General features: G+C 63.4%; 57 protein-coding genes, 5 tRNA genes and 1 pseudogene (1 of these 63 cut by a window edge). 44 read left to right on the forward strand and 19 right to left on the reverse strand.

Going from position 1 to position 56043, the window contains the following annotated elements:
- The 9 genes from metK to J2S45_RS07530 all read left to right on the forward strand — a co-directional run.
- A protein-coding gene (metK, locus tag J2S45_RS07490; RefSeq protein WP_307635008.1) for a methionine adenosyltransferase crosses the window boundary here: on the forward strand, positions 1-104 show its 3' end. 1081 nt of this gene lie to the left of the window's left edge; the window shows 104 of its 1185 coding nt (coding positions 1082-1185); its start codon lies beyond the left edge, outside the window; it ends in the stop codon at positions 102-104.
- A complete protein-coding gene (locus J2S45_RS07495; protein ID WP_407702480.1) occupies positions 43-1314 on the forward strand; it encodes a site-specific DNA-methyltransferase in 1272 nt (423 codons plus the stop codon). The genes metK and J2S45_RS07495 overlap by 62 nt, the downstream gene beginning before the upstream one ends.
- An 85-nt stretch (positions 1315-1399) precedes the next feature.
- Positions 1400-2077: a hypothetical protein gene (locus J2S45_RS07500; protein WP_278787589.1), complete on the forward strand. Its 678-nt coding sequence runs from the start codon at positions 1400-1402 to the stop codon at positions 2075-2077.
- 8 nt (positions 2078-2085) lie between these two features.
- Positions 2086-2451 carry a hypothetical protein gene (locus J2S45_RS07505; RefSeq protein ID WP_296930758.1) on the forward strand — a complete coding sequence of 122 codons (366 nt, stop codon included), beginning with the start codon at positions 2086-2088 and terminating at the stop codon, positions 2449-2451.
- A complete protein-coding gene (locus tag J2S45_RS07510; RefSeq protein ID WP_278787591.1) occupies positions 2448-3164 on the forward strand; it encodes a hypothetical protein in 717 nt (238 codons plus the stop codon). Before J2S45_RS07505 ends, J2S45_RS07510 begins: the two co-directional genes overlap by 4 nt.
- Positions 3165-3309: 145 nt before the next feature.
- Positions 3310-3612, forward strand: coding sequence for an Nmad4 family putative nucleotide modification protein (locus tag J2S45_RS07515; RefSeq protein WP_278787592.1), 303 nt, complete (start codon positions 3310-3312; stop codon positions 3610-3612).
- A 108-nt stretch (positions 3613-3720) separates the two neighbouring features.
- Complete coding sequence (locus tag J2S45_RS07520) at positions 3721-3930, forward strand: cell division protein (protein WP_278787593.1); 210 nt, start codon at positions 3721-3723, stop codon at positions 3928-3930.
- A 161-nt stretch (positions 3931-4091) separates the two neighbouring features.
- Positions 4092-4634 (forward strand): DUF6900 domain-containing protein, encoded by a 543-nt coding sequence (locus tag J2S45_RS07525; RefSeq protein ID WP_278787594.1) that lies wholly within the window; start codon positions 4092-4094, stop codon positions 4632-4634.
- Positions 4635-4703: 69 nt separating this feature from the next.
- Positions 4704-6299: a terminase large subunit gene (locus J2S45_RS07530; RefSeq protein ID WP_278787595.1), complete on the forward strand. Its 1596-nt coding sequence runs from the start codon at positions 4704-4706 to the stop codon at positions 6297-6299.
- On the opposite strand, the gene J2S45_RS07535 is transcribed toward J2S45_RS07530, so the two are convergent.
- Entirely contained in the window at positions 6285-7280 is a 996-nt protein-coding gene (locus J2S45_RS07535; RefSeq protein WP_278787596.1) for a hypothetical protein, read from the reverse strand. The two genes, J2S45_RS07530 and J2S45_RS07535, sit on opposite strands and share 15 nt — an antisense overlap.
- Before the next feature lie 45 nt (positions 7281-7325).
- Here J2S45_RS07535 and J2S45_RS07540 point away from each other — a divergent pair, with 45 nt between their 5' ends.
- From J2S45_RS07540 to J2S45_RS07570, 7 genes are read left to right on the forward strand one after another with little or no spacing between them, the layout of a single operon-like run.
- The gene (locus tag J2S45_RS07540; RefSeq protein ID WP_278787597.1) at positions 7326-8627 is read left to right on the forward strand and encodes a phage portal protein; all 1302 of its coding nucleotides are present in this window, start codon (positions 7326-7328) and stop codon (positions 8625-8627) included.
- Positions 8624-9436, forward strand: coding sequence for a head maturation protease, ClpP-related (locus tag J2S45_RS07545; RefSeq protein WP_278787598.1), 813 nt, complete (start codon positions 8624-8626; stop codon positions 9434-9436). The genes J2S45_RS07540 and J2S45_RS07545 overlap by 4 nt, the downstream gene beginning before the upstream one ends.
- Before the next feature lie 45 nt (positions 9437-9481).
- Positions 9482-10696 (forward strand): phage major capsid protein, encoded by a 1215-nt coding sequence (locus tag J2S45_RS07550; protein ID WP_278787633.1) that lies wholly within the window; start codon positions 9482-9484, stop codon positions 10694-10696.
- Positions 10697-10731: 35 nt separating this feature from the next.
- A complete protein-coding gene (locus J2S45_RS07555; RefSeq protein ID WP_278787599.1) occupies positions 10732-11049 on the forward strand; it encodes a head-tail connector protein in 318 nt (105 codons plus the stop codon).
- 47 nt (positions 11050-11096) lie between these two features.
- Positions 11097-11429, forward strand: coding sequence for a head-tail adaptor protein (locus J2S45_RS07560; RefSeq protein WP_423773745.1), 333 nt, complete (start codon positions 11097-11099; stop codon positions 11427-11429).
- On the forward strand, positions 11429-11854 hold the full coding sequence (locus J2S45_RS07565; RefSeq protein ID WP_278787601.1) for an HK97-gp10 family putative phage morphogenesis protein: 426 nt from the start codon (positions 11429-11431) through the stop codon (positions 11852-11854). Before J2S45_RS07560 ends, J2S45_RS07565 begins: the two co-directional genes overlap by 1 nt.
- A complete protein-coding gene (locus tag J2S45_RS07570; protein ID WP_278787602.1) occupies positions 11851-12213 on the forward strand; it encodes a hypothetical protein in 363 nt (120 codons plus the stop codon). Before J2S45_RS07565 ends, J2S45_RS07570 begins: the two co-directional genes overlap by 4 nt.
- Here the strand turns inward: J2S45_RS07570 and J2S45_RS07575 are convergent.
- Positions 12210-13148, reverse strand: coding sequence for a restriction endonuclease (locus tag J2S45_RS07575; protein WP_278787634.1), 939 nt, complete (start codon positions 13146-13148; stop codon positions 12210-12212). The two genes, J2S45_RS07570 and J2S45_RS07575, sit on opposite strands and share 4 nt — an antisense overlap.
- 108 nt (positions 13149-13256) lie before the next feature.
- Between J2S45_RS07575 and J2S45_RS07580 the strand changes: the two genes are divergently transcribed.
- Positions 13257-13853, forward strand: coding sequence for a major tail protein (locus tag J2S45_RS07580; RefSeq protein WP_278787603.1), 597 nt, complete (start codon positions 13257-13259; stop codon positions 13851-13853).
- Positions 13854-13870: 17 nt separating this feature from the next.
- On the forward strand, positions 13871-14275 hold the full coding sequence (locus tag J2S45_RS07585) for a hypothetical protein (protein WP_278787604.1): 405 nt from the start codon (positions 13871-13873) through the stop codon (positions 14273-14275).
- An 11-nt stretch (positions 14276-14286) separates the two neighbouring features.
- Here J2S45_RS07585 and J2S45_RS07590 read toward each other — a convergent pair whose 3' ends face one another.
- Complete coding sequence (locus J2S45_RS07590; RefSeq protein WP_296930773.1) at positions 14287-14409, reverse strand: hypothetical protein; 123 nt, start codon at positions 14407-14409, stop codon at positions 14287-14289.
- A 134-nt stretch (positions 14410-14543) separates the two neighbouring features.
- On the opposite strand from J2S45_RS07590, the gene J2S45_RS07595 reads away from it, so the two are divergent.
- From J2S45_RS07595 to J2S45_RS07645, 11 genes and pseudogenes are all read left to right on the forward strand, one after another.
- Entirely contained in the window at positions 14544-17189 is a 2646-nt protein-coding gene (locus tag J2S45_RS07595) for a phage tail protein (protein ID WP_278787605.1), read from the forward strand.
- 37 nt (positions 17190-17226) lie between these two features.
- Complete coding sequence (locus J2S45_RS07600) at positions 17227-17916, forward strand: hypothetical protein (protein ID WP_307635009.1); 690 nt, start codon at positions 17227-17229, stop codon at positions 17914-17916.
- Positions 17913-20903, forward strand: a complete 2991-nt coding sequence (locus tag J2S45_RS07605; RefSeq protein ID WP_278787607.1) for a phage tail spike protein — start codon at positions 17913-17915, stop codon at positions 20901-20903. The genes J2S45_RS07600 and J2S45_RS07605 overlap by 4 nt, the downstream gene beginning before the upstream one ends.
- Before the next feature lie 26 nt (positions 20904-20929).
- Positions 20930-21379 (forward strand): hypothetical protein, encoded by a 450-nt coding sequence (locus tag J2S45_RS07610; RefSeq protein WP_296930780.1) that lies wholly within the window; start codon positions 20930-20932, stop codon positions 21377-21379.
- Positions 21376-21618: a hypothetical protein gene (locus J2S45_RS07615; RefSeq protein ID WP_278787609.1), complete on the forward strand. Its 243-nt coding sequence runs from the start codon at positions 21376-21378 to the stop codon at positions 21616-21618. The genes J2S45_RS07610 and J2S45_RS07615 overlap by 4 nt, the downstream gene beginning before the upstream one ends.
- On the forward strand, positions 21618-22190 hold the full coding sequence (locus tag J2S45_RS07620) for a phage holin family protein (RefSeq protein WP_278787635.1): 573 nt from the start codon (positions 21618-21620) through the stop codon (positions 22188-22190). The genes J2S45_RS07615 and J2S45_RS07620 overlap by 1 nt, the downstream gene beginning before the upstream one ends.
- A gap of 2 nt (positions 22191-22192) precedes the next feature.
- A complete protein-coding gene (locus J2S45_RS07625; RefSeq protein WP_278787610.1) occupies positions 22193-23131 on the forward strand; it encodes an N-acetylmuramoyl-L-alanine amidase in 939 nt (312 codons plus the stop codon).
- A 596-nt stretch (positions 23132-23727) separates the two neighbouring features.
- Positions 23728-23940 carry a hypothetical protein gene (locus J2S45_RS07630; RefSeq protein WP_278787611.1) on the forward strand — a complete coding sequence of 71 codons (213 nt, stop codon included), beginning with the start codon at positions 23728-23730 and terminating at the stop codon, positions 23938-23940.
- 57 nt (positions 23941-23997) lie between these two features.
- Positions 23998-24855, forward strand: a pseudogene (locus J2S45_RS07635) (recombinase family protein); the annotation flags it as partial.
- A gap of 60 nt (positions 24856-24915) precedes the next feature.
- Positions 24916-25227, forward strand: coding sequence for a zinc ribbon domain-containing protein (locus tag J2S45_RS07640; protein ID WP_307635440.1), 312 nt, complete (start codon positions 24916-24918; stop codon positions 25225-25227).
- Positions 25227-26804, forward strand: a complete 1578-nt coding sequence (locus J2S45_RS07645; protein ID WP_278787612.1) for a recombinase family protein — start codon at positions 25227-25229, stop codon at positions 26802-26804. Before J2S45_RS07640 ends, J2S45_RS07645 begins: the two co-directional genes overlap by 1 nt.
- A 206-nt stretch (positions 26805-27010) precedes the next feature.
- Here the strand turns inward: J2S45_RS07645 and J2S45_RS07650 are convergent.
- Positions 27011-27084 (reverse strand) — tRNA-Gly (locus J2S45_RS07650).
- Between the two features lie 137 nt (positions 27085-27221).
- Here J2S45_RS07650 and J2S45_RS07655 point away from each other — a divergent pair.
- Both J2S45_RS07655 and J2S45_RS07660 read left to right on the forward strand, forming a co-directional pair.
- Positions 27222-27298: transfer RNA gene (locus tag J2S45_RS07655), tRNA-Pro, on the forward strand.
- 39 nt (positions 27299-27337) lie between these two features.
- Positions 27338-28396: a GNAT family N-acetyltransferase gene (locus tag J2S45_RS07660; RefSeq protein ID WP_307635010.1), complete on the forward strand. Its 1059-nt coding sequence runs from the start codon at positions 27338-27340 to the stop codon at positions 28394-28396.
- Positions 28397-28467: 71 nt separating this feature from the next.
- Here J2S45_RS07660 and J2S45_RS07665 read toward each other — a convergent pair whose 3' ends face one another.
- The 3 genes from J2S45_RS07665 to rpmF form a co-directional block, all read right to left on the reverse strand.
- A complete protein-coding gene (locus tag J2S45_RS07665) occupies positions 28468-29073 on the reverse strand; it encodes a hypothetical protein (RefSeq protein WP_307635011.1) in 606 nt (201 codons plus the stop codon).
- Between the two features lie 12 nt (positions 29074-29085).
- Complete coding sequence (locus J2S45_RS07670; protein ID WP_307635012.1) at positions 29086-29718, reverse strand: hypothetical protein; 633 nt, start codon at positions 29716-29718, stop codon at positions 29086-29088.
- A gap of 216 nt (positions 29719-29934) precedes the next feature.
- Positions 29935-30096 carry a 50S ribosomal protein L32 gene (gene rpmF / locus J2S45_RS07675; protein WP_270975182.1) on the reverse strand — a complete coding sequence of 54 codons (162 nt, stop codon included), beginning with the start codon at positions 30094-30096 and terminating at the stop codon, positions 29935-29937.
- Between the two features lie 157 nt (positions 30097-30253).
- Between rpmF and J2S45_RS07680 the strand changes: the two genes are divergently transcribed.
- From J2S45_RS07680 to epsC, 3 genes are all read left to right on the forward strand, one after another.
- Positions 30254-30895 (forward strand): IMPACT family protein, encoded by a 642-nt coding sequence (locus tag J2S45_RS07680; RefSeq protein WP_307635013.1) that lies wholly within the window; start codon positions 30254-30256, stop codon positions 30893-30895.
- A gap of 269 nt (positions 30896-31164) precedes the next feature.
- Entirely contained in the window at positions 31165-32094 is a 930-nt protein-coding gene (gene cysK / locus J2S45_RS07685; protein WP_307635014.1) for a cysteine synthase A, read from the forward strand.
- A 52-nt stretch (positions 32095-32146) separates the two neighbouring features.
- Positions 32147-32719, forward strand: a complete 573-nt coding sequence (gene epsC / locus J2S45_RS07690; protein WP_296929225.1) for a serine O-acetyltransferase EpsC — start codon at positions 32147-32149, stop codon at positions 32717-32719.
- A gap of 158 nt (positions 32720-32877) precedes the next feature.
- On the opposite strand, the gene J2S45_RS07695 is transcribed toward epsC, so the two are convergent.
- The gene (locus J2S45_RS07695) at positions 32878-33330 is read right to left on the reverse strand and encodes a ribose-5-phosphate isomerase (RefSeq protein WP_270975178.1); all 453 of its coding nucleotides are present in this window, start codon (positions 33328-33330) and stop codon (positions 32878-32880) included.
- Positions 33331-33420: 90 nt separating this feature from the next.
- On the opposite strand from J2S45_RS07695, the gene J2S45_RS07700 reads away from it, so the two are divergent.
- Positions 33421-35418, forward strand: a complete 1998-nt coding sequence (locus J2S45_RS07700) for a M13 family metallopeptidase (RefSeq protein WP_307635015.1) — start codon at positions 33421-33423, stop codon at positions 35416-35418.
- 118 nt (positions 35419-35536) lie between these two features.
- Here the strand turns inward: J2S45_RS07700 and J2S45_RS07705 are convergent, their stop codons facing one another.
- A complete protein-coding gene (locus J2S45_RS07705; RefSeq protein WP_307635016.1) occupies positions 35537-36136 on the reverse strand; it encodes a mycothiol-dependent nitroreductase Rv2466c family protein in 600 nt (199 codons plus the stop codon).
- Between the two features lie 131 nt (positions 36137-36267).
- On the opposite strand from J2S45_RS07705, the gene pepN reads away from it, so the two are divergent.
- Together pepN and J2S45_RS07715 are read left to right on the forward strand one after the other, a co-directional pair.
- Positions 36268-38814, forward strand: coding sequence for an aminopeptidase N (gene pepN, locus J2S45_RS07710; protein ID WP_307635017.1), 2547 nt, complete (start codon positions 36268-36270; stop codon positions 38812-38814).
- 207 nt (positions 38815-39021) lie between these two features.
- Positions 39022-39543, forward strand: a complete 522-nt coding sequence (locus tag J2S45_RS07715; RefSeq protein WP_270975174.1) for a DNA-3-methyladenine glycosylase I — start codon at positions 39022-39024, stop codon at positions 39541-39543.
- A 36-nt stretch (positions 39544-39579) separates the two neighbouring features.
- On the opposite strand, the gene J2S45_RS07720 is transcribed toward J2S45_RS07715, so the two are convergent.
- On the reverse strand, positions 39580-39825 hold the full coding sequence (locus tag J2S45_RS07720) for a PTS transporter subunit EIIB (protein WP_296929233.1): 246 nt from the start codon (positions 39823-39825) through the stop codon (positions 39580-39582).
- A complete protein-coding gene (gene malQ / locus J2S45_RS07725) occupies positions 39825-41960 on the reverse strand; it encodes a 4-alpha-glucanotransferase (RefSeq protein WP_307635018.1) in 2136 nt (711 codons plus the stop codon). Before malQ ends, J2S45_RS07720 begins: the two co-directional genes overlap by 1 nt.
- Before the next feature lie 185 nt (positions 41961-42145).
- Between malQ and J2S45_RS07730 the strand changes: the two genes are divergently transcribed.
- Positions 42146-42985, forward strand: coding sequence for an acyl-CoA thioesterase (locus J2S45_RS07730; protein WP_307635019.1), 840 nt, complete (start codon positions 42146-42148; stop codon positions 42983-42985).
- A 111-nt stretch (positions 42986-43096) separates the two neighbouring features.
- Here the strand turns inward: J2S45_RS07730 and ettA are convergent, their stop codons facing one another.
- From ettA to J2S45_RS07750, 4 genes are all read right to left on the reverse strand, one after another.
- Entirely contained in the window at positions 43097-44779 is a 1683-nt protein-coding gene (gene ettA, locus J2S45_RS07735) for an energy-dependent translational throttle protein EttA (RefSeq protein ID WP_296929237.1), read from the reverse strand.
- A gap of 121 nt (positions 44780-44900) precedes the next feature.
- On the reverse strand, positions 44901-45494 hold the full coding sequence (locus J2S45_RS07740) for a single-stranded DNA-binding protein (RefSeq protein ID WP_296929239.1): 594 nt from the start codon (positions 45492-45494) through the stop codon (positions 44901-44903).
- 132 nt (positions 45495-45626) lie between these two features.
- A complete protein-coding gene (locus J2S45_RS07745; RefSeq protein WP_307635020.1) occupies positions 45627-47090 on the reverse strand; it encodes a GTP-binding protein in 1464 nt (487 codons plus the stop codon).
- 7 nt (positions 47091-47097) lie between these two features.
- A complete protein-coding gene (locus tag J2S45_RS07750; RefSeq protein WP_307635021.1) occupies positions 47098-48642 on the reverse strand; it encodes a dynamin family protein in 1545 nt (514 codons plus the stop codon).
- 91 nt (positions 48643-48733) lie between these two features.
- Between J2S45_RS07750 and J2S45_RS07755 the strand changes: the two genes are divergently transcribed.
- Both J2S45_RS07755 and orn read left to right on the forward strand, forming a co-directional pair.
- Positions 48734-48806 (forward strand) — tRNA-Arg (locus tag J2S45_RS07755).
- Positions 48807-48823: 17 nt separating this feature from the next.
- A complete protein-coding gene (gene orn / locus J2S45_RS07760) occupies positions 48824-49477 on the forward strand; it encodes an oligoribonuclease (protein WP_307635022.1) in 654 nt (217 codons plus the stop codon).
- Positions 49478-49619: 142 nt separating this feature from the next.
- Here orn and J2S45_RS07765 read toward each other — a convergent pair.
- Positions 49620-49691, reverse strand: a tRNA-His gene (locus J2S45_RS07765).
- Between the two features lie 86 nt (positions 49692-49777).
- The gene (locus J2S45_RS07770) at positions 49778-50707 is read right to left on the reverse strand and encodes an ATP-grasp domain-containing protein (RefSeq protein WP_300049072.1); all 930 of its coding nucleotides are present in this window, start codon (positions 50705-50707) and stop codon (positions 49778-49780) included.
- A gap of 205 nt (positions 50708-50912) precedes the next feature.
- Between J2S45_RS07770 and J2S45_RS07775 the strand changes: the two genes are divergently transcribed.
- From J2S45_RS07775 to J2S45_RS07790, 4 genes are all read left to right on the forward strand, one after another.
- Positions 50913-50989 (forward strand) — tRNA-Lys (locus J2S45_RS07775).
- Positions 50990-51061: 72 nt separating this feature from the next.
- Positions 51062-51301, forward strand: coding sequence for a hypothetical protein (locus J2S45_RS07780; RefSeq protein ID WP_296930532.1), 240 nt, complete (start codon positions 51062-51064; stop codon positions 51299-51301).
- Positions 51298-53970, forward strand: a complete 2673-nt coding sequence (locus tag J2S45_RS07785; protein ID WP_307635023.1) for a DEAD/DEAH box helicase — start codon at positions 51298-51300, stop codon at positions 53968-53970. Before J2S45_RS07780 ends, J2S45_RS07785 begins: the two co-directional genes overlap by 4 nt.
- Before the next feature lie 7 nt (positions 53971-53977).
- Entirely contained in the window at positions 53978-54688 is a 711-nt protein-coding gene (locus J2S45_RS07790; RefSeq protein ID WP_307635024.1) for a YggS family pyridoxal phosphate-dependent enzyme, read from the forward strand.
- Positions 54689-54771: 83 nt separating this feature from the next.
- On the opposite strand, the gene pflA is transcribed toward J2S45_RS07790, so the two are convergent.
- Positions 54772-55677 (reverse strand): pyruvate formate-lyase-activating protein, encoded by a 906-nt coding sequence (gene pflA / locus J2S45_RS07795; protein ID WP_307635025.1) that lies wholly within the window; start codon positions 55675-55677, stop codon positions 54772-54774.
- Between the two features lie 91 nt (positions 55678-55768).
- On the reverse strand, positions 55769-56017 hold the full coding sequence (grcA2, locus tag J2S45_RS07800; RefSeq protein ID WP_296930544.1) for an autonomous glycyl radical cofactor GrcA2: 249 nt from the start codon (positions 56015-56017) through the stop codon (positions 55769-55771).
- Positions 56018-56043: the final 26 nt, after the last annotated feature.

Below are 56043 nucleotides of genomic sequence, written 5' to 3' on the forward strand. Positions count from 1 at the left end.
GGCACTTCACCCGCTCATCCCGGTGGAACAAATTCCCCATCTATGTCTCTCAGTTGCGTGAGGAGGTTCAGGCTCGTGCGCATCGAAACACGCCCCATCAGTGAACTGACCCCGGCCGAGTACAACCCCCGCAAGGAACTCAAGCCGGGCGATGGGGAGTATGAGAAGCTCAAGCGCTCTTTGCAGGAGTTTGGGTATGTCGAACCCGTCATCGTCAACGAGACCACCGGCCGCATCGTGGGAGGACACCAACGACTCACCGTACTGGCGGACCTGGGTTATGAGAGCGTGGACGCGGTCATCGTCGAGCTGGACGAGACGCGGGAGAAGGCCCTCAACATCGCGCTGAACAAGATCAGCGGCTCCTGGGATGAAGCCAAGCTCGCACTGGTCATCGCTGACCTTGACGCAGCGGACTTTGACGCCGAGCTCACCGGCTTCGACGAGGCCGAGATTCAAGCCATGATCGGCTCCCTCGACGATAGCCAGGTCATCGATGACGGGTTCGACCTGGACGCAGCCCTGCAGCAGGCAGCATTCGTGAAGCCAGGTGACATCTGGCAGGTCGGCCGCCACCGCCTCGCGTGCGCTGACGCCACCAGCAGCGAGGCCGTGCAAGCACTCATGGATGGCAAGAGCGCGAACCTGCTGCTGACTGACCCGCCTTACAACGTCGACTTCAAATCCGCCTCTGGCCTGTCGATCAAGAACGACAAAATGGACCAGAACTCTTTCTATGAGTTCCTGCTGGCCGCGTTCACCGCCGCCAGGGAGGTGATGGCTCCGGGAGCGAGCGCGTATGTGTTCCATGCGGACACCGAAGGCCTGAACTTCCGCAAGGCTTTTATCGATGCGGGGTTCAAGCTGTCGGGTTGCTGCATCTGGGTCAAAGACTCACTGGTTCTTGGCCGCTCCCCGTACCAGTGGCAGCACGAGCCGTGCTTGTTTGGGTGGAAGACGGGCGGGAAGCACGCTTGGTATGCGGACCGTAAGCAGACCACGGTGTGGCAGTTCGCTAAGCCCAAGCGCAACAAGAACCACCCCACCTCCAAACCCGTGGACTTGCTGGCCTACCCGATCGGAAACTCCACCCAGGCCAACGGAGTTGTGCTGGACACCTTCGCCGGATCTGGCTCCACGCTCATCGCGTGCGAGGACACGAACCGGGTCGCCTACTGCATGGAGCTGGACCCGAAGTACGCCAGCGTGATTTTGCGCCGCTACGTCGAACACACCGGCGACGCAGCCGGCGTGCGCTGTGAGCGCGGCACCTACCTCGACCTCGCAATAGAAGTCGAGGAAGCGTTGAAATAGTGGGGTTTACGGGTTGCTATCTGGGCGGTTTAGAGCGTGTATATACACGCCCCCTTACACCCACCGGATTCAAGGAGAAACCCTGATGGCGACCTTCCAACTCACCCTCCCCGCCGGCACCAGCCGCAAGCACGCCGCCCACCTGATCGCCGCCACCACCGGCCGACCCGCAAAGTACATGCGGACCCCGTCGATGGCCTACCAGATCGGCGAGCTCACCCTCACCCGCCACAGTGAACTCCTCACCTCAGGCGGAATCAGTGACGCGGTCTGGATGGCGCTGCTGGAAGCAGGTATCAAGGTCGAGCAGACCGGCTTCGACCCCGACACGGTGCATTGGACTGTGATCAGGGTGCCGCTGCCGGGGTGGGGTGAGCGGGAAAAGCACAACCTGGTCGCGATGCTGGCCGCATACGGCCCCCTCATCGGCCGGGCCCTGCGGCTGGGGATTGACGCAGACGTCCAGTTCACCACGAACAAGGACGGGGCGTGCGTGGCGGAGTTCGTGTGGTTCGACCAGCCCGCCCCAGACGCCGACTTCGACGCCGCTACCGCCCTCACGCGCCGCATGGTCGAGAAAGCCGCCACAGCCCGCACCGTGAGGGCCACCCCGCCCCAGTGCGAGAACGACAGGTATGCGATGCGAACCTGGCTGACCCGGCTCGGTTTCAACGGCCCCGAGCATGCCGCCACCCGTCATGCCTTGACCCACCGGCTGGAGGGCAACGGGGCCTGGCGCAACCCACCCACAAAACGAGACTGAGGAGGTTTGTGATGGGGTTTCCGCCGAGGTTGCCTGACTGGGAGGTCTACGCCGGAGACGACGCGACACTCACCCTCGAATACAAAACCGACGACACCCCACTCGACTTGTCTGCGTGGGGTAACTGGCGAGCCACCTGGCGCCCGACCCTGCCTGGCGGGAGCGTTGACGAGACCGCCCAGCCCGTCGCCCTCACCGTAGATGCCAGCAAAGCCAAGCAGGGTCTGGTGGCCGTGACCATCCCCGCGGGCCTGTCGGCGGTGGACGGTGGCAAGGTGCGTGAGGGGGCCTGGGACCTGCAAGCCACCAACGCCGGCGGTGTGCGGACCTGGGCGCGGGGCATAGTGCGGTGGATGGGAGACATCACCCGATGAACAACAACGTGACAATCACCGTCCACAACCAGCCGCCCGTCACTCTCACCCCGCCGGCCCCCAGTGAGCTCACGATCTACACCGCCCCCGCAGGACGAGACGGCAAAGACGGGCGTGATGGGAAGGACGGGGCCCCAGGTAAGGACGGGGCTCCGGGCAGGGATGCTGACCCTGCAGTGCTGGAAGCGCTGGCGGCTGATATTGGGGCTGTGGCCGCGGGCGTGTTCGGTAACCCTGCCGCCAGGCAGGGCGTATACGCGCACATCCAGTTGGATCACGACGAGACTTTCTATGCTGCTGGGGCTAGTACGCGCTTGTCCTACCATTTCGGGATTCATTCGTGGAAGGCGATTCTGGACCCGACGGGCGGGTGGACCGAAACAGTCCAGGGTGATCAGCCGATCAAGTACTGGCGTGTGCCCGTGTCGGGGATTTACATGATCTCGGTGACGATGGTCCACGAAGCCCAGTTCTTACTCCACCGTGTGCGCACAGCCATGGGCGATACAGGAACGGTAGCCACCAACTTCTTCTACGCCGACGCAAGCCGCGTGGACCAGTTCACCTCATTCACCCGTGTTGTGTCCCTCAAAGAGGGTGACAGGCTGGACTGGGCCTACAGGGTCAATCAAGGTGACGCCGCCAGACTGATCGCAGAAAAGTCAGGTATCCGCTCCCAGGCCACGATCGTGCTGCTGGCACCCACCCCATAAGCCAAAGAGGGCGGGGGTGATTCTAGAGATGGTGATCTCTAGAAAACGTTGCAATACCAGGCAAAACCGGCTGGATAAGTGTGCGGGGCTATGGCTGTATATACACAAGCAAACAACCCCGAACGACCAGCAAGGGAGCCCAAGAATGAGCAACGCCACCCGCCGCGAGATGGAAACCACCCGCACCGAAAAGGACCTGAAGAAGACGGTGAAGGTGCGCGGGAACATGATGCCCCTTGGCGAGTGGATCATCGCCACCCGCTGGGCCTGGAACTACGACCGAAACGAAATGGGCTACCAGGCTTTCCTCTACCGCTACGCCACCGACGAGCGCGGCCCGCAGGCCCCGATCCGCATGGAAGTCACTTCGGCTGACGACTTCGAGGACTTCCACACCCAGGCCGAAGCCGGGGCCTGGGCGATGGGCATGATCCTCGCCCACGACTGACACCCCAAGCCTCAGGGGGCACGCAGAAACAAGTCCGGCCCCCTGGGGAACACCACCCAACACCACCCCGGCCTCGAGGCTGGGCCCGTCTTAGAGAGGCGAGAAACGATGAGTGAGTTGCACCTGGAACTGACCGAACTGGCTGAGGCCGGTGTGGACTTGTGGGAGACCAGCCAGGCCTTGGCTGCGGCCCAGAAACTCGGATACCCGTTAGCCGAAGCGGCGATCCTGGCTGACCCTTACGGCTACCTCGACTTCATCGAACACTGGTTCACACCCGAGACTGACGAGCTCGACAGCGTGCTGGTGGGGGCCTGAACGGCTGCGTCACAAGGCAGGCTTCAACCCCGCACTTCTAGAGATGATGATCTCTAGAAAACGTTGCAATACCAGGCGAAACTGGCTGGATAAGTGTGCGCGGCTATGGCTGTATATACACGCAAGGCAAACACAGCCACACACGCGAAAAGGAGCCAACAATGAGCAACAAGAACACCAGCCGCGAGATGACGACCGCGGCCCTGCGCCCCCAACTCGAGCAGCTCGTCAAGGACGCCGGTTACGAGCACATCCCCACCCTGCTTACCCGCGGCAACGACGGCTTCGACTTCCACGACATCAGCGCCGCCGGATTGCGCCACCTCCTCCAGGCCGCTTACGCCGCCGGCCTCGAGGCCGCCAAGCAGGGCGTCACCACCCTCACCGAGGTTGAGGGTGAGGAGTACGTCGAGGCTGACTACCTGCCCCTGGACGAGGCCCCCGAAACCCTCACCGATGAGAGCGACGCGCACCGGGTTGGTACTCACGGGCGGTCCAACACCTGGCTGCCCCTCGGAGGCGGCCGGTACGCCTTGGTGTACACCACCTGGATCAACGCCACCGGCTGGGTGAAAATCCCCGCCACCTACAAGGCCAACGGCAGCGGCTTCGAGCGCACCGCCTGGCAGCCGAAGGGTTTCGACTACAACCACATGCGCGAGGAAGCGAACGCCGAGGCACTTGCCTGGGCCCTGGCCAACTAACTAAGCACGCGAGCCCCGGGAACCCAGACGGTCCCGGGGCGCGCTCGTCCCACACGAAGGGAGCCAGCCATGAACGACGCGTATGAGCCGACCGGGTTCATGGCTGAAGGCTCCCACTACGACAAGGCCAAGGCCGACAAAGCCGTCGCGTTCATCCAAGCCCTCAAGCACACCAAGGGCCGCTGGGCCGGCAAACCCTTCACCCTGCTGCCCTGGCAGGAGGCCATCGTCAGGGACTTGTTCGGCACCGTCAAAGATGACGGCTACCGGCAATTCACCACCGCCTACGTCGAAATCCCCAAGAAACAGGGCAAGTCCGAACTGGCCGCCGCCATCGCCCTGCTGCTGACCTGCGCTGATGGTGAGGAGCGGGCTGAGGTGTACGGGTGTGCGGCGGACCGCCAACAAGCCTCCATTGTCTTCGAGGTCGCGGCCGATATGGTGCGCCTGTGCCCACCGCTGGCCCGTAGGGTGAAGATCCTGGCCTCCCAGAAGCGCCTGATTTACAAGCCCACGAACAGCTTCTACCAAGTGCTCTCTGCTGAGGCGTATTCCAAGCACGGCTTCAACGTCTCCGGGGTCATTTTCGACGAGCTGCACACGCAGCCCAACCGGGCCCTGTTCGACGTGATGACCAAAGGCTCGGGTGATGCGCGCACGCAGCCTCTGTATTTTTTGATCACCACCGCCGGTACCGACACCCACAGCGTGTGTTTCGAGCAGCACCAGAAGGCCAAAGACCTGCTGGCTGGCAAGAAGGTGGACCCCACGTTCTATCCGGTGGTCTACGGGGCTGAGCCCGACGACGACTGGCTTGACGAAGAGGTGTGGCGTAAGGCCAATCCGAGCCTGGGGGTGACGGTGCCGATCGACAAAGTGCGCGCCGCCGCCCACAGCGCACGCATCAACCCCGCCGAGGAGAACAGCTTCCGCCAGCTACGCCTGAACCAGTGGGTCAAGCAATCCATCCGATGGATGCCCATGCACATCTGGAACCAGAACAATGCTCCCGTTGATCTGGCTGACCTCGAGGGCCGGGAGTGCTACGGAGGCCTGGACCTGGCATCCACGACGGACATCACGGCGTTCGTGCTCGTGTTTCCGCCCGACGAGAGCGTGGATGCGTACCGGGTGGTGCCGTGGTTCTGGATCCCCGAAGAAGGATTGAGCGCGCGCGTGGCCCGTGACCGTGTGCCTTATGACCTGTGGGCCAAGAGAGGCCTCATCCAGGTCACCGACGGCAACGTCGTCCACTACGGAGCGATCGAGGCCACCATCGAGGAACTCGGTGAGAGGTTCAATATCCGCCAGATCGCCTTCGACCGGTGGGGCGCGACCCAAATGAGCCAGAACCTTGAGGACGCCGGCTTCACCGTCGTCCCCTTCGGCCAGGGATTCAAAGACATGAGCCCGCCCAGTAAGGAGTTCATGAAGCTAGCGCTGGAAGGCCGGTTGCATCACGGCGGGCATGAGGTGCTGGCCTGGATGGTCGACAATATCCACATCCGGCAAGACCCGGCCGGCAACATCAAACCCGACAAGCAAAAGTCCACGGAGAAGATCGACGGGGTCGTCGCCACCATCATGGCCCTCGACCGAGCCATCCGAAACGGCGGACAACACACCGAATCCGTCTACGACTCGCGTGGTCTACTTGTTCTCTAGTGCGGCGTACCAGGTGGTGAACAGTTCCCTGGCGTTGGCCGCTAGGGTGTCGAATTCGGTCACTGGTTTGTGTGTCACACGCACGCCGAGCGCCCAGTCCACGTATCCCTGGGCGAGCCACGGCTGGTCCGTGAGGTAGAGGTTGGTGAGTTCTTTGCGGCGTTTGCCGTAGGGGCGTTTGGAGGTTCCTGGCCTGTTGGTCTTGATCTCGAAACGGGATGGGTCTCCAGCGAGCACATCGGTGTAGAGGATGCAGGCGTTGGTCACCCAGGCCGGCACGATCCCACTTGCGGGGTCTGGGTAGTAAGCGTCTGTCTCGTACACGCGGGTGCCGACGTAGTACTCGAAATGAACATCATCGAAGTTCTCTGGCATTCCACGGCCACACACCTGGATCTGGCCAACGAGCTGGTCACCGGATGGGCTAATCGGGCTTTCGATCGTGATGCCCGGCATCGCGCTACCGCCACGGTCGGTATATAACTTCCAGCCTGGGCCGAAATCCATGTGCTCGAGTTTGCTCTTCAAGAAACGTTCCACATGGACCTTCTGCGCAGGCAGGGTATAGATGTCCTCGAGCCTGACGCGAGATTCTGGGATGACGGCCAGCAGGTCTTGCCAGGTGATGACGGCATCCAGCATTGCGTCAAACACTGAGGCGTCTTCCACGTCCAGCACGAGGGCGACCAGGTAGTCCGAGGCTTCCTGTTCTTTGTCGATTTGCTCGCGCGACATGAAGTGATCCAGTTTCGCTTCAATCGCCACCGCAACCTCCGTGCCGTCACAGGCGAAGCGGCACATGATGTCCACACGAGCGTCTTTCTCGCACTCAACCGCCACCAGGCGGCCAAGGCGAGCGCCAATGCGGTCCTCAAGTAGCTGCGTAACTGGCTCGGGACAGTGGCGGACTTCAGCGGCCATCGCCCGCGTGAGCTGAGGCTCAGAGGTATAGATCCGGCTGACGATTCGCGCATCACTCATGCGTTTGATTCTTCCATCTCCCATCACCTCATAAGGAGGAAAGTCGTGGGAATCTTTAACTGGCTGAGGCCCCACACCAGCACTGACCACACGATCGGTTCGTCCTACTCGTTCCTGTTCGGCCCCACTAGCAGTGGCCGTGCGGTGACGGAGCGCTCCGCCATGCAGATGACCGCGGTCTACTCCTGCGTGCGGATTCTGGCTGAGGCGATCGGCGGACTACCGCTGCACGTGTACCGCACTCGGGCGGATGGTGGGAAAGAAAAAGCCCTGGACCATCCTCTCTACCGGCTGCTGCACGATGAGCCCAACCCGGAAATGACCTCCTTCGTGTTCCGGGAAACCCTCATGACCCACCTGCTGCTGTGGGGCAACGCTTACGCCCAGGTCATCCGCAACGGCCGCGGCGAGGTCATTGGCCTGTATCCGCTGATGCCCAACCGCATGAGCGTGGGCCGCGACAGCGCAGGCCGCTTGTATTACGAGTATCAGCGCACCACCGACGAACCACCCCACGCCCAATACGAGCGAGTGGTCCTGTCACCGGCTGAGGTGCTGCACATCCCAGGCCTCGGCTTTGACGGGCTGGTGGGCTACAGCCCGATTGCGATGGCCAAGAACGCGATCGGCATGGCACAGGCCTGCGAAGACTACGGTGCCTCCTTCTTCGCCAACGGTGCCGCCCCCGGCGGCGTCCTCGAACACCCCGGGGTCATCAAAGATCCGGCCCGCGTGCGTGAGTCGTGGACGGCGACGTTTGGTGGGGCCAGGAACGGCAACAAGATCGCTGTGCTCGAGGAAGGCATGAAGTACACGCCGATCAGCGTGTCGCCTGAGCAGGCCCAGTTTTTGCAGACCCGTAAGTTCCAGATGGGTGAGATCGCCCGGATCTTCCGCATCCCACCCCACATGATCGGCGACCTCGACAAGTCCTCGTTCAGCAATATCGAGCAGCAGAGCCTCGAGTTCGTGAAATACACGCTTGACCCGTGGGTGATCCGCTGGGAGCAGGCGATCACCAAGACCCTGCTCGATGAGCGGGAGAAACCCGGCGTGTTCGTGAAGTTCAACTTGGAGGGACTGCTGCGCGGGGACTACGCCTCGCGCACACAGGGGTATGCGGTCGCCCGCCAGAACGGGTGGATGAGCGCCAACGACATCCGCGAACTCGAAAACCTCGACCGCATCAGCCCGCAGGACGGCGGCGACCTGTACCTGGTCAACGGCAACATGCTGCCACTGTCGATGGCGGGCGCATACGCCACCGCGCAAACCAGCCCGGAAGAGCAAGAACCCGGCCAGGAGAAGCCCATGCCACAGCAAACATTCCATGGAGGTAGGACATGACCAGACGCTTTTGGAACTGGGAGACCCCACCCGACCCCAGTACTGGTTCTTCGCCCGGCGAGCTGCCTGCTCGTCGGGTTTTGCGTATCGGAGGGGTGATCGCTGAGGACTCGTGGTTCGACGACGATGTCACTCCAGGCATCTTCCGCTCCGAGCTCGAAGCAGGGGCGGGGCCGGTGGATGTGTGGATTAACTCCCCGGGCGGTGACTGTATTGCCGCCGCCCAGATCTACACGATGCTCATGGACTACCCGCACCCGGTGCGCGTCATCATCGACGGGCTGGCAGCCTCTGCCGCCTCGGTGATCGCCATGGCCGGCTCTGAGGTACTCATGAGTCCGCCGGCGATGATGATGATCCACAACCCCGCCACTCTCGCGAACGGGGATGCGGACGAGCTGGCCCGGGCGATCGACATGCTGGGGGCGGTCAAGGACTCGATCATCACGGCCTACGAGATCAAGACCTCCATGCAGCGCGCCCGCATCGGACGGCTTATGGATGACGAGACCTGGATGGACGCAAGGGCCGCTATCAACCTCGGCTTCGCAGACGCCATCTACAACCCCACCGGCACACCACTACCCGCCGCCCCAACTGAGGACGGTAGCGAGGGTGGGGGTGTGGTGTTCAGCGCCATCGCCAGTGAGCGGAGCCTGGTGAACAAGCTCACCAGCCACACCACCAGCCCCGCCACACCCACCGTTGCCCGGCCGGTTCGTGTGCCTGCGCCGGGAGCGAGCCTCACCCAACCCACCGGCCGCAAGGTCGCTGACCTGTACGCGGCCCTTGCTGACCGACCCCACTAACCACCAACCCTGAACCGCTTCTGGAAGGAGCACCCAATCATGAGCATGACTTTGACTGACCTGTACGCCAAGCGCACTACCACCTGGGAGAAGGCCAAGGCCTTCCTTGACGAGCGCCGCGACGCTGACACCGGCTGCCTCAGCGCCCAGGATGATGAGGCCTATGCGCGCATGGAGGCTGAGATTGATGCCTATACCCGCGAGATTGAACGCACCCAGCGGGCCGAAAACCTCGAGGCCACCCTCGCCAGGGCCCAGCGCCAGCCCCTCACCCTGGCCCCCGGAATGAACACCACGGATGAGACCCCCGGCAAGGTGGGTACGGCGTCGGGTGAGTATCGGCGTGCGTTCTGGGACGCGATGCGCCTGAACCATTCGCCCGCCGAAGTCCGCAACGCCCTGAGTGTTGGCACGGACAGCGAGGGTGGTTACCTGGTGCCGGACGAGTTCGAGCACACCCTGGTAGACACTCTGGCGGATCAGAACATCATGCGCTCCCTGGCCAAGGTCATCACCACCACTAGTGGGGACCGCAAGATCCCGGTGGTTGCTACCCACGGCACTGCTGCCTGGCTGGATGAAGGCAAGCCCTATACCGAGTCTGATGACACTTTCAGCCAGGTAAGCCTGTCGGCGTTCAAGCTCGGCACCTTCCTCAAGATCAGTGAGGAGCTGCTGAATGACTCCGCGTTTGACGTGGAGGCCTACCTGGCGTCTGAGTTCGCGCGCCGTATCGGTGCCGCTGAGGAGGAAGCCTTCATTAACGGTGACGGGTCCGGCAAGCCCACCGGGCTGTTCAATGCCGCTGGTGGTGCGCCCACCGTTGTCACCACCGGCAAGCCGACTGACATCGGTGCTGATGAGCTGATCGATCTGCACTATGGGTTGCGGGCTCCGTACCGGAAGAACGCGGTGTGGTTGATGAACGACTCCACCGTCAAGACAGTCAGGAAGCTCAAGGACACCGCTGGCCAGTACCTGTGGCAGCCCGCCCTGACCGCTGGCGCGCCGGACACAATCCTGGGCCGCCCCGTCCACACCTCCACCTTCGCACCCGAGGTCAAAGCAGGTTCCCGCACGGTCGCGTTCGGTGACCTGTCCTACTACTGGGTGGCGGACCGTCAGGGCCGTTCCTTTAAGCGGCTCAACGAGCTATTCGCGACCACCGGGCAGGTCGGGTTCCTGGCCTCCCAACGCGTAGACGGCAAGCTCATCGTTCCCGAAGCGGTCGCGGTCCTAGCCCAGAAGGCCAGCAACTAACCCATGCAGGCACCCACGCGTAGGAGGTGGCAGCAATGAACACCAACAACCTGGTCGAGTTAGTCAAAGCGAATCTGCAAATCACCTTTAGCGAGGATGATGAGTTGATCGCTCACCTGGTCGAGGCCGCCACCTCCTACGCCACCCGCTACCAACACCACCCCGACAGCTTCTACGAGCACTCACTCATGAGCCAGGCCACCAAGCATGCGGTGGTCATGCTCGCCACCCACCTGTACGAATCCAGGGACGGTGCCACCGCAGGGTTCTGGGCAGACAAAACCGACGCCGCCCGGGCTGCCTGGGAAGCAATCAACCGGCTGCTCGTTTTGGACCGGGAATGGAAAATCTAACAACATCACCACCCAGACCAAGGGGCAAGAAGCAGAGGTGAGGCGGGATGGGTTTAGGACAGATGAGAACGTTCATCGACCTCATCCGGCCAGTGCATTCCCGGGATGCTGCTGGCTTCGAGATCACCACCGACCATGTGGTGGCGAGCGTGCGGGCTGCGGTCGAACACCAACACGCCACGGCTGCGTGGGTGAACCGGGCCGCCTACACCAAAGCCACCACCATCTTCCGCATCCGCGCGATTCCTGGTGTGGGGGTGGATGAGTCTATGGTGATCGCCGCACCCGACGGGAGATGGGTCATCGACACCATCGAACAGGTGGGCCGGTATCTGGAGATTGGTGCTCACCAGCACACCCCAGAAGGAGGGCAGCCCTGATGGCACGCGCGTCGGTGAAATTCCCCTCCGCGATCCTCGACGAACTCGATCAGCTTGGTGGCCGTTTGGATGATCATGCCGAGGCAGCATTGAAGGCCGGGGCGGCAGTGGTCGAGCCCGTCATGCGCACCAACCTCGCAGCATCAATCCGCGGCGAGAACGGCACCGGCCAGCTGCTCGGGGCCCTCGGTATCACGACCGTGAAGACGGATCGGAGAGGAAACCACAACATCAAGGTCGGTTTCGACGAACCCCGCCGCGACGGCACCATCAACGCCAAGATTGCCGCCATCCTTGAATACGGGTCCTCCCGTCAGCCCGCACGCCCGTTCCTTGCCACCACCCGCCGGGCTACTCGCGCCAGGGCGGTTGAGGCAATGAAAGCCGTGCTCACCACCCGCATGGGTAAGGGAGGTGGCCCGTGAGTGCTCCGTTGAGTCAACCATTGCTGGAAGTTGTCACTGGCGTGTGTGAGGCCTTGGCCATCCCGGTCAGGGTCTCTCTCTTTACCCCCACACCACTGCCGGACACGTTCGCCGTCACAACCCCACTCGGGGACGACCTGGGGCTGTGGGCGGACGGGGCACCCGGCGTCGAAATCGAACAAGCCCGCCTATCCCTGTACACGACGGGCAACTACCTACCCCTACGCGACACCGTTACCTCGGCGCTGCTCGCTGCTGGGGTCACGATCACCGGCCGCACCTACGTGGGATTCGAGGACGAGACCGGCTACCACCACTACGCCATCGACACCGCCGCCCACCGGGTATGGGGCGGCTAGTCCTCGGCGTTGAAGAAGTCTTCGTCGATGGAGTAGAGCGTGACCTCCCTGTGCTTTTCTACTGCGACACCGTAGGTGAGCATGAGGTTGGTCAGTTTGACGCCATCGATGAGCACAATGGTTCCGTGCGGGTACTTCTCTGCAATTGAGAGCGCGGCCGGTTGGAACTTGGAGGTCGTGATGAACACGCCAAGGCTCGCACCATGCGAATCCAGAGCTCCCATGAAGTCACGCACTTCAGGTGTTCCCACGGTGTTGGAATCGGCGTATCGCTTGGCTTGAATGTAGACGTTGGTCAATCCCAGTGGGTCTTGGCGGATGATGCCATCGATTCCGTTGTCTCCGGACTTACCTACGCGCTGCTTCGCGCCGTGCGTGCCGCCATATCCCATGGCCCATAACAGTTCGACCACCGCGTTCTCGAAGAACTCAGGGCTTTCCTCTTGCAAGCGATGCCGCAAGCGGGTCTCGACTTCTGCGTTGAACTCACGAGCCAGTTCGTCGATTGCCTCGACAGGGTCGGATGCCCCATCAGTGTCAAGATCATCGCCGTTTGAAGCAGACGACCCTGAAGCAGCGTTCTTACGTTCAGCAACCTCTTGTTGGTAAGCAACCCAGGCCGGCCACTCAAGCAAGTCCTTCTGGGTGTACGAGGTCAAACCGCGCGCATCTACCGCCAGTCCATCATCGGTGATTTGGTAAACGCCTCGCTTGGGCTTAGACACAAGGCCCGCAGCGGAGAACGAGGAGCACGCCCAATTGATCCGGTTGACATAGCGCAGTCCACCGGAGGGTAGTTCTTGGGCGCGAGCCTGCTCATCAAGTCCAGCCAAGTCGGCAGCGCGCTCGCACAGTTCCCTGAAAGCAAGCGGCTTGCCGTCTGCCAGCGCACGCAGCACCAACGGACGGAACTCATCAGCAGAAGGGACTTGCATAACCACAACAAACTCCTACCCGTCATAGGCGCGCAGTCCTTGCGTGCCTGACTCCCATCACCAAATTTACAGGCAGACATCACCCCTGACACGGAAGGATCACCCACCATGGCCACTATTGGGCTCGACAGCCTCTACTACGCCACCATCACCGAGAACGATGACGGTGAAGAAACCTACGCCACCCCCGAGCGGCTGGCGAAAGCGATCAGTGCGGAACTGTCCGTCGAAGTCGCCGAAGCCATCCTCTACGCGGACGACGGTCCTGCCGAAGTCGTTAAAGAATTCCAGTCCGGCACCCTCACCCTGGGAGTAGACGACCTCACCCCAACGGTCGCCGCGGCCCTGGTGGGCGCGGTAGTGGACAAGAACAAAGTGCTCGTCTCCGCTTCCGAAGACGGTGGCGCTCCGGTCGCTATCGGGTTCCGAGCCCGTAAGGCTGACGGCACCTACCGGTACTTCTGGCTCTACAAGGTCCGCTTCGCCATCCCTGCCGCGTCCTTGAACACCAAGGGCGACAGTATTGAGTTCGCGACCCCGTCTATCGAGGGCACGATCCTGCGCCGCACCAAGCCCGATGCTTCCGGTAAGCACCCGTGGAAGGCCGAAGCCACCGAAGGTGACGCCACCAAGAACATCACCGATGGCTGGTTCAAGAACGTCTATGAGCCCGCCTACGCCACCACCACCGTCACCGCCAGCTAAACCGGAAGGAACCAGTCATGGCTAAAACCAGTAAGAAAACCCCGGCCAGTGTGCTGCCAGACGGGGCAGGCCATTCATCGTTTATCCGTCTGGGTGGGCAGGATTTCGAGCTCATCCTCACCACCCGCGCCACCAGGGAAATCGCCTCCCGCTACGGGGGCCTGGAACAACTCGGCGAGAAACTCGAGAACGAGGCGGATCTGGGTGAGCAGATCGGTGAAATCGCATGGCTGATCGCGCTACTGGCCAACCAGTCCGTGTTGATCCACAACCTCACCCACCCCCAGGACGTGAAGCCTGAGGTGACTGCGGAGATGGTTGAGTTACTCACCGTGCCTGGTGAGCTGGCGGGCTATCGGGAGGCGATCACCGCTGCTCTGGCTGCTGGGACGGGGCGTGAGGTCGCCTCCCCAAAAGCCTAACCACCAGCCCGTCAGCGAACTGGGGTGAGAACCTCACCCGCCTGGCCTACCTGGCCCACCGCTACCTGCACCTGGACCGGTGGGAGGTCGCGCTCATGCCGCTCGGCGTGCTGCTCGACCTCATCGAGTGCCACTGGCAACACACCCAACCCGGCCGCAACAGCGCTGAGCCGAGCATCGACGACATCATCCCGCCAGGCATCTAAGCCCCACGCTCACTCACGGGTCTGGGGCTTAGTCCTGTGCTTTACCCTCAAAGGAGGCCAGGGTGGCTGATTCATCGTTTGGTTTGAAGATTGGCTTGGAGGGCGAGCGGGAGTTTAAGAAGGCGATCACGGATATCAACCGTGAGATGCGGGTGCTGGGGTCTGAGATGAAGGTGGTGGCTTCCCAGTTCGGGAAGAACGCTGCTGACGCGGACGCTCTCACGGCCCGCAACGAGGTGTTGGGCAAGCAGATCGAAACCCAGAAGGGCAAGATCGAGGCGCTGAAGGCCGCCCTCCAAAACGCCAGTAGTTCGTTTGGTGAGGCTGATAGTCGTACCCAGAACTGGCAGATCCAGCTCAACAACGCCACCGCGACCCTGAACGAGCTCGAGGGGGAACTGGGCCAGAACACCTCCAAAATCGAGCAGCTCACCAATGCTGCGGGCAATAGCGAGGGTGAGTTCAAGGACGCCGCCACTGGCGCAGACAAACTCAGTGGCGAGGTGGATGATCTCGGCCGGGAAATGGATGACACATCCGGGAAGACTCGTGTCTTTGGTGATGTCCTGAAAGCCAACCTGGCTGCCGAGGCCATTATCGGCGGGGTTAAGGCCATCGGGTCCGCGATCGCTGGTATCGGCCGCGGCTTCGCATCCGCGATGAAAGACGGGGTGGCCTACAACGCGGAGATGGAGCAGTACACCACGAGCTTCACCACGATGCTGGGTGACCAGGCTAAAGCCCAACAGCTCGTCAATGATCTGAAGGTGACGGCGGCTAAGACCCCGTTCGGTATGGGAGACCTGGCGAAAAACACGCAGACGCTCATGGCGTTTGGCATCAGCGCGGACGAAGCGAAACTGCGTCTGGGCCAGCTTGGTGACATCTCCCAGGGTGATGCCCAAAAACTTGAGTCATTGACGCTGGCGTTCGCACAGGTTTCCTCTGCGGGGAAACTCTCCGGCCAGGATCTGCTGCAGATGATCAATGCCGGGTTTAACCCGTTGCAGGAGATGAGTAAGAAGACCGGCAAGAGCGTCGGCGAGCTCAAAGAGGAGATGGAGAAGGGCGCGATCAGCGCCGACATGGTCGCTGAGGCGTTCGCGTCCGCGACTGCTGAGGGTGGCCAGTTCTACGGGGCGATGGAAGCCCAGTCCAAAACCTTCTCCGGACAAATGAGCACTCTCGAGGACGGCATTAACGGCCTCAAGGGCTCTCTCGCAGGGGGCCTGACGGGCATGCTGGCATCCACGGTTCTACCCATGGTTAATGGCTGGGTTGACACGCTGACCACCGCCTTCGAACAAGGCGGGGTTGATGGGTTGCTGGGTGCGTTGGATGGGATCCTCACCCAGGCCCTGGATTTCCTCTCCGCCCAGCTCCCAGTCGTACTGGACGTGGCCTTGAAGGCGATCATGGCGCTAGTCGAAGCCCTCGTGAACAGCGCACCACAACTAGCCACGGCGGCGGTGCAGATTCTGCAAACCCTCGCCACCGCGATCCTCACCGCCCTGCCACTACTGGTAGACGCCGCGCTACAAATCATCGGGACCTTGGCTGCCGGTATTGGTCAGGCTCTGCCCACGTTGATTCCGGCGATCGTGGCGGCGTTGGTTGCGATCGTCCAAGCAATCATCGACAATCTCCCGCTCATCCTGGACGGGGCGCTGCAGCTGGTGTTGGGTTTGGCGCAGGGGTTGATTGCGGCGATCCCGGTGTTGATCGAGGCTTTGCCGGCGCTGATTCAAGCGATCATCGACTTCGTGATCGGGGCGATCCCGATGATCATCGACGCCGGCATCCAGCTCCTCACTGCTTTGGTGACGGCGTTGCCGACGATCATTGAGGCGATTGTGGCGGCCCTGCCGCAGATCATCACCTCCATCATCACAGCGATCCTGGGGGCCATTCCGCTGCTGATCGACGCAGGCATCAAACTGCTCACCGCCCTGATCGGGGCACTGCCGCAAATCATCCAAACCCTCGTGGCGGCCATGCCCACGATCATTGCAGCGGTCATCGGCGCGATCCTGGCGGCTGTACCGCAGTTGATCCAGGCCGGCATCCGGTTGCTTACCGCGCTTGTTGGGGCGTTGCCGCAGATCATCTCCACGATTGTCTCGGCGGTGCCCCAGATCCTCGGCTCGCTCATAAGTGGCTTGGCGCAGGGGTATGGGCAGATGCTGGACGTGGGTATGAACCTGGTGCGCGGCCTATGGTCGGGCATCCAGCAGCTCGCGGGATGGCTGTGGAACAAAGTCTCTAGCTGGGTGAGCAGCATCTGGGACGGGATCACCAGTTTCTTCGGGATCCATTCACCCTCACGGCAGATGGCCTGGGTCGGCGACATGCTCACACGCGGTCTCGCACAAGGAATCGATGCCACCGGAGCCCGTGCCGTGAACGCCGCCGAAGACATGGCAGCAGACGTCAGTGACACCCTCGGCAGCCTGACGTCCGGGGTACGCATCCCAGTCTCTATGGGCCCGTCCATGCCGAACCATGTAGGCGCACCCGGCTCCATGGGGGCCGGTAGCACGGTTATGGATGCGGAGGCTGTGGCGACAGCGGCGGCCAAGAGCGTGCTGGAGAAGCTGGACGTGAATGTGCGCCTGTCAGACGGGACGCTGGTCGGCAAACTCACCCCACTCATCGACCGCCAGTTGGCGGCCCGGGGCCGTACCAGCGCACTGCTCACACCCACCTAAACCACTCACTGTCGCTACTTCTTTGGGAGGTGTTGTGATGCGTGGATTCATCCTCGGAGACTTTGATTCCCTGGCCAGTGGGTGCCGGGTGACGAGTCTGCCGGCTGTGTCTTTCACCGCCCGCGCCACCACTGATGTGGAGGTTGCGGGCGGTGAAGGCATCATCACCCGCACCACCGGCTGGAGTCCCCGCACCCTCAGTATTGGCTTGCTGGCTCCGAGCCTGGATGTGGTCGAGCACCTCGCAGGCACCGCTACACACAGTGGTTTGTATCTGCGGTTGTCGCACCTACCAGGCCGATACCTCATCACCACCAAAGGCTCGGTGAGCGAGCTGTCCCGGTTCGGCACCCGGTGGAAAGCCACCCTGGAGGTGACCTGCCGGCCCTTCACCTACCTGGATGCGGGCCTGACCCCAGTGCCCCTCAGGGCGGGCGGGGTGGTGCGGGTGGTCAACCCGACCCTGCTCGACTCCCGGCCCGTCATCACCCTGTCTGGTTCTGGCACCACCACGATCACGATCAACAACACCCCGTACCGGGTCGTGCTCCCAGGCTCGGGTGAGCTCGTGATCGATTGCGGCTCGATGACCTGCACGGTCTCAGGCAAAACCCTCACCGACGCCCTTTTGGCTCTCGACTTCCCAGTACTGGTGCCGGGCGTGAACACGCTGGCACTGCCGGCGGGTGTTTCTGGGCGCTTGATTCCGATGTGGAGGACACCATGATTACCACACACAACCCAACCCTCACCACCGGACAGACCTTCACCGGCAGTGGCAGACAAGTACTCGACCCACACCTCGCCACCGCAGAGATCACTGAGGAACTGAACGGCGCATACACCCTGGAAATCTCCTGGCCCCACAACCCAGCAGTCATGCTGGAGGTGGGTGACATTGTTGCCGCACCCGTCCCAGACGGCACCCGCCAGGGGTTCCGGGTCGCCACGCTCACGATGGATGGGGAGCAGATGTGGCATGCGGCCTGCCACCACATCACCTTCGACCTGGCCACCAACGTCATCGTCGACGCCGCGGCAGTCAACATGACCGGCAGCCAAGCCCTCGCACACCTACTCAGCCGCTTGGCTGCCCCACACTCCTTCACCCCAGGACCCGTGAGCAACCTTGGCCCCAGGGACAGTGTGCGGTGGGTGCGCAAGTCCGGCCTGGAAGCCTTGAGCGGGGATGACAACGGGATCCTTACCCGCTGGGGCGGAGACCTGACCCGCGACAACACGATCCTGTCCTGGCAGCCTCGGCGGGGGCGAATCAGCAAGGTGGTGGTGTGGGAGGGCAAAAACCTCGCCAGCATGGACAAAACCACCGACGCCACCGGCCTGACGACCAGGATTCTGCCGGTCGGCTTCGACGGACTCACCATCCCCGAGGTCTTCGTGGACTCACCCCGCATCGGCGACTTTCCGACACCCTTGGTGCGGGTGGAGCGGTTTGAGCACATCAAAGCCATCAAAGACCCCGATCGGCCTGCAGAGGGAGAACTCCCGCTATCCGAGGCCCAACAAGCACTCAGGGAGGCTGCAAAGGCGCGGTTCACCACCGACCACGTCGATGTTCCCGTTTTGACGTGCGAGGTGGTGATGGCATCACCCGAACACACCACCGGTCTCGAAGAGCTCCGCCTGGGCGACACGGTCACCGTGCGCAGCTCGACCTATGGGGTAGACCTTGAGGCCCGCGTGACGGGCTACGTCTACAACGCCCTCACGAATGCATACACCTCAATCACTCTCACGACGGGGAACGCTGGGACTCCGCGTGGGTTGGCAGGACAGATGCGCCAGCTTAGCCAGAGCATTGCTGCGCGGGCTGAGGAGTCCGCTGCGGTCTTGATTGCCGCTAACGGGTCTAACCGCTCCTACCACCAAGCCACTGCCCCTACCGGTGCGCGATTGGGGGATATCTGGTTCCAAGACGACGGCTCCGGCCAGGTCAACATCTGGATCTACCAGGCCACCAGCACGGGTGAGTCGGGCTGGGTCCAGGTCGCTGGTGACATCACTGCCGCTGCCCTGGAAGCAGAACTCGAGGCCGCCAGGCGTGAGGTTGCCGGGTTGAGTACTGACCTGACGGGGCGGATTGAGAAAGCACAGGCGGATTTCCAGGCCGGCGTCGAAGCCGTGCGTGCGGACATGGAGGCAGGTGAGCGGCAGGCCAGTGAGGCAATCGCTGCGCTGGACCGAAACATTGAGGCAGCTATCGCGCAAGCGAAAAGAGACAGCGAGGAGGTCGACACCAACGCTCGCGCACGTGAGGAGGAAATGGCTGCCGCCTTCGATAGTGCCCGCGCCAACCTCGAAGCAGACATGAAGGGCAAGGCGGATAAGAACGGTTTGATTGCGCAGATTAATGCTTCACCCGAGAGTGAGCTCATCGCCGGCAAGCGCCTACACATCACTGGTCAGGCTCTGATCGATTCATCGATCATTACCACCGCGATGATTCGGGATGCGGCGATCGTGAACGCGAAAATCGCCTCCCTAGACGCCTCCAAAATCACCACCGGATACCTCGACGCCGCCCGGATTAGGGCCGGGAGTATTAGTAGTGAGAAGTTGCTGGTGGCAGACGGGTTCATCACCACCGCCATGATTCGCGATGCGGCGATCACCAACGCCAAGATCGGAGCGGTGGACGCCGCGAAAATCACCACCGGATACCTGTCCGCAGCCAGGCTCAAGGCCGGGTCGATCACCTCGGACAAGCTGGTGATCGCAGCTGGCTTCATTAAGACTGCGATGATCGCGGACGCCGCCATCACCTCGGCGAAGATCGCCTCGTTGGATGCTGGGAAGATCACCACCGGCACCCTGGCTGCGGCCCGGATTGCGGCAGGCTCCATTACCAGCGACAAGCTCAGTATCGCGGCCGGGTTCATCAAGACCGCGATGATTGCCGATGCTGCGATCACGAGCGCGAAGATCGGCTCCCTAGACGCCGGCAAGATCACCACGGGGACGCTCAATGCGGCCCGTATCGGGGCTGGGTCGATTACGGCGGACAAGCTGGCCTCCAACGCGATCCAGGTCGGGCTGGCGGGGTGGACGAGCACGATCCGTATCACGCCGTCTGCGATCAGCTGGTACTCGGGTTCCACCCTGGAAGGGCAGATCACCAGCCGAGGCATGACGTTTTGGTACGGGAGTCGTCAGATCGGGTGGATGGGTGAGCAGTACAAGAAGGACTACCCAGATATCCGTGGAATCACCAACGCTCTGGAATACCAGGGAGACTTCGTGGACTGGGCGTACAAGAAAACCCAGACCGCTGGCGTGTTCACCACGATGCTGTCGCTGGATCCGAAAGGAAAGATGTACTCCGGCCAGCCCGGTATCCATGTCGGTACCGACCTGCGCCTGCACGGCTGGGGGCTACTGACCTCAGAGGGCCGGAAAGTCATCTTGCAAGACTGTGCTCTCACCGGTCTTGGTACCCACCCAGGATGGGCCAGCGCGAACGGCAAAGCGAAAGTCGTCTTCCACACCAACGACCTGATGATCGTCACCGGCGGCAGCTACTACAACATGACCAAACTGATGGCCCGCGTGGGTGAGCTCATTGCCCGCATGAACTCCCTGATCGGCTACTTCAACCAGGGCTGGATCAAAACCATCCGCAACACCAGCGGCGGAAACATCACCTGGGAGTACTTCTCCAGCACCGGCTGGTCCGCCATGTCCACCGACTTCTAACAAGCCCACGTTAAGGAGCACCCCCTATGTCTCTCATCATCACCAACACTGATCTCCAACCCATCCACACCCTCTTAGTGGAACTGCCCCTTGCGGGTGCTGCCTCGCGTGCCAGGTCCAAGCTCGCCGCCATGGTTGAGGCTGCTCTGGAATCCCTAGCCGCCAGCGAGCTCGAACTGGTCACGGAGTACGCCTCCAAGAACAGCGCTGGTGAGCCTGTCATCAGCCAGGCTGGCGAGATCTCGTTCCCCACCACTCAGGCGGGGCGTGAGTTCCTGGCCGAACGCACCAAACTCATGAACGAACAGGCCGAGCTGTCCGGTCAGTCGTACACGACCATGACCGCCACCTTGTATGAGGCGCTGCTCGCGTATGAAGAGCCTCTGAGTGGCGAGGCGGCCCGGGCTTATGACCGGCTGTGTGACGCTCTCGAACACCACCACGCAACCATCAACCAGCAGGAGGTGGCGTCATGAGCGAAACCACCAACACCACTGAGACCGCGGGCCTGGAGTCGGTCCTAGAAACCCCGCCCACCACTAGTGGGACCACCAGCCGGGCCCCGCTACCAGTGACGTTGCCGGCCGAAGCCACCTCATCCCGGAGCACGGCGCAGATCGCACGCCAGGTCCTGTCACTGATCGTGCGGCCGGGGACGAACACGTTACGCAGCATCAGCGAACTCGACGCACTACTAGGTAAGGAGGACATGTGATGCGCACGCTGTGGCACATCTGGGAAGCACTCGCAGCAACGATCGGAGGAGTCGTGGGATGGCTGATTGGCGGCTTTGACGGCTTCCTCGCAGCCCTGGTCGCGCTGGTGACCATCGACTACATCACCGGCGTCATCGCCGCCTACGTCACCGGCGAGTTGTCCAGTGAGGTCGGGTTCAAAGGCATCGCCCGCAAGGTCGTCATCTTCACCCTTGTTGGTGTAGCCAACCTCCTCGACGTCCACGTGCTCGGCGAAGCAGGGATCCTGCGCACCGCCACCATCTTCTTCTACCTGGCCAACGAAGGCCTATCCATCATCGAAAACGCCACCCGCATCGGCCTGCCCGTCCCCGACAAACTCCGTGACGCCCTGGCCACCATCACCACCAAGAGCGGGGGCAAACACCGCCTCGAGGACGGGTTCATTGACCGGGTTCTCGACCCGGGACCGCCCGGAGACCCCGTACCCCCATCTTCGGGCTACACCGATGAAGACCACACGCCGTCAACCCCACGGGTTGGCGGCACTTCTATTTCACCCCCAACCACCAGCAGCGACAAGGAGGCCTAACCATGGGTTACAGCTACAGTTTCGATCCGGCCAGCCCCGCCAACTACACGGCCGGCCGTGGCGGCAAGCGCATCACGACCATCGTCATCCATCACTGGGACGACCCCGCACGCAATCCGCAACTGGCCGGTGTGGTGGCGACGTTTAAGAACCCCGGCCGAGGGGCCAGTGCGCATTATGTGGTGGAGGCCGGCCGGGTGGTGCAGATGGTCGACCTCGCCAACACCGCCTGGCATGCCGGCAACTGGCCGGTCAACCAGTGCTCGATTGGTATCGAGTGCAACCCTCGCTGCTCTGAGGCGGATAAGGCCACTATCGGTGAGCTCATCCGTGACCTGCAGGCAAAGTACGGGCCGCTGCGCATCATCGGTCACAAAGACGCCTCCAGCACCGCCTGCCCGGGTCGCTACTACCCGCCAGCCAGCGTCCTCGCCCCATACATCGGTGGTGGTGGTAGTAGTGCTCCCGCAGCCACCCCGGCTGTGGACGGCAGCATTGATGAGCTTGCACGCAGGGTGATTGCTGGCGAGTTCGGCAACGGCGAGGAACGCAAGACTCGCCTCGGATCTCAGTACAGCGCGGTGCAGGCCAGGGTCAACGAGATTCTTGCTGGCCGGCCCGCACAGCCAAACCCCGCGGAGCCTGCGACCCCGGCACCGGCGGCTGACATTGAGGCTCTGGCGGATGCGGTCATCCGCGGCGAGTACGGCAACGGGGCGGATCGCAAGGCACGCCTCGGCCACCTCTACGACGCCGTACAGGCGCGGGTGAACGCCAAGCTCAGCGGGGCTGCACCCGCCCCGGCTCCGGGCCCGAACCTGGAGGCCATGGCCGATGCGGTCATCCGCGGCGAGTACGGCAACGGGGCGGAACGCCGCAACCGCCTCGGCCACCTTTACGACGCTGTTCAGGCGATCGTGAACCGCAAACTCGGCTACTAGCCACCAGCCCATCACGGCACACAGCGCCCTCACTCACCCCTGACGTCCTGGGGTGGGTGGGGGCGCTTTTGTCGTTTCTAGGACTTTTCCATCGGTTCCGGATGCGGTGAATCCGTCGATGTACCGGCTACCCCGTCCGGTTTTGCCTGCTGCCACGCCCTACAGGTGCAAGGCCCCTTTTTGGGGCACACGGGCGATAGGACGGTGATGGCTGCGATGACACCACTGGAGACGCGACGGATCGAAAACCTGCGGCGCGCGGGATGGGGATATAAGAACATCGCCGCGTTCTGCGGAATGTCGCGTGAGGTAGTGCGCGCGTACTGCCTGCGTGAGAGTCTCGAGGCCGACCCCGACTTGGTTGAGCAGGTGTGTGCCTGGTGCGGGCTGGCTTTAAGCGGGCGCAGCAACAGTGCTCGTTTTTGCTGTGCATCATGTCGTTGGAGTGCGTGGAATGACAAACACCAGCGCGCCTCCGAGCACGCGCGCCCATGCCAGGCGTGCGGCAAGGACTTCATCAGTGCGAAGAAGCGGCAGAAGTACTGCTCGCACTCGTGTTACGTCCGGGCCCGCTTCGCTACCAAGGGTGGCCGGTCATGATCAGCCACTCAGCTGTCGAAGTGGATGACGCGATGGCTGATCCTGGCCGGTTCGCAAGCGAACTGGCGTTCCTTCTCGACCGCGCTCACCTGGCCACTATGACCGCTATCGGGGCTATCACGGTTGAAGAAGCAGACCGGATTCATTTAGAGCTCGTCAACGAATACCAGCCTGTCTACACCCTCAGCTCTATTCCGACTTTGACTTGATATCACGGGCTTATAGAGCGTGTATGGAAGTGAAGAAAAAGGAGGAAGACGTTGGAAGTGATAACAAGGCACACCGCCAGCCGACAGCCACGGCTTGCCCGGGTCGCTGCGTATTGCAGGGTCTCAACTGAGAACGACCACAGTTTCAAATCCTTGTCCGCGCAGGTGTCCTACTACAACCAGATCATCGGGGCCACGCCTGGCTGGGTGTTTGCTGGCGTGTATGCCGATAACGGCATCACCGGCACCTCAACGCGTCATCGGCAGCAGTTCAACCAGCTCATGCGTGATGCCAGAGCGGGCAAGATCGACATCATTCTGACCAAGAGCATCTCTCGGTTCGCGCGCAACACGGTGGATCTACTGGCGACGGTACGTGAGCTCAAGACGCTGGGAGTGGAGGTGCGCTTCGAGCGGGAAAACATTCATTCCTTGTCCAGTGATGGGGAACTGCTCCTGACCCTCCTGGCGTCATTCGCTCAGGAAGAGTCCCGCTCGATCAGCGAGAACGTCAAATGGTCGATTCGCAAACGCTACGAACAAGGCATCACCAACTCCCACCGGATTTACGGATACACCTGGCGCGGGGGTCAGCTCGTAATCAACGATGACGAAGCCTCCATCATCCGGCGCATCTTCGCCGATTACCTAGCCGGCACGAGCCCGGAAAAGATCGCTGACCGACTCAACAGCGAGGGTCACCGTGCTCGTGAGGGAGGCCTGTTCCTCGGCTCCGTCATTCGCACGTGACTGGAAAACCCCCGCTACGTAGGCAATGAAATGCTTCAAGCCACCTACTGCGCCGACCCCGGAGGCAAACGCATCCCGAACGATGGGGTGCTGCCACGCTACTGGGTCCAGGGAACCAACCCGCCCATCATCAGTGAGGAAACCTGGGAGCGTACTCAAGCCGAGCTCGCACGACGGCGCGCGTCAGGAGGCCGGGCGCTCACCCCGACAGGAGGCACCGGCGCACTGACCCACCGGGTCTACTGCAGCATATGTGGCAGGCGTTTTCACCGGCGAACCAAAACCCGACGGCATGTGTCGTACAAGTTCTGGTGGTGTGAAACCGCTACCCGGGGCAAGGGCAACCCTTGCCACGCGCCCCAAGTACGAGAAACCGAACTACGCCGCGCAATCACCTGTGTGCTCGATCTGGGTGAATGGGAAAACGACGCTGTCCTTGAGCAAGTTCGCACCATCACCATCAGCCCGAACCGGCAAGCCGTGGTGACGCTAGAGGACGGCAGGGTTCACACCATCACACTCGGGGAGGAGAACTGATGCCCACCATCACCACAATCCCAGCCAAGCCACGTATCTCTGGGCCGCAAGCACCCGCCCTGGCACGCCGGAGGGTCGCAGCCTATGCGCGCGTGTCCACCGACATGGAAGAGCAGCAGTCCTCCTACCAGGCACAGGTGGACTACTACACCACCTACATTCAAGGCCGACCCGACTGGGAGTTCGTCAAGGTCTACGCCGACGAAGGCATCAGTGGTACTTCCACCAAGCATCGTGAGGGATTCCAGAACATGGTCACCGACGCCCTGGCCGGAAGAATCGACCTGATCCTGACTAAGAGCGTGTCCCGTTTCGCCCGTAACACCGTCGACTCCCTGACCACGGTGAGGGCCCTGAAAGAAGCCGGTGTGGAGGTGTACTTCGAGAAAGAAAACATCTGGACCCTGGATGCCAAAGGCGAACTCCTGATCACCATCATGAGTTCATTGGCGCAAGAAGAATCTCGCTCGATCAGTGAGAACGTGACCTGGGGGCACCGACGTCGTTTCGCCCAAGGTAAGGCCATCATCCCTTACGCCAGCCTGCTGGGATACAAGAAAGGCGAGGACGGGGGCCTAGCGATCGACGAGAGCCAAGCACCCACCGTGCGACGCATCTACCAGCTCTTCCTTGACGGCCACTCCCTGCTCGAGATTAAACACATCCTTGAATCCGAAGGCCATCTCACCTCACGCGGCAACAAAACCTGGGCATCGACCACGATCCGCTCGATCCTGTCCAATGAGAAGTACCGCGGCGATGTGCTGCTGCAGAAAACCTATGTGGCGGACTTCCTGACCAAGCAAGTGAAGAAAAACGAAGGCGAGGTACCCCAGTACTATGTCGAAGGCCACCACGAGCCCATTATCGAACCAAGGGTTTGGGACCAGGTCCAAGTCGAACTTGCCACCCGCCACAGCAAAGGGGAGCGCAAGACAGGCGCATCCAAGACCGGCCTATTCGGATCACGCCTGAAGTGCGCGGATTGCGGAGGATGGTACGGGCGCAAAGTATGGGCATCGAACACGAAGTACAAGCACACCATCTGGCGGTGCAACCACAAGTACGACGGGGATAACACCTGCACCACGCCCGCACTACGTGACGAGCAGATCCAGGATGCGTTCCTCCAAGCCCTTGCTGAGCTCAACCAGGAACTAGGAACCACGGCGCGGATGAAGCAGGCCATCACACGAGCCTTCGACACCAGCGCGCTGAAAGCCGAAGTCAAGCAACTTCAGACCACGATTACAGCACTTGAGGAGGAATTCGAACGCCTGATCGCGGACAACCAGTCCAGGGTCCAAGACCAGGCTGAGTACCTGGCGCGCTTCGAGAAAACCGAAGCCACCTACAAGCGCACCCTAGCAAAGAAGGATGCTCTCGAAGCTGAGATCACCCAACGCTCCTCGCGCCGGACAAGCATCCTCGCTGCCTACGAGGAACTCTTGACTACCGAGCCGCTCCAACACTTCGAGCCACGCCAGTTCAACGCACTCGTCAGCCATGCCATCATCGCGGCTGGACTCATCCGCTTCATTTTCAAGTCCGGCCACGAAATCGAAGTCACCCTATAACGCGCGAGTTCTTAATCCTTCCCAGGCCCGTCATCGGTGTTCCGATGGCGGGCATTTTTGACGCGAAAACCCAACCCGCCAAACACTAGTCAGACACTCACCAAACACTGGCCAAACGCTCACACCCCCCAATGGGCAACGCGCCTAACACCAGCCAAACACCCGCAAACGCAAAGACCCCGGACTTATCACATCCGAGGTCTAATTGGAGCGAGTGACGGGAATCGAACCCGCGTCATCTGCTTGGAAGGCAGAGGCTTTACCATTAAGCTACACTCGCACATCACCCTAAGTGACCAGTTGATCTTAGCAAGCCCGCCACATTTCTCAAAAGGCATTGCTCGTGAGATGATGCTCATCGACGCTGATTCGTATAAGACCCGGGCCTCCCTTAAGATGAAGAGGGCCGTATGGCTACGGGGTATAGCGCAGTTTGGTAGCGCGTCCGCTTTGGGAGCGGAAGGTCGTGGGTTCAAATCCCGCTACCCCGACCACACCAAACCCCGGATAGCACTGCACTTCAGGATATCATTGTGGGTTACCATGATCGCGATGGGCAAGGAATCTTGCTCATCATCGGCATCACCTTCCGTCTCACGCTTGGAGCCGACATGTACACCGACCTCCTCGCACGCCTCACTGCCGAGCACTCCGCTCGTCTGCGCGCGATCGATGCCGTGTGGGCGCCTCTGCCTGTGCCCAGCGTTAGCCCCGGCACGGTCGTCGTGCCTGCATGCGCTAACGCGGCCGCGGTGGTCACCACGTCTACCTTTCCAACCGATACGCCCGCCGCAATGTGGGCCACGCGAGTCTGTCACGACATCACGCTTCGGGTAGGCGCCGCCGCAACCGACTCCGACGTTGTCGAGACCTTGCGTCTAGCTATCGCCGAGGCGCGCCGCCACGACGCCCGCACGGCCCGCGCTGACCGCCCTATCCCTGACGACGACCGCCACATCAGCCTGGTCCTTCCCGCCCAAGACGCCGAACTCGCCACCGCAGCCGCTAGAGCCGGATTTCGACTCCTGGCGGTGGACGGTCTCAAACAACTCGCTACCATCGCAGATCCACCCGTACACGCTCAGGATCCCGCCGGGCAGAGCGCGCAAGTCAAGCTCTTCGACGCCCCTGGCCCCGACGACGTCGACCCGCTAACCACCGCTCTTTTCAAACTTGCTATGTTTGACACGTCGTTCATGTACGGAATCATCCGCGATGGCCTGCGCGATTTCATACGTAAGGACGCCGAGGCGGCCGTGCGGGCGGGCGCCGGGTGGACGCAGGTCCTCCGTGGCGAGGGTCAGAGTCTCGACGCCGCCCTCGTGATCGTGTCCCCTAGCCAAGAGCCTTGGTGGAGCAACGGGGTCGACGTCGGGACAAGCGCCTACGTATCCTTCGCATGGACGGAGCCCACACTTCGCGGCAGGGGAATCGCGAGCGCCATGCTCCAGGCAGGCGAACGCTTCGCTGCAGCTCAGGGCGTCGACGCTCTGTTTATCAGCTACGCGGCGGGCAACCCGTTGTCAGGCCCGCTGTGGTCGCGGCACGGGTTCCGGCCGCTACGCGCCCACTGGTCGATGCCGCTCAGCTGACTCGCCCGCGCCGCCGGCACACGCGCAGGTGAGCCTTTCGACTAGGCCTCTGCGGGAAGAGCCCACGGAGCTTACGAGATCTCCACCGACGCGGCGATATCCAATGCCCGCTGGAGAGCTGCGTTGTCGCTACCGCGCACGCTCACCTCATACAGCGTGCCGTTCACGGTCACCAGGTAGAGGTTGGCGACGTAGCCATCCCCTATCACCTGGTATGCCGGGGCCGGCTCCCTGCCTAGATACTGTTGACCGAGGTAGGCCACCTGTCCGGCGTCAAGCCCCAGCTTTTCGGCGAGGAGAGTGGCGTAGACGTCGGCGGCGGGCATGAGGTCCACTGAGCCAATTTCGCCGACGACGATGCGCTGGCTGCCGTCCTCATTGGCCAGTGCCACGGGGAACGCCCGTGAGCTGTCGACCACGCTCTTCCATGTCGCCGGGACTGCGAGGGAGAACTTATCCTTCGCGAAGCGGTAGATGATGTTGTCCCCCTCGGCCTGCGTGCTCAGATCCGAAGGCTCGGTGGTTTCTTGCGGTGTCGGCTCGGGGCTCGGTTCCGACGACGTCGTTGCACTAGCGGAGCTGGTGACCGTGGTCGGCTCCGAGGTCGAGTCGCTGGCCCCGGTGGTGCCGCAGCCAGCGAGTAGGAGGACGAGGAGAGTGGCGGTAGTCTTGCGCATCGGGTGTGGAACTTACTTCTGGTTGATGAGGACGGAATCGATGATGGTCTGGAATACCTCCGCGTTATCACCGCTATCCAGTAGCGTGATCTCATAGGCGGTGTTGCCAAGGATTACGGAGTAGATCGAGGCTTTCGAACCCGAGATGGACATGTCGAAGCGTTCGGCTGTGCCACCGTTGAGCTGGACGGTTCCCTTGTGGGTCACGTCACCATCCTTAAGGCTGAGGTTGTCGAGGAGGGCCTGGGCGTATTCCTCAGTGTCGGGTAGGAGCGCCGCCGGGCCGATCTCGGTCACGGCAACGAATGCTCCGGCGTCCTCCTTGAAGATGGAGATCGGGACTTCCTCGGTCGTCTCATCCGGCTGGCCCCAGGCCGTAGGGAGCTCGATGGAGAGCATGCCGTTCGCTAGGGTGTAACGCGTCATGTCGCCGTCGGCCTCGGTGGCGACGGGAAGATTGTTGCCGGCGGCGTCGGTCGGATCCTGCGCAGAAGCACTGGCAGAATCGTCGCCGGTGGGAGCCGCGGTCGTTTCCTCAACGCTTGTTTCGGAAGCGGTGTCGGTGGCGGACGGGGTGCCATCAGACTGTGAACAGCCGACGAGGGCGAGCAGGAGAACCGCAGCGGCGGCGATGGTCTTGGACATGTCACTCCTTAGTGTCTTGATCCCTCAATTCTAACGCCTCACCAGTCATGCATCAGCCCCGCGCTGGATGGGAGCGGCGCCCGCGAACCGGTGGCTGCTCGCCCGGGCCGCCAACCGCGCCCAGGCCGCCAACCGCGCCCAGACCCCGAGCCGCCAACCGGGCATAAGAATGGGGCCCTCCCACCGGGAGAGCCCCACTCTTGTCAAGCCTTAGTCTTAGTCAACAAGACCCTTCTGCGCGGCCTTCGCCAGACGACGGGGGATGCGCTTCTCAACGCCACCAACGCGAACAGGCTGAAGCTCGGTCAGCTTAGCCTTCCACTGGGAGCGGCGAGAGCGGGTGTTGCTACGGGACATCTTGCGCTTAGGAACTGCCATGTCCTTCCGCTCCTTTCGATACTCATGTGGCCGCGTGGCCACCCCTTGATTCGGAGGTAAACCTCCGAGCAGACAACGTTCGATAATACCCACCGCGGGCCACGAAAGCCACATGGGTGGGTGCAACTGTGCTACGAAACACTGCAATAATAGCGCCATGACCGAACTTCGCCTCACCCGCCCCGGCCGCGCGGAAATCGAGATCAAGCGTTCTCGCTTTATTGCGCTCGCCCGCCCGGTGTCCTCTGTCGAGGAAGCCCGCGCGCTCCTCGCCGACGCGCGCTCCGAATTCCCCGACGCCCGTCACCACTGCTCCGCCTACGTCGTCTCGGTGCCCGGTGCACAGCCGATCCTCCACTCCTCCGACGACGGCGAGCCCTCCGGTACCGCCGGACGGCCCATGCTCGACGTGCTCACCGGGCATGAGCTGATGGACGTGGCCGTGGTCGTGGTGCGCTACTTCGGCGGCACGCTACTGGGCACGGGCGGGCTCGTGCGGGCCTACTCCGACGCCGTGCGGGCGGTGCTCTCCGGCGAGCCGGTCACCTACCGCACCACCCGCCCGCTCATGCGGGTTTCGGCTATGCACGCGAGGGCCGGCAAGCTCGAGGCGGACCTGCGCGGGCGGGGCTATGACGTGGTGGGCACGGAGTACGGGCCAACCCGGGTCCATATTGACGTGGCCGGGGAAGACGGCTTCGCCCAGGAGGTGGCCGAGCTCAGCGCGGGGGCGGCGCTGGTGGAGGAGGTCGGCGTCGTCGTGAGGGACGTGCCGGCTGGGACGTTGCCCACATGGTGAGCCCCACATTGACTGCCGCGCCGAAAAAAGTAAACTGAAACTGTTGAACTTTCACATACATGACTCGCGCATGGCAACCTCGGAAAGGACGGTCCTGATGATGATGACCGCACCGATGTGTTGCTGTGAGTGTCGATAAGGTGGCATGCCGTAGCTTGGTGCCCTTTTCATGTGGGCATGTGTGTCACCTCGGGTAGCTCCCCGCAAGAGCTTTTCTACAAACCATCTGAAGACCCGTGGGCACAGGTCGCCCGTGTGAAGGAAGAACAATGATTTACAACAACGCTACTGAACTCATCGGCAACACTCCCCTCGTCCGCATGAATCGCATCGTCTCAACCGATCAGGCCCAGGTGCTGGCCAAGCTCGAGTTTTACAACCCGGCCAACTCCGTCAAGGACCGCGTCGGCGTGGCGATCGTCGACGCCGCGGAGGCATCCGGCCAGCTCAAGCCGGGGGGCACGATCGTGGAGGCGACGTCGGGTAACACCGGTATCGCGCTGGCCTGGGTGGGTGCAGCGCGCGGCTACAAGGTTGTCCTGACGATGCCGGCGTCGATGTCGAAAGAGCGTCGTGCGCTGCTGCGCGGCTTCGGCGCGGAACTGGAACTGACCGAGCCGGCCAAGGGCATGAAGGGCGCCGTCGAACGCGCCCAGGAGATCGCGGCCGAGCGCCCCGGCTCCATCCTCGCCTCCCAGTTTGCCAACCCGGCCAACCCGGCCAAGCATGAGGCGACCACCGGCCCGGAGATCTGGCAGGCCACTGAGAGCAAGGTCGATATCTTCGTGGCTGGCATCGGCACCGGCGGCACCCTCACCGGCGCCGGCACCTACCTGCGCAAGCAGAACCCCGAGATCAAGATCGTGGCGGTTGAGCCCGCCGAGTCCCCGCTCCTGTCCGAGGGTAAGGCCGGCCCGCACGGTATCCAGGGCATCGGTGCGAACTTTGTGCCCGATGTGCTCGACACCGAGCTCTACGACGAGGTGATAGCCGTTACCTCGCCCGACGCGATCGAGATGGCCCGCCGCGTCGCTCACGAAGAGGGGCTGCTCGTCGGCATCTCCTCCGGTGCGGCCCTCAAGGCGGCGGCCGAACTGGCAGCCCGCCCGGAGAACACCGGCAAAACGATCGTGGCGATCGTTCCCGACTTCGGCGAACGCTACCTGTCCACCCCGCTGTTCGAGGGCCTCGTCGACTAGACCGTAAAACCAGCGTCAGAAGCGAACAGGACCCGAGAATAACGAGAAGACGATGACGAACCCCAGCCTATGGAAGAAGATGGGCGAAGACCTGCGCGCCGCGGTCGACAACGACCCGGCGGCCCGCTCCGAGCTCGAGGTGTTCCTCACCTACCCGGGCGTACACGCCGTGTGGGCTTACCGCATCGCGCACGCCATGTGGAACAAAAGCGACCGCCTCAAGCTCCCCGCACGCCTGATCACCCAGACGGCGCGTGCGATCACGGGCATCGAGATTCACCCGGCGGCCAAGCTCGGCCGGCGTCTGTTCATCGACCACGGCATGGGGGTGGTCATCGGCGAGACCGCCGAGGTGGGTGAGGACGTGGTCATCTTCCACGGCACCACCCTCGGCGGCACGTCCATGAACCCCGGCAAGCGCCACCCCACGGTGGGCAACCGGGTCACGATCGGTTCGGGCGCGAAGGTGCTCGGCCCGATCGAGATTGGCGACGACGCCGCCGTGGGGGCGAACGCCGTCGTCGTGCGGGACGTACCGGCGGGCAACGTCGCGGTGGGGATTCCCGCCAAGACGCGCGAGAAGCGCACCACCGAGCACCTCATCGACCCCGCGATCTACATCTAGCCCCTATCCGGGCGCGCTGCCGAACGGCGGGCCCGGATATGGCGAAGGCCCCCATCCCTATCGGTTGGGGGCCTTCGCTTGTCAGCCAGTTGGATTCCAGCCTCGGCCCGAGCACCCGTGGCGGGCCTGATGGGTCGGCGGTTGCCGAGGACGCGCGACTAGCGTTCGCCGGCCTCGTAGTCGCTCAGCATATCGATGCGCGACTGGTGGCGCGAGGCCGGGTCGTAGCCGGTGGCGAGGAAGATGTCGACGAAGCGCGTGGCCTCTTCCAGCGTGTGCTGGCGGGCGCCAAGTGACATGACGTTGGCGTTGTTGTGCTCGCGGGCGAGCTCTGCGGTGGACGCGTTCCACACGAGGGCCGCGCGCACGCCACGCACCTTGTTCGCCGCCATCTGCTCGCCGTTGCCCGAGCCACCGATGACGATGCCGAGCGAGCCGGGATCGGCGACGACGGCCTCGCCCGCGGCGAAGCAGACGGGCGGATAGGCGTCCAGCTTGTCGTACTCCTTGTAGCCGTGGTCGACGACGTCGTGACCGGCCGCTGTCAGGTGCTCGATCAGGTGTTCCTTCAACTCAAAACCCGCATGGTCCGCGGCAATGTGTATACGCATGGTTAGAGTATACCGAGCCGTGTTCGCCGGGAGACCGGTTTAGTCCGCGCAGGTGTGCTTTCTTCGCGCGTTGGCAATTACACTGGTGGAATGGATAACACGACGAAAGACATCATCGACGGCATCGACGCAAGCGTTCGCCCACAGGACGACCTCTTCCGTCACGTCAATGGAACGTGGCTGGCAACTGCTCAGATCCCTGCCGACCAGTCACAGACCGGCGGATTCACGGATCTGCGCCTTGAGTCCGAGGCCGCCGTCCACGAGATCATCCTAGACGCCGTCGCCCACGTTCAGGCCGGGCAGGCCGGGGACGAGGAACGCAAGATCGCGGCCCTCTACGACTCCTTTATGGACGAGGACCGGATTAATGGCCTGGGTGCCTCCCCGCTGGTGGAGGATTTCGCGCTCATTGACGCGGCGACCACGAAGGAAGAGCTCGAGCATGTGGTCGGGCGCCTGTACCAGGTAGGGGTGGCGATGCCCTTCGGCTTGGAGGTCTCCGCGGATCGCAACAATCCCTCCGAGTACATCTCCTGGCTCTACCAGTCCGGGCTGAGCCTGCCGGATGAGGCCTTCTACCGCGAGCAGCAGTATGAGCAGTTCCGCGAGCTGTTCAAGGACTTCATCCCCACGCTCTACGCGCTGGCCACGGGCGTGAACGACGCCGAGGCGAAGGCCGCGGCCGACGTCATTTACGACGTCGAGTCCCGGCTCGCATCCCACCACATGAGTGCGGTCGATTCGCGCGACTCGGACAAGACGAACAACGTGCTGAGCTGGGAGGAACTGCTTGAGGCCGCACCGGGCTTCGGTTGGACGACGGCGTTTAGCGGGCTTGGCCTCACGCGCGAGCAGGCTCCGACCTTCCTCGTCATGATGCCGGACGCCCTCGCCGGTTTCGCACGCGAGTGGGCGGGCGCCGATATTGACCAGCTAAAGACATACTTGACGTGGAACGTGATCCGGGCGCGGGCCCCGTACCTGAGCCAGGACATCGCGCAGACCAACTTCAACTTTTTCGGCAAGGTGCTTTCCGGGGCGACCGAGATGCGCGATCGCTGGAAGCGCGCAGTCTCCCTCGTCGACGCCACGCTCGGCGAGGCCGTGGGCAAGCTGTACGTGGAACGCCACTTCCCGCCCCATCACAAGGAGCTCATGGAGCAGCTGGTGGAGGATCTGCTGGCGGCCTACCATGACTCAATTTCGACGTTGGAGTGGATGACCGACGCGACGCGCGAGAAGGCGCTGGCCAAGCTCGCCACTACCGTGACCAAGATTGGCTACCCGGACACGTGGCGCGACTACGCCGCGCTGGAGATCACGGACTCCCTGGTTGCGAACGTGCGTGCGGCGCAGAAGTTTGAGTCCGACAGGCAGATCAGCAAGCTCGGCACGCCCGTCGACCGCGGCGAATGGTTCATGAATCCGCAGACCGTCAACGCCTACTACAACCCGGTGGCCAACGAGATCGTCTTCCCGGCGGCCATCCTCCAGCCCCCGTTCTTCGACGCCGAGGCGGACCCGGCCTACAACTATGGCGGAATTGGAGCCGTGATCGGCCACGAGATCGGCCACGCCTTTGACGACCAGGGTTCGAAGTACGACGGCGAGGGGCGGCTAAAGAACTGGTGGACCGACCAGGACCGGGCCGAGTTCGAGAAGCGGACCGCCTCGCTGGTTGGCCAGTACGACGTCTACGTCCCCGTCCAGCTTGCCGGCACGCCGCACCACGTCAACGGCTCGCTTACCCTCGGGGAGAACATCGGCGACCTAGGCGGCCTGTCGATCGCGCTCAGAGCCTACGACATCGCGATGCGGCGCGAGGGCTACCCCTCCAGCTCGCAGGCTCCCGTGATCGAGGGCTACACCGGCCGCCAGCGCGTCTTCCTCAACTGGGCGCGGATCTGGAAGAACAAGTGCCGCGATGAGATCGCCATCAACCTCCTGGCAATCGACCCGCACTCCCCCTCCGAGTTCCGCTGCAACGGCGTGGTGAAGAACATCGACGCCTTCGCCGAGGAATTCGGCGTATCCGAGGGCGACGAACTCTACCTCGCGCCCGAGGAGCGGGTGCGCATCTGGTAGCGCGTGGCCGGCACGCGTCGCCAAAGCCGGCGCGGTAGTGGCCGGGGGTGGCTCGCGAGCCTCCCCCGGCCACTACCGCATTCTCAACGTCCCGGCCGTGCTCTAGTCGAGCCTGGCCCTAGTCGAAGATGGGCCCGACATCCCGCGAGCGCTTAAGTTCGAAGAACCCCGGGGTCGTGGCGAGCGCGAGCGTGCCGTCCCAGGCGCGGGCGGCCGCCTCCCCGTGCGGGGCGGGCGACATGACAGGTCCGAAAAAGGCCGTGGGGCCGACGGCGATGACCGGCACCCCGACGTCGTCGCCCACCTTGTCGAGCGCGGCGCGGGTGGAGGCGGCCAGCGCCTCATCGTATTCGCCGGCGTTGGCCCGGTCGAGGATGGCGGCGTCGAGGCCGGTTGCCTCCAGCGCGGCGGCGAGGGCGGCGTCGTCCTTGGGCATCTTGTTAGTGTGGATGGCGCTTCCCAGCTCGGTGTAGAACTGCGCAAGCCGCTCCGGCGCCTCGAGCTCGACACCCATGGACACGCGCGAGAAGCCGCGGATCTCGTCGATGTGGGCGCGGTAGCCGGGGTCAAGTTCGCGGCCGCGGTTGAGCTCCCACAGTGAGAATGAATGCCAGGTGATACTAAGGTCGCGCAAGCCGGAGACCTCCACCAACCAGCGGGAGGTGATCCAGGTCCACGGGCAGGACGGGTCAAACCAGAAATCTACGTTATCGCTCATGGCTCCATTCTTCCCTCCCTCCGCCCGTCTCCCGCCTCAGCTACGCCAGCGGCGAATCGGCGCTTTGGGACGCGGCGCCCCGCCTGAGTATCCTTGTTCTCAGGCCTATGATCAGCGGGAGAAAGGACACCATGCCCGGAACCAACCTCACGCGCGCAGAAGCCGAAGAGCGCGCGCAACTCATCCAGACCGAGACCTACCGGGTCGAGCTCGACCTTACTGGAGAGGAGACGTTCCGTTCGGCGACGACGGTGCGTTTCACCGCCACCCCCGGCGCGTCCTCATTCATCGACCTCATCGCTCAGGAGGTTGTGGCGATCCGCCTCAACGGCGAGGAGCTCCCCGTCGATTCGTATGCCGATTCGCGCATACCGCTGCCGAATCTTGCGGCCGATAACGAGCTGTACGTGGAAGCGATCTGCCCCTTCTCACACACGGGCGAGGGCCTGCACCACGCCGTCGACCCGGCGGACGGCCAGGTCTACCTCTACTCTCAGTTCGAGGTACCTGACGCGCGGCGCGTGTACGCCAATTTCGAACAGCCCGATTTGAAGGCGCAGTTCACCTTCGTGGTCGACGCGCCCGAGCAGTGGAAAGTCTTTTCCGTCTCGCCAACCCCGGAACCCACCTCGCTCGGCGACGGCGTGGCACGCTGGGAGTTCACGCCCACCGAGCGTATCTCCACCTACCTCACCGCGATTATTGCCGGCCCCTACGTGGGCGGGACGGGCAGCTACACCTCCACCGACGGGCGCGTAATCCCGATGGGTGTGTACGCCCGCGCTTCACTTGGCGAGTACCTCGACGTCGATGAGTGCCTCGACATCACTGTCCGGGGCATGGAGTTCTTCGAGAACGCGTTCGACGTGCCCTACCCGTTCCGCAAGTACGATCAGATCTTCGTACCGGAATACAACGCCGGCGCCATGGAGCACCCCGGCTGCGTGACTATCCTCGACGACTACGTCTTCCGCTCCCGCCCCACCGCCGCCCTCGTGGAACGCCGTGCGATCACGATTCTCCACGAGCTGGCCCACATGTGGTTCGGAGACCTGGTGACGATGAAGTGGTGGAACGACCTGTGGCTGAACGAGTCGTTCGCCGAGTTTATGAGCCACGTGGCCACCGCGAAGGCCACCCGCTGGACGGAAGCCTGGGTGACGTTCAACGCCTCGGAGAAGGTGTGGGCGCAGGCTCAGGATCAGCTGCCCTCCACCCACCCGATCGCGGCCGAGATCCGCGATCTGGAGGACGTGATGGTCAACTTCGACGGCATCACCTACGGCAAGGGCGCTTCCGTTTTCCAGCAGCTCGTGGCATACGTCGGCTACGACGAATTCATGACGGGGGTCTCGCGGTACCTGAAGAAGAAGGCCTGGGGCAACGCCACCCTGGAGGACCTCCTGGTGGAGTTGGAGGCCGCCTCCGGGCGCGACCTCAAGGCGTGGTCGAAGTTGTGGCTGGAGGAGGCCGGCATCAACACTCTCACCCCCGTCATCGAGGCGGACGGGGAGACGATCAAGTCCTTCGCCATCCGCCAGACCTGTGACGAGCACGCCTCCTTGCGCCCGCATCGCATCGGCGTCGGCGGTTACAGCCTCAAGGACGGCAAGCTCGAGCGGGTCTTCACCCACGAGCTCGACGTCGACGGCGAGCTGACCGAGGTGAGCGAGCTGGCCGGCGTCGTTCGCCCGGACCTCATCCTCATTAACGACGGCGACCTCGCCTACGCCAAGGTTCGCCTTGACGAACGTTCTGCCGCCACCGCACGCGACCACATTAACGCTTTCACCGAGCGCCTTCCGCGTACGCTCGTGTTGGCCTCCATGTGGAACATGTGCCGCGACGCCGAGCTAGCCGCCACCGACTACGTGGCACTCGCTTTGACCGCGCTCGAGACCGAGGATCACGGTACGGTCTTGCGCTACCTGCTCTCTCAACTCCAGATGGCCACCGATCTGTACTCGGCGCCGGCGAAGCGCCCGGAGCTCAAGAAGAAGGTGGCGGCCCGCCTGTTCGAGATTCTAGCAACCACCGAGCCTGGCTCGGACCGCCAGCTGCAGATCGCGATGGCGGCGGTGACGATGAGCGGATCCGAGCAGCTGGATCGTGTGGCCGGGTGGCTTTCCGACGACGACGTCCCGGCAGGTCTAGCCGTGGACGCCAACTTCCGCTGGGTCATCCTTCGCCGCCTGGCCGCGGCTGGCTGGGTTGACGAGGAGACGATCGCCGCCGAGCTCGCCGAACGCGATAACACGGCATCGGGTGCCGCGGGTGCGGCGCGGGCCAGGGCCTCGATCTCGCGGGCCGGGGCCAAGGAGCGCGCCTGGGAGGACATCGTGGGCGGGAAGACGTCCAACTCCGTCCAGCGCGCGCTGGGCTGGGGCTTCACCGAGGGCGATCCGGAATTGCTCGTGCCCTACGTGGATCGTTACTTCGGGGAGCTCCTCAACCAGTGGGAGAACCGGACCCTGGAGTTTTCGCAGAACTTCGTCAACCTCGTCTACCCTGCCCCGCTCAACGGCCTGGGTCTCGGCGTCGACCTGGTCGCGCGCACCGAGCAGTGGCTGGAGGAGAATGCCGACGCGGCCCCCGCGCTGCGCCGCTTGGTATCCGAGCGGCTGAGCAACGCCCAGCGGGCCGCGGCAGCCCAGGCCTGCGACGCCCGCCGTGGGTGACTGGTCTCGCCTGGTAGGGCACCCGCGCTAGGGGCCAATGCAGGCGAGTACCTGCCAGATGGGTGCACGGGTTCGGACGCCAGTTCGAACCCGTGCACCTTTCTCATCCGCGCACGAAGCTGTCCACAGATTGTGGATGTGAAGGACGCATCCACAATCCGCCCTCAATCGGCGGGGAACGGTTGCACAGTTTCCTAGGATGTCACCATGAACCAGATTCGACCCGCATGGGCTAACACATCCGACCTGCTTCGCCAGTACTATGACGAGGAGTGGGGCTTTCCCATCACCGATTCGGCTGGAATCTTCGAGCGCATCGTGCTCGAGTCTTTCCAGTCCGGGCTGTCGTGGGAGACCGTGCTACGCAAACGCCCCGCCTTCCGTGAGGCCTTCGCCGGCTTTGACCCCAACGCCGTGGCCGCATTCAACGACGACGACGTGGCGCGTCTCCTATCCAACCCAGCTATCATTCGCAACGAACGAAAGATCCGCGCCGCCATCACCAACGCCCAGGCCACACTTGCCCTGGAGGAATCCGGCCGGCCCCTGTCCACACTGGTGTGGTCCTTCGCCCCTCAGGATTCCTACGGGGCGGGTCCAGATGCGGGTAGCTCACCAGAATCGTCCGCACTGGCCAGGGAGCTCAAGGCGGCTGGTTTCACCTTCGTCGGCCCGGTGACGATGTTCGCCCTCATGCAGGCGATCGGCATGTACGACCACCGGCTCTGAGCTCGGTGTTGCTCCCGGCGGGCGGGAGCAACACCGCTACTCTTCCGGTTCGCCGAAGAGGCGGCGGTCCAGCTCCACGCCGACCTGCTCGGCCTCCGGGCCGATGATGAGCTGGACGGCCCGCTTCTGCACCACGACGCCAAGCGCGCCCATCCGCTCCAGGCGCGGCTTATCCACCAGGTTCTTGTCCACCACCCCCACGCGGATCCGCGCAAGGGCCACGTCCACTTTACGCACGTTTTTCGCCCCGCCGACCGCGGCGAGGAGCTCTTCGAGGTCCACTATCGCATGCTTTCCAGCTCGTGGGTCAGCGTCGCGACAAGGGACTGAAGGCGCGGGTTCGTGGCCAAGTCCTCAACAAGCACGACCTTCTCGGTGCCGTCCGCCAGTGGCAGGCGCCAATTCGGGTATTCCTGATCCGTGCCCGGCTGGTTCTGAGCACGGCGCTCCCCCACCGCGTTGACGAGCGACACCTGCAAAATCGGGGAAGGCGTGCGCACGATGTAGGCGTGCAGGGCCTCCACGATCTCGCGCTCCGAGGGGTCCTCCCCGAGGAGACCAAATTCGCGCAGGCGATACATAACCCGGTTGCGCTCCTCGCGCGCCTCGGCGCGCATCTCCTCAACAGGCTTCACCAGCAGCCCCAGGCTCTCGCGCAGATCCACGTGCTCGCCCGCCAGGTAGCTGGCGGCTGGTGGCAAGTCGTGGGTGTCCACGGAGACCATCGCATCCGAGCGGTAATCCTGCGGGCGGATCGGCCAGCCACTAGCGTCCTTCTCGAACCAGAACACTGACGTGCCAAAGATGCCGCGCTCGCGCAGGTATTCGCGCACCCACGGCTCCACCGTGCCCAGGTCCTCACCAACCACGATGACGCCGGCCCGGTGCGCCTCCAAGAGTAGAACACCCACCATCGCCTCATGGTTGAAGCGCACGTAGGTGCCCTCCGTCGGTGCCGCACCCTCCGGGATCCACCACAACCGGAACAGGCCCATGATGTGATCCACGCGGAGCAACCCGGCGTGGCGCATGACCGTGCGTGCCATGTCGCGTAGCGGGGCATAGTTCATCTCCTCCAAGGAGTCCGGGCGCCACGGCGGCTGAGACCAGTTCTGCCCCTGCTGGTTATACATATCCGGCGGCGCCCCCACCCCGATGCCCTTCGCGAACGCGTCCGGAAGCATCCACACGTCCGCACCATTCGGGTGGACGCCCACTGCGAGATCGTGCGAAATACCGATCCGCATGCCCGCAGCGCGCGATTCGTTCTGCGCCCGGCTCAGCTGCTCATCCATGACCCACTGTAGCCACGCCCAGAAATCCACGCGGTCGGAAAGCTCACGCCGCTCGCGAGCCACGTGGGGGGAGCTAATGTTACGGAGCTTGAGCGGGAACTCTGTTCCGTACTTCTCCACCAGTGCACACCACAACGCGAAGTCCTCCAGGCCCTGGCCCTCCATTTCGCGGAAACGCTCGAAGTCACGCTGGCGGGCTTGAGAACGGCCCACGGCGAAGATGACGTCAAGTGCCTCGCGCTTGGCCTTCCACGCTGCGTCCCGATCAATCAGCTCGTTCTCCAGCGACATCTTCTTGACGTTTTCGCTGGCCCACGTCACCAGCGAACGCTCCGGCCCGGACAGGTAAGCCACCTCGCGGATGTCTTCCGGGCGAATGTAGATCGGGTTGAAGAAACGCCTGGTCACCGGCAGATAGGGTGAGGCTGACATCGGCTCGATCGGCTCGGCCGCGTGCAACGGGTTAACCAGAAGGAAGTCGGCACCCAGATCGCCGAACAGCGAACCCATCTCCGCCAAGTCCGCGGCGTCGCCAATCCCCCACGACTGGCGCGAGCGAGTCGAATACAGCTGCGCCATCATGCCCCAAACACGCCCGCGAAGCCGGGATTCGACATCGAGGCGGGTGGGAGTGACGATGAGACTCGCCTCCTCCACGTGCTCTTCGTCGCCGTTGTGAAAGCGAGCGCGCAGCGTATGGTAGCCCAGCGGCGTGCCAACGGGAACCACGAACGACGCCTGGCCGATGAGGACGCCGTCGATGTTACGCGGCAACTCCCAGTCGTCAATCTGGCGGGCGCCGATCGTGCCGCCACCCTCCACGACGATCTCAACCTCCACGGAGCACCCGTGCGGGACGTGAACGTGAAAAGTGGTCTCGCGGTCGTCGCGGGCAATCGTACAATGCGGCAAGACGCGGCGCCACGGCCGCTCGTCGCGGGCCTTCAACTCGGCGCGGATTGACTCGTCACTCGAGGCGTCCACCCCCATCGCGGCGAGAACGGAAATCAACGTCGAGGTAGAAACTTCCCGGAAGTTACCATCGAAATCCCAAAAGTCGAGCGCCACCCCATAGCCCTCCGCAAGGGTCTTGAGCAGATCTCGGTTTACCTCATGCGACATTGCATCTCCTTTTCTGTGCTAGAGCCAAGTTTAGCCAGGTCACATTATTTTTGACGAAAGCGTAAAAGTAGTTTGCAAAGTTACCAAAGAGTAGGATTGCGCAGTGACAGTGTCGGTACTCGCGAAAGCTAGGTAAAATGTCGTATCTACCCACGCCTGAGACGAACGATGAGCCCTTATCCTCAGTGCTTCGCACCCTGAAGATGAAAGAATGCGAGCCGGGATCCTACGAAGGAACCAACCTCAACCAGGTCTCCGGGCGCGTCTACGGTGGTCAGGTCTTTGCACAGGCGGTCGTTGCCGCGCAGGCCACCGTCGCCGACGAGTATCTCAGCCGCCAGATCCACTCCATCACGGCCGCCTTCCTGCGCCCCGGAAGGCTCGACGTCCCCACCCGCCTCGACGTCGAGGAAGTGCTCGACGGTCGTTCCTTCTCCACCCGCCGCGTCCACGCCTCCCAGAACGGCAAGACGATCCTCACCGCGCGCGCGTCCTTCCAGGAAATCCAGCCCGGCATGGAGCACGAAAGCCCCATGCCCGACGCGCCCGCACCGGAGACCCTGCCCTCGTCGGCCGACTACTTCGCCAACATGGATAATCCCGTGGGACGGATCATGAACTCGACCAACGCCACCGACCTGCGTTACGTCGACGGGCCGATCTGGCTCAAGCCCTCACCGCATCGCTCCGAGCGCACTCTCATCTGGTTCCGTCTGCGCAACCCTGTTCCGGACACTTCCCAGTTTATGCACCGCGCGCTGCTGGCCTACTCTACTGACCAGTTCATGCTCGAGCCTGTGCTTCGCCGCCACGGCCTGTTTTGGATGAGCCCGAAGCTATCGCTCGCCACCCTCGACCACTCGATCTGGTGGCACCGCGACGTCAACATGTCCGAGTGGATCTTGGCCGAACTGACCTCCCCCTCAGCCCAAGGTGGGCGCGGCCTGTCGCTGGCACGCTTCTTCCAAGATGGGAAGCATGTGGCCACCATGTCCCAGGAGGGCATGGTCCGCTCGAGGGACTGACCGGCCCGCGAGCGCGCGTTGCTGACGTGGGCAGCTCGTCGATCCTTGGCTCAAGGCTGACGGCGCGGTGGTGCGGGCGTGAGCCCGCACCACCGCGCCGTCAGCTAACGCCTAGTCGCGCTTAAACTTACGATACGTGGAGGAGGCAGGACGCGAGGCGTCGACGCCCAGACGCTCCACCTTGTTCTTCTCGTAAGACTCGAAGTTACCCTCGAACCAGTACCAATTGTAGGGCTCCTCCTCCGTACCCTCCCAGGCGAGGATGTGGGTGGCCACGCGGTCAAGGAACCATCGGTCGTGGGTGATGACCACGGCACAGCCGGGGAAGTCGAGGAGCGCGTTCTCCAGAGAGCCGAGGGTTTCGACGTCGAGGTCGTTGGTCGGCTCGTCAAGGAGGATCACATTTCCGCCCTGCTTGAGGGTGAGGGCCAGGTTGAGTCGGTTGCGCTCGCCGCCAGAGAGGATGCCCGCCTTCTTCTGCTGATCTGCCCCCTTGAAGCCGAAGGCCGAGACGTAGGCGCGCGAGGGCATCTCCACCTTGCCCACCTGGATGTAGTCCAGGCCATCAGAGACTACCTCCCACAGCGTCTTGTCCGGGTCGATGCCTGCGCGGTTCTGGTCGACGTAGGATAGCTGGACCGTCTCACCGATGCGCAATTCGCCGGCGTCGAGAGGCTCGAGACCAACGATCGTCTTGAAAAGGGTGGTCTTACCCACGCCGTTCGGGCCGATGATGCCCACGATCCCGTTGCGCGGCAGATTGAAGGACAGGTCCTGAATGAGGACACGATCCCCGAAGCCCTTCTTCAGCTTCTTCGCGTCGATCACCAGGTTGCCCAGCCGCGGCCCCGGCGGGATCTGGATCTCCTCGAAGTCAAGCTTGCGGGTGCGCTCGGCCTCGGCGGCCATCTCCTCGTAACGGGCCAGACGCGCCTTCGACTTGGCCTGACGGCCCTTCGCCGAGGAACGGACCCACTCCAGCTCCTCCTTGAGGCGCTTTTGGAGCTTGGCATCCTTCTGGCCCTGAACCTTGAGGCGCTGAGCCTTCGTGTCGAGGTAGGTGGAGTAGTTACCCTCGTAGGGGTAAAGCTTGCCGCGGTCCACCTCCGCGATCCACTCGGCCATGTTGTCGAGGAAGTATCGATCGTGGGTGATGGCGATGACGGCACCGGGGTACTTGACCAGGTGTTGCTCGAGCCAGAGCACCGACTCGGCGTCGAGGTGGTTGGTGGGCTCGTCGAGGAGCAACAGGTCGGGGGCCTCGAGCAGGAGCTTGCACAGTGCTACGCGGCGCCGCTCGCCACCCGAGAGCACGCTGACCGGGGTGTCCGGCGGCGGGCAGCGCAGCGCATCCATCGACTGCTCGAGTTGGGCGTCGATGTCCCAACCGTTGGCGGCGTCGATCTCCTGCTGAAGCTTGCCCATTTCGTCCATGAGCGCGTCAAAGTCCGCGTCCGGCTCGGCCATCTCCATGCCGATCGCGTTGAAACGCTCCACCTTGGAGAGGATATCGGCCACGCCCTCCTGGACGTTTTCGAGGACAGTCTTGTCTTCCGTCAGCGGCGGTTCCTGGAGGAGGATGCCCACCGTGTAGCCGGGCGAGAGCCGGGCCTCCCCGTTAGAAGGCTGGTCGAGTCCAGCCATGATCTTGAGGATCGTGGATTTACCGGCGCCGTTAGGGCCCACCATGCCGATCTTCGCGCCGGGGTAGAACGCCATCGTCACGTCGTCGAGGATGACCTTGTCGCCCACCTTCTTGCGGGCCTTGATCATCTGATAAATAAACTCAGCCACAGTACTCCCATAGTTGTCTTCGGATACTAGCCCAAGCCTAATTTATCCTCCCCGGGTGGCAAAGACCCGCGCCTGGGCGTTTGGTCACCCGGCGCGGAATCTTCAGCCTCATCGCCTCGTTCTACGCCATCAGATCGACCTCCTGCGCATCCTCGAGATCCTCCAGCTCGGCGTCGACGTCGGCGCCGAGGGCCTCGGCATCGAGTGCGGCGGCCTCGATGTCGACGACATCGAGGCTGTCCTCGCCGCGGCCCTCCGGCAGGGCTTGGCCCGCCTCGGCGGTCTCCGAGCTCTCAGCCTTCGGTTCGACCCGCCACTGCTCATCGCCTGGCGCGGCGGGAGGCGTATTCATAATCTTCACGAAGTTGGCCATTCCCGTGGATATTTCCACCCCCACCGAGTCTGCGTGGATGACGAGGGAGGTCCGGGCCACCCCGTCCCTATCCGCCCACATACGCTGGGTCAGCCTGCCGCGCACCAACACCGGGGTACCCTTGTGTAAGGATGTAGCGGCGTTCTTCGCCAAGGATCCATAGCAGCGCACCGAGTACCACGTTGTCACGCCCTTCCGGAATTCGCTGTGTGCCCGGCTAAAGTAGCGCGGGGTCACCCCCACGTTCACGATGGTCGCGGCCCCGGCCCCGTTCTCGTCCGGCGGGAAGTAGCGTGGGACACCGCCCACCCATCCGCGAATTGTCACAATGGTGTCGTTCATCAGTTCTCCTTCATTACTGGAAAGTGGCACTTCCGACTCTGCCAACTTCCTCAAGGCGGCGTCGGGGGCACCTACCCGAAAAGGGGGTTCCTCCAGCCTCAGCAACGCCTGTGGAGAACTTTTTTCGCGAATTTATGCGGTTTTCTCCTTCGCGAAAAAGACCGTCGAGTCAAGCGCCTCGCGCGTGAGGCGGTGCTGGTCGAGGATCTCACGCGGCCCGGCCACGAGGTGCTCCTGCGTGGCCTGCGCCATCGCCTCGCGCACATCACGTTCGTATGCCGCGGCCGCCCGCGCGGCACTGCGCGCCACCGCCTTCTTACCAAGCCACCCGGCCACGAACCCCACAAGCACGCCTCCCACGACGACGCCGACCTTCACCGCCGTGCTCATGGAGCCAAGCACGGCGAGCACCACGCCAGCCACCGCGAGCGCCACTCCCCCGACGAGCCCCACGAAAGCCGGGATGTGGGAGACCGCGGGCAACGGCGTCGTGCGAATCGCCGTCCCGAGCGCCCGCCTGAAGCGGTCCGCCGGCGACACCGCGGAGGTCACGGCCTCCTGCCACACCGGCGGAAGGCCGGTGCGCACGTGCGCCACCCACGCGTCACGGATCGCATGAACCATGGTATTCGCGGGCTGCTCAGGTACCACCAGCGCCGCGGCTTGGTAGGATCGGCCCGACGCTCGGATCGACTCCACGACGGAGGGGATGCCAGAGGAACGCACGATACGGTCGTTGATGTCATCGACAGCCTCGCCCTCGACGGCCGGCTCCTCACGGCCCACGTTTTGCCGCAACCGTCCCGCGATCGCGTCAAGCTCAGCGGCCGCCGTGCGGGCATTGAACGACTGGCCGGCAACCGCCCGCGCGAGCACGTCACGCACACCGTCGACTCCATCACCAGTCAGCGCCGACGCGGCCAGGATCGGCACCTCCGTCAGCCCGTCGCGGTCCAGGAGGTTACGCAGGTCGCCAAGCAGGGTCTCACGCTGGTTCGCCGGCACGCGGTCGATCTGGTTCATCACCACGACCATCGCCTCCTGGCGCCCGCCCAGGCTCTCGAAGAAGCCCTTGTGGAGGACCTCGTCGGCGTACTTTTGCGGATCAACGATCCAGATGAGCACGTCAGCCATCGGCAGCAGCCGATCCACTTGCGCCGAATGTGCGATCGCCACCGAATCATGGTCGGGCAGGTCGAGCAGCACTAGCCCATCGAGCCTGTCGTGGCCCACCGTCAGGATCGAGGAGTGCTCGATCCTGCGATCGGGATCCACCTGCAGGTAGTCCAGCAGCTCGGAGGCGTCCACGTCGAACGTGCAGGCAGCCGCACGCTCCGTCGTCGGGCGGATGTCACCCGAGTCCGCGAAGTCCAGCTCCGTGATCGCGTTGAACATGGTCGACTTGCCCGAGCCGGTGCCGCCCACCAGCACGGCGACCGTCGTATCGAGCCCGAGGCGCATGCGCTCCTGGGCGCGGCGCAGATCGTCCTGGGCGCGACTGGCCACATACGGGTCGAAGTAGGGCCCGCCCGCGCCGACTGCGCTTTGCAACGCCTTCAGCCGCCCAATGACCTCTTCATCTGCCTGGCGATCCATACTTCCCCTATCGGTGTAAAAACTCGGTGGCGCGCAGCCGCAGCGAGGCCGCGTCGCCCACGTATATCTCATTCACGACGCCGGTGTAGGCGGCTACCAGCTCATCCATCGCGCCCCGGACCTGGTTCGACAGATCCTCGCGGGCCTCCCGGACCGCGCTCTTCGCCCCGAGGTTCTCCGCCACCTTCCGGGCGCCCGAGATGCCCGCGGCCGCCGCACCCAACAGCGCCGCCTGCCCCGCCTTGCCCAGCCACGGGTTGTCTGGTACGTGCTTGGCCAGCAGGTCGCCCTTCCACGCGTCCACCGCGCGCTGCGCGATCCCATCCAGATCGACCAGCTCGTTCGCCCGCTGACGAAGGGCCTGCGTGTTGACGGCGTCGAAGGCCCACGCCTCGTTCACGTTCGCCCGCGCCGCCGTCAGCCCCTGGGTCAGGGCCACGTTGACTGAAGTCGCCACCGCGTCGAAGATCGCGGTCATCGCCCGGTCGCGCGTGCCGCTACGACGATCGAAGACGTTCGGCTTGCGCCCGGCAACCATGCCAGCCAGCGGCCCACCCGTCGAGGCGAGCGAGAGCCACGCCGTCGTCGGCGCGCCCTGTCCAAAGCGGCCGTGCTCGATGTTGGTGGCCAGCTTCTCCAGCGGCGCCTGCGCCCCCTCCAGCGCCTTATCCTTGAGGTCTGTCAGGGCGTTCTCCTGGGCTTCCACCGCGTCGGCCAGCAGGAGCAGATCCTGGCGCAGCTGCGGCAGGGTCGCGGAGGTGGTGCGCGCCACGAGGGAGTCAGCCGCCTTCGTTCTTGCCACTACCTCCAGCCACTGGCGCAAATCGGCCACGTATTCCTCGGGTAGCAGCCCGTCGTGCGCCCCGGCGTCGGGGACGATGAACAGCGGGCTTTCCGCCAGACCCATGCGCCCCATACGCTCGGCCAAGTCGCGCCGCACCACCGACAGGGCAGAAGCCGGCACGCGGTCAAGCACCACGGCACACGTCACCCCGCGCGCGTTCGCCATCTGTAGCGTATCCCAGGCCACCGCGTCACCATAGCGCGATGCCGTCGTGACGAAGACCCACAGGTCCGCGGCGTCGATGAGGCGCGAGGAAAGCTCACGGTTGGCGTCGTCCACCGAGTCCAAGTCCGGCGCATCAACAACGACGATGCCCTCAATCCCGGATTCGACCGCCTCGTACTTGCCCATCTTTGCGAGCGCATGGTTGGCCATCGCCGAAAAGTCGTTCGGGTGCATGACCATAACGGGCGTGCGCGTGGTGGGACGCAACACCGACGCCGGCGAGATCTCCCGCCCAACCAGCGAGTTGACCAGCGTGGACTTGCCCGCCCCCGACGATCCGCCGAACACGATCACTGCCGGCAGCTCATCCGAGTGCAGGTGTGGCAGAATCCGGCTCTCCAGCTGGGTCAACAGCTGCGAACGCGACTCCATCAACTCGCGCGCACCAGGCATCTCCAAGGGCAGCTCGACCTTGCGAAGCTCCTCGATCGTGCGCGTGACGAGGCCAGCCAGGCTGGCTCGGGAAAATGCTGGAGTACTCACCCCTCTATTGTGTCGCAAAAGTCCCTAAATATCGATCAGGCTCCCCGGCATTTGACCGCCTCGGCAATACCGGCGGTATCATAAACTGATTGCCTCCATAGCTCAGCGGATAGAGCAGTGGCCTTCTAAGCCATGTGTCGCAGGTTCGAGTCCTGCTGGGGGCGCTTGGTAGGATATGGCTGTGAGCATCAATAACGAAAAAGCACCTATTGTTTGGATTGACTGCGAAATGACGGGCCTCGACCTTGGCCTCGACGCCCTCGTGGAGATCGCCGTGGTCGTCACGGACTCCCAGCTCAATCCGCTCGACGCCGGTCTGCGCCTCGTCATGAAGCCCTCCGAGCAAGCCGTGGCGCAGATGGATCCCTTCGTCCGCAACATGCACACCGTCACCGGACTGATCGACGAGTGGGACGACGGGCTTGCGATGGCCGACGCCGAAGAACAGGTCCTCGCCTACGTCAAGCGCTTCGTCCCCGAGGCACGCAAGGCCCCGCTCGGCGGCAACTCCGTGGGCACGGATCGCACCTTCCTCGCCCGCGACATGCCCAAGCTGGTCGAGCACCTGCACTACCGCGTCATCGACGTCTCCTCCATCAAAGAGCTCGCCAAGCGCTGGTATCCCCGCACCTACTTCGCCTCCCCCGAAAAGACGGGCAATCACACGGCCCTGGGCGACATCTACGATTCCATCGACGAGTTGCGCTACTACCGGGCCATCCTCATGCCCGCCGGCGAGGGGCCGAGCACCGAGGAGTCCCGAGCGGCCGCCCACGAGATCCTTTCCGACCTCACGCGCACCCGGGCCGAGGCCGCTAGCGCAAAGGCCAACTGACGGCGGAAACCCGCACCCACGCCGCACATGGCCCCATGACCGCGCTCGCGGCTGGGCGAGTTAGTTACCCCTGAGTTACTCCACGGGGCAAAAGGGAACCCCGGTTTCTCACTTTTCGTTGAGACTCCGGGGCTTTATTCCGGGTGGCTGACGGGGCTTGAACCCGCGACCCCCTGGACCACAACCAGGTGCTCTACCACTGAGCTACAGCCACCATGCGCGCCGGCTTTCGCCGCGGCAACGAATTGAAACTATACCAAGCCCTACGCCAGCTCACCTAAACGGCGACGGTGAAGCATATCACCAGAAAGCGCGCATTTGGATGGCATCGGCGAATCCGGTGAGATGATCCTCGTCCACAGACAGGTAAAGCTGGCCGTCGATAAGCGAGACCTCCATGACGTAGAACTCCTCATCCGAGTCCGGCGCACCGCGCACGAGATCCACCCGGTTAAACAGGAGCAGCTCGTCGCGCCCAGACATGTTCTTGATGTGGGCGTGCAGGGTTTGTCGGATGCGTTCGCCCCAACGCCACGTCTCCTCCGAGGCCCGAGTGGCCCGAACCACTTCCTCCACGACGCCGGCCCCGCTGGTGTTGCGGTAACGCGGGTGAAGCATCGGGTCCTTCTCCACCTGGTAGGAGGCGAGGCCGTTGAGGTAAACGAGCGAGGTTTCACCGGCAACGTCGATATCCTCCAGGTAGCGCTGCACCATCACGGAGCGCCCAGCGTTGAGTTCGTACTGGGCATGGAGAATCGCCTCGGCGCGCGACGTGGCATTGGTCGCCGTGTAGCGTCCGGTGCCTCGACCTCCGGAGGAGACGGCGGGCTTGATGACGAAATCGCCGTAGGAGGGGAAGCGGGAGTGGATCTGCTGCTTGGTCAGGTGCTGCTCAGGCTCGAGCCAGACGGTGGGAATGATCGGAAGCCCAAGCTTTTCCAACGCCTGCATGTAATGCTTGTCCATGTTCCATTCCATGGTGCTCGCCGAGTTGGCGATGCGCGGGATGGAACGCGCCCACTCGATGAACTTCTTGGGCGCTTTGGCATAGTCACGCACGGAGCGAACCACGGTCAGGTCAGATTCGTCCCAGTTCACGCTGGGATCGGACCACACGGCGATGACAGGTTCGATCCCCCGATCGCGCAGGGCGTCAGGAAGGCCTTGTTCATCTTCGCTCAGGTTCGGAAGATACTCGGAGGTCGCAAGGAAAACTTTTGGTTGAGCCACGCTTGCGATTCTAGTTGATTTACCGCCCCGGCGCGCGCCCAACGGGCAAATCGACGCAATGCGGGCGGCGGGCCCGATCCCGGGTCGCGCCACGCACCAGCACCATCTCGACACGCAGCCCGATCACGTGCCCCAGTTCACACCAAAATGGCCCGCATCGATTTGCGCAAGACGCCCAGCCCGGACTACAGTAAAACATCGTTGCGCACCGCTAGCTCAACTGGCTAGAGCATCTGACTCTTAATCAGAGGGTTCTGGGTTCGAGTCCCAGGCGGTGTACCAAAGGAAGGCGATCAGCTCAGGCTGGTCGCCTTTCGTATAGGATAGCCCAGTAGTCAACTGGGAGGATGTGTCGTGGAAACTTTGCAACGTGTGTTTTGGCATTCCACGTTTAACCCGCTGGTCGTCTTCGCCGGGATCCTGCTCGCCTTCTTGGCTTTCCAGGCCAACTCCACCGAGCGCGTCATCCTCCTCACCGGCTTGGCGGCCCTCCTCGCCGTCCAGGTTTGGCGCGCACGTGCCCGGCGTCGTGCTGACGGCGCTGCACAGCAACGCGATGACACCGGCGACCAGGATGGTGAGGGGCGCCCATGATCCTCAACCGCGCCCTCGACGCCCTGGAAGACGCCCACGGCCTGACCCCCTCCCCCGACGCGATCCTCGAGGCGTTCACCGAGGCCTTCGAGTCCTCGGGCAAGACGATGTATCCCCACCAGGAGGAGGCCCTGCTCCACATCGTCGCTGGCGACCACGTTATCGTGGCCACGCCCACCGGTTCGGGCAAGTCACTCATCGCCGCCCAGGCGCTGTTCACCGGGCTCGCCACTGGCCGCACGGCCTACTACACCGCCCCGCTGAAGGCACTGGTCTCTGAGAAGTTCTTCGACCTCATCGGCGAGTTCGGCGCCCACAACGTCGGCATGATCACCGGCGACTCCTCCATCAACCCCGGCGCGCCTATCATCTGCGCCACGGCCGAGATTCTGGCCAACATCGCGTTACGCGAGGGTGAGGAGGCGGACGTCGGCGTCGTCGTCATGGATGAGTTTCACTTCTACGGCGACCCGCAGCGCGGCTGGGCGTGGCAGGTGCCGCTCCTCGAGCTTCCGCAGGCACAGCAGATCCTGCTTTCGGCGACCTTGGGCGACACGTCCTTTTTCGTCACGGACCTCGAGCGGCGCACGGGTCGGCCCGTCTCGATTGTCGACGACGCCGTCCGCCCGGTTCCGCTGCACTTCACCTACTCCGCTGAACCGGTTAACGAGATGATCGAGGAGCTGGTGGTCACCCACATGGCCCCGGTTTACGTGGTGCATTTCTCTCAGCGCGAGGCGGTGGCCCAGGCTCAGGCGCTCATGTCGACCGCGCTGATCAGCAAGGATCAGCGCGAGCGGATCCGCGCGGCACTCGGCAATTTCAAGTTCAGTCCCGGCTTCGGTCAGACCCTGTCGAAAATGCTGCGCAACGGGGTGGGTGTCCACCATGCTGGCCTTCTGCCGCGTTACCGTCGCCTCGTGGAGAAGCTGACCCAGGCGGGGCTTCTGGTGGTCATCTGCGGCACGGACACGCTCGGCGTGGGGATCAACGTGCCGATCCGGACGGTGCTCATCACGTCGCTGGTCAAGTTTGACGGGTCCAAGAGGCGTAACCTTGGCGCGCGCGAGTTTCACCAGATTGCGGGGCGTGCGGGCCGGGCGGGCTACGACACGGTGGGCTACGTCGTCGTGCAGGCCCCTGAGCACGACGTCGAAAACGCACGCCGCCTGCGCAAGGCCGGGGACGACCCGGCGCGGATCAAGGGCGTCCAAAAGGTTAAGCCGCCGGAGGGAGAGGTGTCGTGGTCTGAGAAGACCTTCGAGCGGCTGAAGGAGGCTCAGCCGGAGAAGCTGACCTCACACTTCCGCGTGGATCACGCGATGATCCTCAACCTGCTTCAGCGTCCCGACCCGGTGCCGGCGATCGTGAAGATTCTCACCGATAACCACGAGCCGGCCACCGCGCGTAACCGCTTCGTGCGCCAGGCGATCGATATCTACTCCTCCCTGCGTACCGCCGAGGTCATTAGGCACGAGGACCGTGACTGGCGTCGCGCCCACCCGGACCGCCCGGCGATTCACTTCTCCAAGGATGTCCCGGACGACTTTGCGCTCAACTCCCCGCTGGCACCCTTCGCGCTGGCGGCCCTCGAGTTGCTCGACCCGGAGGATCCCGACTTCGCGCTTAACGTGGTCTCGGTGATCGAGGCCGTCCAGGAGAACCCGAGCCCGGTGCTCAACGCTCAGCGCCGGGTGGCTCGCGGGGAGCTGATCGGCAAGCTCAAAGTTGAGGGAGTGGAATACAGCGAGCGGATGGCGCTCGCCGACGAGGTGACCTGGCCGCGCCCGCTGGCTGATCTGCTCGAGCCGGCCCTGCAGATGTACGCGAAGTCGAACCCGTGGGTGGCGGGCCATGAGCTGGAGCCGAAGTCCGTGGTGCGGCAGATGATCGAGGAGGGGATGACCTTCACCGAACTCATTTCGCGCTACGACCTGGACCGCTCCGAGGGCGTGGTGTTGCGCTACCTCACCGACACTTACCGTGCCCTGCGCCAGAGCGTGCCGCACGAGTACCGCGATGAGGAGGTCGACCAGATCATTGGCTGGTTGGGTAGGCTTGTGCGCTCGATCGATTCCTCGCTCCTCGACGAGTGGGAGGCGCTCGCCGACGGCCGCCTGACCCTGGACGAGATCAACGGGCTGGCCGGCGACGGAACGACGGGCGAGGAGGCCGCCTTCGGTGCGGACGAGGACGGCAACGTCACCTTCACCCGCAACAGGCACGCCCTGCGCACCGCTGTCCGTAACGCCATGTTCGCTCGGGTGGAGGCTCTTGACCGTGACGATTTCGACTACCTTGCGCGCCTCGACCCCGCATGGGATGCCGGCCGTTGGGCGGATGCGATTGACCCGTACTGGGACGTCTACGCCCGGCTGGGCACCACCACGGACTCCCGCTCGGAGCGCTTCTTCTCCATCCTTGAGGACCCCTCCTATGCCGACCTGCTTCAGGCTGGCATGGATGAGGACGATGCCTCCGACTGGTTGGAGAGCCACAAGCCGGGGCGGGTGTGGCTCGTCATGCAGATCCTCGACGATGAGGGCTCGGCCGAACCGGAGACGGGCGAGGCGGAGATGACGTGGGCGATGTGGGCGCTCGTCGACCTCGACGCCTCCGACGACGCCGATAGGCTTGTTCTTCACATGATTCGCCTCGATCAGCGCTAGGAGTGAGATGATCAGCGCAAATATCGATTCCGTTCGCGGGCGCATTGCCCGCGCCGAGCAGGCCGCCGGACGTGCGCCGGGCTCCGTCACGTTAGAGGTGGCGGCCAAGCACCAGCCGCTCGCCAACCTTGTGGAGGCGGCCGCGTGCGGGGTCACGACCTTCGGTCACAATCTTGTCCCCCAGCTGGTTGAGTCCGCCGCCGGACTCGCGGACGCCGGCGTGCGCGCCACCCACACGGTGATTGGGCCGGTGCAATCGAACAAGCTGCGCGCGGCGATGGACCGCGCGGATCGCATCGACACCGTCGATTCGGTCAAGGAGGCCATGCGCATAGCCCGCCGCCAGGAGGCCCGTATCGAGGAGGAGATAGCCGAGGGGCCCTACCCCATCCTCATCCAGGTTAACTCGGCCGGGGCGCACACGCAGTCGGGGTGCGCACCTGCTGAGCTGATCGACATCGCGGGCCAGATTTGCGAGCTTGGGTTGATCCGCATCGATGGGCTCATGACCATCGGCGCCCACACCACCGACGACGCCGCCATCCACGCCTCCTTCGCGCTCACCCGCGAGTTGTCGGAAAAGATGCGGGAGCTGTCCGGACTGGAAGGCGCGGCCGAGCTGTCGATGGGTATGACCCACGATCTGGAGATCGCGGTGGCCGAGGGCTCCACGATGGTTCGGGTGGGCACGGCCATTTTCGGTCCGCGCCCCGCATGAGCGCAATCAGCGCGTAGCCTCGGCGCCTAGGTGGTGGTTCGCGCCGGGCGCGAGCGTCCGGCGCGAACCTGTACCTGGATAGGCTAGAAGGTCTTCAACCCGGCGGAGCGGAAGATGTCGCGGATGAGGTCCGTGTGCGCCTTGGTGGGCGGCTCGACGTCCTTGAGCTGGTACTCCATCCCGAGCGTTTCCCACTTGTCGCGGCCCATCTGGTGGAAGGGAAGCACCTCCACTCGGGTCAGTGAGCTGAACTCTTTCATGATCTCGGCGGTGGCCTCGATGTTGTCGATGTCGTCGGTGAGGCCGGGCACGAGCACGAAGCGCGCCCAGATCTCCACGCCAGCCTCCGAGAGCCGGTGGCCAAAGTCGATGGTGGGTTGGAGTTGGCGTCCGGTCGTGCGCTCGTAATAGTCGGGCAGGCCGGACTTGACGTCGAGGAGGACGAGGTCCGTGTCGGCCATCATCTGATCGGTCAGGTTGCGCCCGAGGAAGCCGGAGGTGTCGATCGCGGTGTGGATCCCCATCTCCTTCGCCCCGCGTAGGAGTTTGCCGAGGAAGGCGGGCTGCATGAGCGGTTCGCCGCCCGAGAAGGTCACCCCGCCGTTGGTGACCTTGAAGACGGCCTTGTAGCGGCTCATCCGATCGAGGATCGCCTCGGGGGTGGCCACCGTTCCCTCGCGGGCCCGGAGCGTATCAGGGTTGTGGCAGTACAGGCAGCGCAGCGGGCAGCCGGCGAAGAAGACGGTCATGCGGGTGCCGGGCCCATCCATCGCGGTGACCAGTTCCCACGAGTGGAGCGAGCCAAGGTCCCCGTTCCGGATCGCCATGATGTGCTCATGGCGCGTCATCTCCGGGGCGCGTGCGATGCCGTCCAGCCCCTTACCCGCCACGCGCGGGATTTCATCCTCGAGCGGGGCGGGAGCGTACTCGCCGGTGGAGCCCTCGCCCACCTGGAAGTACTTGCGTGCATCTAGCTGATAATTCGCCAATCAATCTCCCTCATCAAAAGCGGCTCGGTCGCCGCGTAATGATAGCGGGCGCGCGGGAAGGCTCCCGCGCGCCCGCCTCACCGAACCTACACTACATGTGGTCGTGGAACGTACGCGACAGGACGTCGAGCTGCTGCTCGCGGGTGAGGCGAACGAAGTTGACGGCGTAGCCCGACACGCGGACGGTCAGCTGGGGGTACTTCTCCGGGTGCTCCATCGCGTCCTCGAGGGTCTCGCGGTTGAGGACGTTGACGTTGGCGTGGTACAGACCCTGAACGCCACCGTTCTCCTCGCGCTGGGCCTTCATGGACGCAAGGCGCTCATCGTATGTCATAGCCATGTTTTTTCTCCTTGTGTTGTGTAATT

The organism is Trueperella abortisuis, from assembly GCF_030811095.1.
Classification (GTDB): Bacteria; Actinomycetota; Actinomycetes; order Actinomycetales; family Actinomycetaceae; genus Trueperella; species Trueperella abortisuis.

Coding starts and splice junctions, on each gene's coding strand:
- J2S45_RS07530 (WP_278787595.1), top strand. CDS start 4,704: ATGAACGACGCGTATGAGCCGACCGGGTTCATGGCTGAAGGCTCCCAC.
- J2S45_RS07670 (WP_307635012.1), bottom strand. CDS start 29,718: ATGTCCAAGACCATCGCCGCCGCTGCGGTTCTCCTGCTCGCCCTCGTC.
- J2S45_RS07535 (WP_278787596.1), bottom strand. CDS start 7,280: ATGAGTGATGCGCGAATCGTCAGCCGGATCTATACCTCTGAGCCTCAG.
- J2S45_RS07715 (WP_270975174.1), top strand. CDS start 39,022: ATGAACCAGATTCGACCCGCATGGGCTAACACATCCGACCTGCTTCGC.
- J2S45_RS07605 (WP_278787607.1), top strand. CDS start 17,913: ATGATTACCACACACAACCCAACCCTCACCACCGGACAGACCTTCACC.
- J2S45_RS07520 (WP_278787593.1), top strand. CDS start 3,721: ATGAGTGAGTTGCACCTGGAACTGACCGAACTGGCTGAGGCCGGTGTG.
- J2S45_RS07785 (WP_307635023.1), top strand. CDS start 51,298: ATGATCCTCAACCGCGCCCTCGACGCCCTGGAAGACGCCCACGGCCTG.
- pepN (WP_307635017.1), top strand. CDS start 36,268: ATGCCCGGAACCAACCTCACGCGCGCAGAAGCCGAAGAGCGCGCGCAA.
- J2S45_RS07600 (WP_307635009.1), top strand. CDS start 17,227: ATGCGTGGATTCATCCTCGGAGACTTTGATTCCCTGGCCAGTGGGTGC.
- J2S45_RS07645 (WP_278787612.1), top strand. CDS start 25,227: ATGCCCACCATCACCACAATCCCAGCCAAGCCACGTATCTCTGGGCCG.
- J2S45_RS07500 (WP_278787589.1), top strand. CDS start 1,400: ATGGCGACCTTCCAACTCACCCTCCCCGCCGGCACCAGCCGCAAGCAC.
- grcA2 (WP_296930544.1), bottom strand. CDS start 56,017: ATGGCTATGACATACGATGAGCGCCTTGCGTCCATGAAGGCCCAGCGC.
- J2S45_RS07550 (WP_278787633.1), top strand. CDS start 9,482: ATGACTTTGACTGACCTGTACGCCAAGCGCACTACCACCTGGGAGAAG.
- J2S45_RS07625 (WP_278787610.1), top strand. CDS start 22,193: ATGGGTTACAGCTACAGTTTCGATCCGGCCAGCCCCGCCAACTACACG.
- J2S45_RS07565 (WP_278787601.1), top strand. CDS start 11,429: ATGGCACGCGCGTCGGTGAAATTCCCCTCCGCGATCCTCGACGAACTC.
- J2S45_RS07620 (WP_278787635.1), top strand. CDS start 21,618: ATGCGCACGCTGTGGCACATCTGGGAAGCACTCGCAGCAACGATCGGA.
- J2S45_RS07665 (WP_307635011.1), bottom strand. CDS start 29,073: ATGCGCAAGACTACCGCCACTCTCCTCGTCCTCCTACTCGCTGGCTGC.
- J2S45_RS07680 (WP_307635013.1), top strand. CDS start 30,254: ATGACCGAACTTCGCCTCACCCGCCCCGGCCGCGCGGAAATCGAGATC.
- J2S45_RS07790 (WP_307635024.1), top strand. CDS start 53,978: ATGATCAGCGCAAATATCGATTCCGTTCGCGGGCGCATTGCCCGCGCC.
- epsC (WP_296929225.1), top strand. CDS start 32,147: ATGACGAACCCCAGCCTATGGAAGAAGATGGGCGAAGACCTGCGCGCC.
- J2S45_RS07740 (WP_296929239.1), bottom strand. CDS start 45,494: ATGAACGACACCATTGTGACAATTCGCGGATGGGTGGGCGGTGTCCCA.
- J2S45_RS07615 (WP_278787609.1), top strand. CDS start 21,376: ATGAGCGAAACCACCAACACCACTGAGACCGCGGGCCTGGAGTCGGTC.
- rpmF (WP_270975182.1), bottom strand. CDS start 30,096: ATGGCAGTTCCTAAGCGCAAGATGTCCCGTAGCAACACCCGCTCTCGC.
- malQ (WP_307635018.1), bottom strand. CDS start 41,960: ATGTCGCATGAGGTAAACCGAGATCTGCTCAAGACCCTTGCGGAGGGC.
- J2S45_RS07510 (WP_278787591.1), top strand. CDS start 2,448: ATGAACAACAACGTGACAATCACCGTCCACAACCAGCCGCCCGTCACT.
- J2S45_RS07705 (WP_307635016.1), bottom strand. CDS start 36,136: ATGAGCGATAACGTAGATTTCTGGTTTGACCCGTCCTGCCCGTGGACC.
- J2S45_RS07700 (WP_307635015.1), top strand. CDS start 33,421: ATGGATAACACGACGAAAGACATCATCGACGGCATCGACGCAAGCGTT.
- J2S45_RS07585 (WP_278787604.1), top strand. CDS start 13,871: ATGGCTAAAACCAGTAAGAAAACCCCGGCCAGTGTGCTGCCAGACGGG.
- J2S45_RS07525 (WP_278787594.1), top strand. CDS start 4,092: ATGAGCAACAAGAACACCAGCCGCGAGATGACGACCGCGGCCCTGCGC.
- J2S45_RS07515 (WP_278787592.1), top strand. CDS start 3,310: ATGAGCAACGCCACCCGCCGCGAGATGGAAACCACCCGCACCGAAAAG.
- J2S45_RS07630 (WP_278787611.1), top strand. CDS start 23,728: ATGATCAGCCACTCAGCTGTCGAAGTGGATGACGCGATGGCTGATCCT.
- J2S45_RS07610 (WP_296930780.1), top strand. CDS start 20,930: ATGTCTCTCATCATCACCAACACTGATCTCCAACCCATCCACACCCTC.
- J2S45_RS07495 (WP_407702480.1), top strand. CDS start 43: ATGTCTCTCAGTTGCGTGAGGAGGTTCAGGCTCGTGCGCATCGAAACA.
- J2S45_RS07555 (WP_278787599.1), top strand. CDS start 10,732: ATGAACACCAACAACCTGGTCGAGTTAGTCAAAGCGAATCTGCAAATC.
- J2S45_RS07580 (WP_278787603.1), top strand. CDS start 13,257: ATGGCCACTATTGGGCTCGACAGCCTCTACTACGCCACCATCACCGAG.
- J2S45_RS07745 (WP_307635020.1), bottom strand. CDS start 47,090: ATGGATCGCCAGGCAGATGAAGAGGTCATTGGGCGGCTGAAGGCGTTG.
- cysK (WP_307635014.1), top strand. CDS start 31,165: ATGATTTACAACAACGCTACTGAACTCATCGGCAACACTCCCCTCGTC.
- J2S45_RS07560 (WP_423773745.1), top strand. CDS start 11,097: ATGGGTTTAGGACAGATGAGAACGTTCATCGACCTCATCCGGCCAGTG.
- J2S45_RS07575 (WP_278787634.1), bottom strand. CDS start 13,148: ATGCAAGTCCCTTCTGCTGATGAGTTCCGTCCGTTGGTGCTGCGTGCG.
- J2S45_RS07545 (WP_278787598.1), top strand. CDS start 8,624: ATGACCAGACGCTTTTGGAACTGGGAGACCCCACCCGACCCCAGTACT.
- J2S45_RS07695 (WP_270975178.1), bottom strand. CDS start 33,330: ATGCGTATACACATTGCCGCGGACCATGCGGGTTTTGAGTTGAAGGAA.